This window comes from Dietzia sp. NPDC055340 (genome assembly GCF_053645335.1).
The window spans coordinates 173,015-229,451 of sequence record NZ_JBSHML010000004.1; the positions used below are offsets into that span (position 1 = coordinate 173,015).

Sequence of the window (56,437 nt, forward strand, 5' to 3'; positions counted from 1 at the left end):
TCAACCCGCTGCCCGTCCTCGGTTCGGACCCCGCGACCTCCGCCGAACTGCGCATCCGGACACTCGCCGGTTCCGCCTGGCGGGTCGGGGCCGACTCACCCGACCTGCTCGTGCGCGCGCATCAGTTGCGCGCCGATCGCCGGCTGGGCCGCTTCACCCGGTTCACCGGGGACGTCTCCACTGCCGCGGATCTGCTCACGGTGCTGGATCGCCCGCTCTCTCCGACCCGTCTCGAGGACTGGGCCCAGAGCCCGTACCTGTTCTTCCTCAGCACCATCCTTCGGGTCCGAACACTCGACGATCCCGCCGATGCGATCGAGATGGATCTACGCGACTACGGCGACCTCGTCCACACGATCCTCCAGCGCTACGTCGACGACCGGATCGAGATCGGTTCCGGACCGGACCGGGACCTGCTGATGTCCGCGCTCAAGACGGAGTGCGATGCCGTTGTGGCGTCGTCCCCCGGGCTCGTCGCCTCGCTGTGGCGGCGCCGCGAGTTGCTGCTCCGGGCCGAGCTCGACCGGTGGTTCGACGAGGACACGGCCGATGCCGACCAGGGCTGGCGCCCCACCGCGACCGAGCTCGGCTTCGGCCGGGCGGATGACGCCGGCGAGGTACTCGAGATCCCCTACGAGGTGACCACCTCCACCGGCACCACGTCGCTGCTGCTCGCCGGCTCGATCGACCGCATCGACAACCGGTCCGGAGCCCAGCGCGTGACCGACTACAAGACCGGCAGGAAGCCCGAGGACGACGATCAGCCGACAACGGAGGACCCCACCAAGTCGGGCACCAGGTTCCAGCTGCCGCTCTACGCCGAAGCGGCGGCTGCTGCCCGCGACCTGCCGGTGAGCGAGGCACGGTACTGGTACTGCACCGAGAAGGGGGAGTTCACCCAGATCAGCCTGGCGATCACCGACCAGCTACTGGACCGTGTTCGCGCGGACGTCGGTCACCTGGTGGACGCCCTCCAGCGCGGATGGTTCCCGCTCAAGGGCGGCCGGGGCTCGTCCCGCGATCTGGCGAACATCCTCGGGGGCACCGACCTCGACGACGCCTGGGCCGTGCTCTCCACCGCAGAACCGATGACCACCCATCCCGCGTTCGCCGGCCTCCTGAGCGCCGACCAGATCCAGAACAAATCGGAGTCGCGCCCATGACCGATCTCACCGATCAGACCGCCCGCGACCGGGTCGAGTCCGACACCTCCGCCACCCTGTTCGTCGAGGCGGGAGCCGGCACGGGAAAGACGTACGCGCTGGTCCGGCGGCTCAGCGCGCTGTTACTGGACGACGAAGTGCCCATTGACCAGATCGCTGCCATCACGTTCACCGAGAAGGCCGCCGCTGAGCTCCGCGACCGGCTCCGCGTGCACCTGGTCGACGAGCGGGACAAGGGCGACCGCCGAGCCGACGCGGCGCTCGCGGGGCTGGACACGGCCGCGATCGGAACGCTGCACTCGTTCGCACTGCGGCTGCTGTCCGAGAACCCCCTCGAGGCCGGGATTCCGCCACGGGTCACCGCCCAGCAGGACACCGCCGAGTCCGCCGCCGTCGACGCCCTCTGGCAGGAGTGCGCCACCCTCCTGTTCGGCAGCGGTCCGACCGCGACCCGGGGCGGCGACCTCGCGCGGGCCGTCGACGACATGCTCGACGCCGGGGTGGGCCCCACCTCGTTCCGTGAGGTCGTCGAGGCACTGCACCGCGACTGGGACCGGCTGCCGGCCATGCCTCTCCACGACGGCGCGCAGCTGCCGCCGAATCCCGACCTCGACGAGGTCGTCGCGGCCGTCGGGTCGATCGTGGGCTGGCGCGACTCCTGCCAGGACGAGACCGACCTGCTGTACCAGACCCTCGGGAAGCACCAGACCTGGCTGGAGGACCTCGACGCAGCTCTTGCCGATGCCACATCCTCGCCCACATGGGTCGAACTGCTGGGTAAGCCCGTCGGGCCCGGAAACGGTGGAAAGGGCCCCAACTGGGGAGGCACCGACGTGGTCAAGGGCATCAAGGATGAGATCAAACAGCTGCCGGGGATCTGCGAGAAAGTCATGGCCACGCACTGGCGGCCCCGCATCCAGCTGACCCTGGATGCTCTCATCCCGGTAGTGCGCAGGCACGCCGACGAGCGGCGTCACCACGGCACCCTGCAGTTCCACGATCAGTTGGTGCTGGCCCGCGAGCTGCTTCACGACCGCGCCGTCCGCGAGCGGGTCCGAGACCAGTACAGACGGATCCTCATCGACGAGTTCCAGGACACCGACCCGATCCAGCTGGACCTGGCGGAGTTGCTCACCGCCGCCGCAGACGGGCCAGGTTCCGAACCCGGCCGGTTGTTCACGGTCGGAGATCCCAAGCAGTCGATCTACCGGTTCCGGCGTGCCGACATCTCCACCTACCTCCGCGCCCGCGGGGGCCGCGACGAGTCCGATCCCTCCGTCGAGGTCGAGCAGCTGAGCACGAACTTCCGGTGCTCGCGGGCGGTGTTGGAGTGGGTGAACACGGTGTTCGGCGAGGTACTGCTCCCGATCGAGGGGATCCAACCCGAGTACCGCGCACTCGCCCCGGCGCCAACGCGGCCCGCGCACGATCCGAAGCACGGGCCGGCTCCGTTCGTCTTCCGGACCGAGGACGCTCCCGAGCACTGCCCGGACGACGCCAACGACGGTCAGCGGCGCCACTGGACCGAGGCGGCCGATGTGGCACGAGTGATCGCCACCGCGATCCGAGAGGGCTGGACCCACGAGTCGAAGGACGGGGAGCAGACCCCCTTGCGGCTCGGCGACATCGCCATCCTCCTGCCATCGCGCGGATCTCTGCCGATGCTGGAGACCTGCCTTGACCACGCCGGGATCGACTACCGGACCGAGGCGTCGTCGATCGTCTACGGGACTCCCGAGATCCGCGAGCTGTTGCTGGCGGTGCGGGCCATGGCCAACACCGCCGACGAGGCCTCGCTCGTGGGAGCGCTGCGGTCCCCGCTGTTCGGCTGCGGCGACGACGATCTGCTGCGCTGGCATGCGGCAGGCGGCACGTGGTCGCCGTACGCCCGCGTACCCGACGAACTCGACGACTCACCCGTGGCCGAGGCGATGCGCTACCTTTCCGGGCTCTCGCTCGAGACCCGGCGGCCAGGCGAATTGCTGGAAAGGCTCGTCAACGACCGCATGGTGTTCGAATCCGTTGCCGAGTCACCGCGGCGTCGGGACCTGTGGCGGCGCATCCGCTTCGTCATCGAGCACGCCTGGCAGTGGGAGGAATCGGCCGCTGATCCCGCCCGCGCTGACCTGCGAGAGTACGCCGATTGGGCACTGTCGCTCACCGCCGAGGACGCCCGGGTGCCCGAGGCGGCGATCCCCGAGATCGGCGTGGATGCGGTGCGCATCACCACCATCCACGCGTCCAAGGGACTGGAGTATCCGATGGTCGTCCTCGCCGGAATGAGCCGAAAATGGCCCGACGACCGGGCGCGACTGCTCTGGACCGAGGACGAGCCGCCGCGACCCGTGGCACGGTTCTCGACGACCGTGCGCGACCCGGCGTTCGCCGCTGCCGCCGACCGCGAGAGGGAGCATTCGCGGGCCGAGCGGATCCGGCTTCTCTACGTGGCCACGACCCGGGCCGAGAGCCGCCTGGCCGTGTCCGGGCACGGGTACGCACTGTCCAAGGCCGCCAAGCCCAAGCCTCTCTCACTGTGGGGATCGCTGTTCGGGTCGGTGGTCGAGGAATCCGATGCGCCTGCGCTGGTGGAGTACGGGAAGGGCATGCTGCAGAGCGCACCGGTGCCGGCCGTCGACATCCCCGACGCGCTCGAGTGGGCCGAGCGCAGTCGTGAGATCACCGCCCGGTCGGCCGAACGCGCAGGCTGGTCAGCGACACGTATCGTCCACCCCGCGGACCCCGCAGAACCCGGCACACTGGGCGTGCTCGACGGCGCGGAGCGGGAGTCCGGCGATGCGGAGGGGACGCCCTCCCTCCCCGAGCAGCTCGCGACCGCCCTGCGTGAGCGGTTCGCCCCGGCTCCCGCGCGGGCGGAGGAACTCCCGGCAAAGCCCCGCAGTTCTCCGATCGCCGCCGGGCCCGACGTGGGGACGGCTGTGCACTATCTGGCCGAGCACTCGGACCTGGCCGCGCTGCACAACCCGGAAGCCGACACCGCCGCCGCTCTGAGCGAGTGGCAGGGCTGGGCCGAGGGGCAGCTTCAGGCCCTGGGGCTGAGTGGGGGTCTGCGCAGCGCCCGCACGCCGGAGGCTGTCGCCGAGATGGTGGCGGTGGCCCGAACCGCGCTGACCTCGGAGCCCGTTCGCCGGGCCGCGACAATGCGGCACTGGGCCGAGCTGCCGGTCGCCGGCCCCCTGACCACGACCGACGGGGCGACGGTCGCGGTGGACGGTGTGGTGGACCTCGTCGTGGACGAGCCGGACGGCACGCTGTCCGTCGTCGACTACAAGACTGATGTCGCCGTCTCACCGACAACCGTCGACGAGTACCTGCTCCAGCTGTGCGCGTATGCGCAATTGCTCGCCACGGCCACCGGCAGGACTGTGTCGCGGATCGAGCTCGTGTTCTGCCGGGGCCCGCGGGCGTCGGTGGTGACGCGCGAACTCAGCTGAGGTTGGTCCACACCACGCGGCCGTCGACGACAGCCCCGACGGCCGCGTCGCAGGACGAGCCGGTCGTCAACGACTGGTACAGCTCCACGAGCAGGTCGACCACCGAGTCCCACAGGCGGTGCAGCGGCTCGTCGCCGCCGTACGCCCAGACCGAGCCGGCGTCGGAGCCGTCACCGTAGACGACCGCGTAGCCGAAGCCACGGCGCTCGGCGATCGGCCACAGACGAGAAGCCCATCGAACATCGGAGCCCGGCCGGGACCCGAGCCCGCCCTCGGACATCGCGCTCTCGAACCGGACGGACTGCGCATCGAAACCCTGGCCGGCCGAGAGCGGCTCGGCGAACGGGAACAGCCCTTCCAGGGAGTCCAGACCAGTCCGACGTAGATGCCACAGCAGGGTACGTATGCCCGCCTGGTCGTCCACCCCGCAGCTGTCGAGCAGCGCCCCCGACTCATCGGACGAGGAGCGCGGGTCATCGGACCACGCCCCGGTCGGTGGCCGCACGCCGACCATCATGGCGATCGCGTCGCACAGCTCGCCGATCTGTTCGTTCAACACGGCGGACGCGTCCTCGCGCGCCGACATCGAGCGCCGGGCCGGGCGGGCCGAGCCCGCGGCCGAGTCCGCAGCCGAGTCCGCAGCCGAGCCCGCGGCTGGGGCTGCGGCTCGCGCCGGAACGACCGGCGGTCCCGGGGTGCCCGCCACGGCCCGGGGCGCGGGCTCCGGCGGGACCGAGAGAAGCGGCGGCGCCTCGATCTCGGGCTTCTCCATCGCGGAGCTGATGCCGGCCAGGACGCCGTCGAAGGCCGCGCCGAAGTCCGTGCTCCAGTCGGAAGCGGGCGCGGCGTCCCACTGCGGGTCGGCGGCATAGCGGGCGGAGTGAGGGTCTTCGGAATGGGAGTCGGTGTAGGACGCCGCGGGTGTCGTGGGTTCAGGCGCCGGAGCGGGATCAGACCCGGCGGCCGGGATCGCGGGCAGCGCGCCCGTCACGTCGGCCAGGAGGTCCATCCGTGCGCGACGACCGTCGTCGAGACGTCTGCGCTCGGAGCGTGTGAAGGACATGACCGGCAGGGTCAGCAGCAGCGCCGCCTGGCGGCCGGTGAAGCCGAATCCGAGCTTGAGCGCGCGCCGTGCCTCGACCGGGGATTCCGCCTCCCGGATGACCTCCATGACCGCGTCGAGGTCTTCGGCGGCCAACAGAATCGCCTCGGCCTCGTCATACGCGCGTTCGAGATCATCCCCGGGTCCGAACCATCCCCCATCTGCACTGATCGCACCCATTCACGGCCCCGTTCTCTCACACATCCGGCCCGACCGGCACCGGACGCCCGGAATCCTACGCGTACTCGGCCCGGATCAGCCGTCCGTTCTCCGCCTCGACCACGGGGGCTGTGACCGAAATCTCCTGACCACATCGCCGTGCTGACCTGCGGCGACGCCCACCGGTTGCAATCTTCAGGATTGTGGAAGGTTCGTCGCGACAGAACTACGTAGGGTCAAAAGTATGAGTAACCGTCTGGCACTGCAGGCGTGGGAGGGCCCGCAGCCTGACACCGAGCACACCGAGCACACCGAGCACGCCGACCCGGAGCATCCCGCGCCGGCGCCGTCCGCCGCGCACAGCAGCGCGGCGGGCACGGACGCGGCGCTCCTGCCGGCCCCACTGCACACACTGGGCGCCGCCACACTCGGTGGCCTGGCGGGGCTCGGAGCCGTCTACCTGGTGGCGTCGCGGCTGGCCGGGACGTTGGCGGCCGTGGCGGCCGTCGTCATGATCTTCGCCGTGACCATGGCCGGGCCCTGGGTCCACGCCCGCGCGGGCACCGAGCTGGGCCGCGTGATCGCCGTGGCGCTTCAGGCGGTGGCGTTCGGCGGCGCGATCGGCGGCCTGACCATCATGACCTGAGGCGCGTCCCCAGGGCGTCCACCGCGTCGCCGTCCATCCCGGCACCCTCGACGAGGTACCGGCGGATGTCACCGAACTCCTTCTCGAGCGCCGCGAGCGAGCGCCGCATGTTGGCCTCCTCGACGCCCATCAGCTCCTGGATCGCGTCGGCCTGGTGGGGCATCTTGACCCGCACGTACTGCATGATCGCCTCGGTGAGATCCGCGGTGTTCTTCTGCGAGATCATGTAGTCGGCCACCACGTCCTCGTGCGACACCCCGGCGAGCAGCTGCAGGATCGCGGAGGTCCAGCCCGTGCGGTCCTTTCCGGCGGTGCAGTGGACGATCGACGCCCCCGTCGACCCGGCCACGGCGGTGATCGCCCGGCCGAACGCGGTGCGCTCGGCGTCGCCGAGGATGAACTGCTCGTAGGTCTGGGCCATCTCGGCGCGCGCCTCGTCGACGCTCACGATCCCCGAGTTCATGAGGGTGGCCGCGCTGGACTTGCCCTGGAGGATGTCGACCTGCACATTCGTCGCACCCGGAACCGGGACGTCCGGCTGCTGGGACACCTCCATCTCGGTGCGCAGATCGACGATGGTGGTCACGCCGAGGGTTTCGAGAACGTCGACGTCGCCGCCCATGGCTGAGATCGCGGCGGACCGGAAGACGATCCCGCGCGCCATGGCCCCTGCGGGGGTGACCGGGTAGCCGGGCCCGGCCACGTCCCGGAAGTTGTGGATGCCGGACAGCGTGACCGCTCCGTCGGCGCCCTCGATCCGGCTGCGGACCACCGTGTCGTCGTCGTTCCCCCGGTCGATCTTCGTACCCGCGCTGCCGTTCCGGTCCTGTCCAGCCACTATCCTGCGCTCCTTAGGTGATCCGGACGCCGACGATCGAGCGCCATGAGGTCTTTCTTACCGCATTGCCGCGCCCGATGGTTCGCGGCTGCCTGACGAGTGTGGAGTATCGCCCCGGTCGGGGGCGGGGCGGCCGAGGCGCCCTGACAGGTGTCAGGAATGCGGGGTGATCCGCCGCCACGCGGCCCCGCCATGGCCTACTCTCGCGATCCATGGGCCCCGCCGCTATCACTCCCGGACGCTTCAACCCCGGGCACGCCATGCCGCACGCGACGTTCGGCGACATCCTGCTCGAGCGCGCGACCGACGACCACCCGGGCCTGCGCTTCGAGGACTCGTCATGGTCGTGGCGCGAGTTCGTGGCCGAGGCCGCCGTACGCGCGGAGATCCTGCGTGACCTGTCGCGGGAGTACGCCGGCTCCTACGCCGACCGGCCCGAGCGTTACCGCCGGCTGCATGTCGGCGTCCTGCTGGAGAACGTGCCCGAGTACCTGTTCCTGGTGTGCGGCGCCGCGATGGCGGGCGTGACGATCATCGGCATCAACCCCACGCGCCGCGGCGCGGAACTCGCCTCGGACATCCGCGGCGTCGACTGCGACGTGATAATCACCGACGACGACGGCGCCGCGCTGCTCGCCGGCCTGGACACCGGTGGCGCCGGGAGTGTGGGAGTGGAGTCCGCGCGGTGGCGGGAGCTGCTCGCCGCGCATGCCGGGGCCGAGCCGCGGCTGGACGAGGCCGCGCGCGACCCGCACACGCTGCTGGCCCTGCTGTTCACCTCGGGCTCGACGGGTGCGCCCAAGGCCGTGATGTGCTCGACCGGACGGCTGGCCATGCTCGGCACGGTCAACTTCCGGGGGCTGGTCCGCAGCGACGTCACCTACAACGCGATGCCGCTGTTCCACGGCAACGCCCTCATGGCCGCGTTCGCGCCGTCGGCCTACGTCGGCTGCACGTTCACGATGCGCCGCACGTTCTCGGCCTCGGGTTTCCTGCCCGACGTCCTGCGCTTCGGCGCCACCTACGTCAACTACGTCGGCCGCTCCCTGTCGTACGTACTGGCCCAGCCCGAGCGGCCGGAGGAGGCGCACACGGCGCTACGGATCGTGTTCGGCACCGAGGCCTCCGTGCACGACCGCGCCGAGTTCGCGCGCCGGTTCGGCGTGACGCCCGGCGAGTCCTACGGCAGCAGCGAGGGCGGCGTGGTGATCTCCCGGACCCCCGACACCCCGCCCGCCGCGCTCGGGGTCGCGGGGGCGCACATGGACGTCGCGATCCTCGACCCGCGCGGTCGCGAGTGCCCGCCGGCGCGCTTCGACGCCGACGGCGGGCTCGCCAACGCGGCCGAGGCGATCGGCGAGATCTGCAACCTCAGCGGTGCCGCGCTGTTCGAGGGCTACTACCGCAACCCGGAGGCCACCGCCGAGCGCAATATCGGCGACGTCTTCCACTCAGGCGACCTGGGCTACAAGGACCCGGACGGCTTCTTCTACTTCGCGGGCCGCTCCGGCGACAAGATCCGCGTGGACAGCGAGAACTTCTCCGCCGGCCCGATCGAGCGGATCCTCGATCGCTTCCCCGGCGTGCTCGTGGTGGCCGTGTACCCCGTGCCCGACCCCCGCACGGGCGACCAGGTGATGGCCGCGATCCAGCTCGAACCCGGGGCCCGCTTCGACCCGGCCGCCTTCGGCGGGTTCTGCCGCGCCCAGCCCGACATGGGTACCAAGTGGGCGCCCCGTTTCGTGCGGATCCTCGAGGCGATGCCGGTCACCGCCACCCGCAAGATCTCCAAGCCGAGCCTGCGTCGCGAATCCTGGACCGAGCCGGGTGAGGTCTACCTGCGGGATCCTTCCGGCGAGTACCGCCTGCTGACCGACGCCGACCGCGCCGCGCTGCTCGCCCAGTACGAGACCCACGGCCGCCGACCCGCCGGCGTGTGAGTGAGCGGGGTGTGAAGATAGGACCATGCAGCCTCTCCGCCCGGTGATCGCGGCCCTCGGTGTCGCCGTCGTCGTCGTCCCCACCGTCGCTCTGACCGGCGCCGCGTCCGCCGACCCGCTCGGCTCGGCGGTGGTCGGCGCGGCCACCTCGCTGGGTGCCGTCGGTGCGCCCGCGTCGGGGTCGGTGGAGGCGTTGCCGTCGGGCTCCCACGCGGGCTCGGTCGACGCGCTCGACGCCGGGTCGGACGCGGCGTTCGGCCTGGGGGCGTCCTCGGACTCCGCCGGGGCCCCGATCGGCGCGTGCGAGGGCCCCACGCCGCGCGTGATGACGTTCGGCACCACCCCGCCGCCGGTGCTGGGCTGGACCGAGAACATGGCGTTCGACGGCGAGGGGCGCCTGTGGGTGTCGAAGACGTTCCTGGACCGCGTCGACGCGTACGACGACGACGGCGAGGTGGTCGCCAGCGTCCCCGTGCGCGCGCCCGGGGGAATCGCCCCGGGTCCCGACGGGCGCATGCACGTCGCGGCCGGCACCGGCTACCTCGCCGACCGCTCCGACCTCGTCACCTTCGACCCCGCGGCGGAGCGGCCGGAGGCGCGCATCGAGGCCCGGCTGGAGAACCGGAAGAACGGGCTGGCCGTGGATTCAGACGGCAACCGCTACCTCACGAGCCTCGAGGACACCGGGCTGACCAGGGTCGGTCCGGACGGCGAGGTGGACCACGACTGGTCGCGGGCCGCCACGCTCGGGGTGTCCAACGGCATCGCGATCGAGGGCGACACCGCGTACGTCACGCAGTCCACCGACCGGACCGTGGTGCACGCCGTCCCACTGGACCGGCCGGGCGAGTGGACCACCACCGAGCTGACCGCGCCGCCCACCACGCCGCGGGGGCTCGACGATCTCGACATCACCGCCGAGGCGCTGTTCGTGACCTCGTGGTCCTCCGGCGAGGTGTACCGGATCGACCGGGCCAGCGGCGAGGCGTGCGTGCTGGTCGGCGGGATCCCGCGGGCGACGAGCGTGCTGGTGGCCGACGGGTTCGGCGACTTCGGGCCGGGCGACCTGCTGGTCACCTCACTGCACGGGCCGATCCGGCACGTGGCGCTGGGCTGAGGCCGGAGTCAGAAGCGGCTCAGCACGCGCGGCTCAGCGCAGAACCTTGAGCTGGAACGGGTAGTTCATCGTCTCGCCCTTGGTCGCACGGAGGGTGCCGATCACGTGGCCGATGATCTGGCCGAGGAAGGACACCGCGAGCAGGATCAGACCGATCGGGATGCCGATGACCGTGATGATGAAGATCCAGCCGACGATGCTCATCAGCCACAGGCCGAGGTTGAAGTTGAACGAGCCCGCGGCGGCCTGGCGGACGAACGGGCTGCGGTCCTTGTAGATCAGCCACATCACGAGCGGGCCGACGAAGGACAGCCACCCGGCCGAGATCACCATGGCGATGACGCTGGAGGCGTGCGCGAGGGCCGCGGCGGTGCGGTGTTCGGAGTCGACCGGGACGGGCTGGCCAGGCTGGTGGCCGTAGGGGCCACCGGGGGTGGGCTCGCCGTACTGCTGGAATCCGGGCTGCTGCGTCATGCCTCCAGTGTCCTCGCCTGGCGGCGGGCCCGCATCAGGGATGTCCCGGGGATTCACGCGGATGTCACACCCCGCGCCTACCCTGGCGCCATGGCCGACCACTCCGCGCCCGACCACAGCGAGCCCACCCAGTCCGAGTCCGTTCTGCCCCCGGCCGTCACGACCGACGGGCCCGACCCGCTCGAGGGGGCCGTCGCCCCGTTGCGGGACGACGTGCGGTTCCTCGGCGCACTGCTGGGCGACACCGTTCGCGAACAGGAGGGCCGCGAGGTCTTCGACCTGGTGGAGACCGCCCGTCGCACCGCGTTCGCCGTCCGCCGCTCGCAGGCCGACCGCGACGAGGTGGCCGCCCTGTTCACCGACGTGCCCACCGATCGGGTGATCCCGGTGATCCGCGCGTTCTCTCTGTTCGCGCTCCTGGCCAACGTCGCCGAGGACCTGCACCAGGAGCGCCGCCGCCGGATCCACACCGCCGCCGGCGAGCCCCCGCCGGACGGCGATCTCGACGCGACCTGGGCCCGCCTGGCGGACGCCGAACCCGATCCCGAGCGGCTGGCCGCCGTCCGCGCCACCGCCCGCGTCGCGCCCGTGCTCACCGCCCACCCCACCGAGACGCGCCGCCGGACGGTCTTCCAGGTCACCCGGCGGATGCTCGACCTCATGCGCCGCCGCGACGCCCTGCGCACCGGCCCCGCTGACCGGGTGTCGGAGGCGGAGATCGAGGCGATCGAACTCGACATCCGCCGCCAGGTGCTCACCCTGTGGCAGACGGCCATCATCCGCAGCGAACGGCCCCGCATCGAGGACGAGGTCCTGGGCGGACTGCAGTACCACGAGGCCACGCTCATGGACGTGATCCCGCCACTCAACGCGGAGATCGCCGAACGGCTGGGCTGCGGCGACCGACCCATGGTGCGCCCCGGCTCGTGGATCGGCGGGGATCGCGACGGCAACCCGTACGTCACCGGGGACGTGGTGCGGTTCGCCACCGGCCAGGCCGCCGCGCTGCTGCACCGGCACTACGCCGACCAGCTGCGACTGCTCGAGCGGGAACTGTCCCTCTCGCAGCGCCTGGTGGAGGTGCCCGCCGAGCTGCGAGACCTCGCGGACTCTCTCGCGGAGACCGACGAGCGGGGTGCCGCGGCGCGCGAGGACGTCCCGTTCCGCCGCGCCGTGCGGGTGGTCCGGCGCCGGCTCGCTGAGCGGGAGAGGGCGTTGTCGTCGTCGGGATCATCGCGCGGGGCGGTGGGTGCGGCCGGTGGCGACGACGACGAGGCCTCCACCCCGGCCCCGTACACCTCCCCCGCGCAGATGCTGGCGGACCTCGACGTGATCGACGTCGCGCTCGGTGACGTCGGCGGCGACCTGCTGCGGACGCCGCGCCTGCGTGACCTGCGGTGGGCGGTGCGCACGTTCGGGTTCCACCTCCAGGCGCTGGACATGCGGCAGAACTCGGAGTCCCACGAGGAACTGCTCGGCGAGCTGTTCGCACTGGCAGGCGTGAGCGAGGACTATGCGGCGCTCGACGAGGACGCGCGCGTGAAGCTGCTGCTGGCCGAGCTGTCGCACAACCGGCCGCTGCTCGGCCCGCGCGCGGAGCTGTCCGAGACGGCGGCGCGCGAGCTGGGCGTCATGCGGGCGGCGGCCGCGGCCGTGGACCTGCTCGGGCCCGAGGTGGTGCCGCACTACATCGTGTCGATGTGCGGGTCCGTGTCCGACCTGCTCGAGCCCGCGATCCTGCTGCGCGAGGTGGGACTGTTCTCCGGCGATCCGGCCGAGCCGCGGTCGGGCGTGCGGCTCATCCCGCTGCTCGAGACCATCGACGACCTGGCGGCCGGGCCCGGCATCCTCGACGCCGCGCTGGCGATCCCGCAGTTCCGGGCGCTCGTGCGCGGGCAGGGTGACGTGCTCGAGGTGATGCTCGGCTACTCGGACTCCAACAAGGACGGCGGCTACCTGGCCGCCAACTGGGCGCTGTATGAGGCCGAACGCGATCTCGCCGAGAGCGCGGCCCGCGCCGGCGTGCACCTGCGCTACTTCCACGGCCGCGGCGGCGCGGTGGGCCGGGGCGGTGGCAACTCCTACGACGCGATCCTCGCCCAGCCGCCCGGTGCGGTGCAGGGGGCGCTGCGTATCACCGAGCAGGGCGAGGTCATCTCGGCCAAGTACTCCGAGCCGCAGCGGGCGCGCCGGAACCTGGAAGCGCTGGTCGCGGCCACGCTCGAGGCCTCGCTGCTGGACGTCGAGGGACTGGGCGAGGATGCCGGCGAGGCCTACGAGGTGATGGGTGAGCTCGCGCGGCTCGGGCGCGAGGCGTACGCGTCGCTGGTTCACTCCGACCCCGGGTTCATCGAGTACTTCACCACCTCGACGCCGGTCAGCGAGATCGGGGAGCTCAACATCGGGTCCCGGCCCACATCCCGGAAGCAGACCGCCGGGGTCGAGGACCTCCGGGCGATTCCGTGGGTGCTGTCGTGGTCGCAGTCGCGGGTGATGCTGCCCGGCTGGTTCGGGGTGGGCACGGCGCTGCGGCAATGGGTCGACGGCGAGGGCTCGGCGGGTAGCGCGGCCGGCTCCTCTGCCAGCTCCTCTGCCGGATCCTCGCCCGGGGAGCGGCTCGCCACGCTGCGGCGGCTGTACGCCGACTGGCCGTTCCTGCGCACCACGCTGTCCAACATGGCGCAGGTGATGGCCAAGGCCGACATGGATCTCGCGGGCCGCTACGCCTCGCTGGTTCCCGACGCCGAGGTGGGCCGCCGCATCCACGGCGTCATCTCGGAGGAGTTCGACCTGGCGCGCGAGATGCTGCTGTCGGTGACCGGCCACGAGACGCTCCTCGACGACAACCCGGCGCTCGCCCGGTCCGTCCGCAACCGCTTCCCGTACCTCGAGCCGCTCAACGTCCTGCAGGTCGAGCTGCTGCGCCGCTACCGGTCCGGAGACGAGGACCCGAAGGTCCGCACCGGCATCCAACTGACCATGAACGGCCTGGCCACGGCGCTACGCAACTCCGGCTGACCGGCCCCCTTTCCTCCTCAAGAGCGTTCGGCACACGTTTCGCCAGAAGCACCTGCGCCGAACGCTCTTATCAATGAGGTGGCGGGGCGGCGAGACGGCGGGGTGCACCGGGACCGGCGGTCAGCGGAGTTGGCGGGCCGTCAGCGGGATCAGCAGCGCGCACACCACCGCGATCGCGGCGATCCACGGCACCGGCCCGCCGAAGCGCGAGAGCTCGGCGACCACGTACGGGGTGGCCATCCCCAGGTAGGCGATCACGTAGAACACGGCCACGAGCCCGGCGTGATCGCGCGGGCCGGCCTGCAGTTCGACCTCCACCAGGCCCGCGACCAGCAGCGTTCCGTAGCCGATGCCCAGCAGCACCGCGACGGGCAGCAGCCACAGCGCACGGCCCGGCAGGCTCGAGGCGGCGGCCAGGATCGCGCCGGCAGCCATGCCGAGCGAGGCGGCCGCGAGCCCGACGATCGGCGGGCGGGACGCGGGCGCGGTCTCGGCGAGTCGGCGGATCACCGGCTGGATCAGCACGCCGGACCCCAGCGTCACGCCCACCATCACGCCCGCGTACGCGGTGGGCATGCCCCAGGCGTCGCCGCCGAGCAGGTCCGCCAGCACCGCGAACGACATGCTCGCGCAGCCGAACACCAGCCACGCCCACGGCGCCACGCCCAGCAGGAAGCGGCGCCTGCTGGCGCTGGCGGGGAGGAGCGGCGACGGCGCGGTCTGCCCCGAGGGCTGGTACGGGTCGGCCGCGTTCCACGCCGCCACCAGCGCGAGGGCGCCCAGGACGAGGTGCGGCACGTACGGCGAGATCATCGGCGCGGGCGCCCACTGGCCGATCAGCCCGGCGACCAATCCGCCGAGCCCGAACCCGCCCGTCAGGGCGATGGCGGCCCGCCGCGCGCCCGTGCCCGGCGGGTCCCCGGCGGAGAGCTCGCGCACCCAGGCACTGCCTGCCCCGAACGCGGCGCCGGAGGCGAGCCCGGCCAGGAACCGGCCGGCATAGAGCCACAGCGGGTCCTGGGGCCCGAAGAACATGCAGACGGTCGCGACCAGCGACAGCACCAGCACCGGACGCATGAGCACGCGCCGCCCGTTACGGTCCGACCAGCGGCCCGCCACCAGCAGCGTGGGCAGCAGTCCGACGATGTACACGCTGAACATCGCGGTGACGTCGGACTGTGAGAGCCCCTGGTCGGTGCGGTACAGGAACAGCAGCGGCGCGAACTGGTTGGCGCCCCACCCCACGGCGAACACCGCGAGGGCTGCGCGCAGCCAGCTGCGGTGGTCAACGTGAGAATCCATGCAGGAGAACTTAGCCCGCCACCCGGTCAGGCGAGCGCGGCGACGACGAAGGCCACCCCCACGCCGACGAACACCGCGCTGGCCACGAGGTCGACCCACGGCAGCAGTCGGCCGACACGCTCGTTGACCACCCGGTGCGACGCGACCAGCGCGAGCCCGCCGAACCAGGCCAGCGCGACGGCGATCAGCCCCGCGACGATCCCCACCGACGCCACCACCGAGACCTCGCCACTCAAGAACGGCGTGAGCACGGCGCCGAAGAACACGAGCGCCTTGGGGTTGGCGAGGTTGGTGAGCAGTCCGCGCATGAAATCGGCCCGCGGCAGCAGATCGTGCGCGGGCGGCGCGGGCGGCGCGGGCGGGGCGGGCTGGGCCGAGGCGGGCGGGGTCGCGCGAGATCGCCACCAGCCGCGCAGTCCGAGCACACCGAGGGTGGCCAGCAGCAGTCCGCCGGCGACCTGGAGCACAACCATGACCTGCGGGTACACGCGGACGAGCGCCGCGACGCCGGCGAACGCGGCCACGAGCCACACCGACAGTCCGGCGACGATGCCCACCGCGGTGGCCACCCCCTGTCGCCGCCCGGCGAGGGATCGCTGGAGGACGACGACGACGTCGGGCCCCGGCGAGATGACGGCCACCACCCACACCGCGAACAGCGCGGTCACGGCGGCAGCGGTCACGCGGCCGATTCCATCGCGAGGAGCCGCTGCTTCGCCTCGACGCCGCCGCGGTACCCGCCGAGCCCGCCGTCGGAGCGCAGGATCCGGTGGCACGGCCACACCAGCGGGAGCGGATTGGTGGCGCACGCGGTGCCCACCGCCCGGACGGCACCGGGCCGGTCGAGTTCCGCTGCGAGCTGCTTGTAGGTGGCGGTTCGGCCATAGGCGACGTCGGCGAGGTGACGCTGCACCTGCCCGCGGAAGCCGGTCGCCAGGCGGGTGTCGAGCGGCAGGTCGAAGTCGCGGCGGTCGCCGGTGAGGTACTCGTCGAGCTGGCCGGCGGCCGCGTCGAGGACCGCCGGGATGCCGGCAGCGCCCGGCCCGTCGGCACGCAGCACGCGGGGGCCGACGCGGGTCGCGAGCATGTCGAGGACGTGGGCGGTGTTCTCAACCTCGAACGCCACGTAGACCAGACCGTCAGTGGTCGCCGCCAGGAGGAGCCCGCCGATCGGCGAGTCGACCACCCGGTAGGCCACATCCACCAGGTCACCGCGTACGGCCTCGGCGGCCAGTCGATCGCGCAGGCCGGCGATGTCGGCGGGGGCGCCCCGCAGGCGCTCGACCGTGCGGTCGGCCGTCCGCTCGGTGTCGTGATCGGTCATGATTCCTGCTCCTTCACCATCGTCCTGCGCAGGGCGGCCACCCCGTCCGACGCGGCGCGCCTGGCCGCCGCCTCCGAACCCCCCGTCAATGCCGCTATCTCGGAATACCGGAGACCGCCCAGGTACCGGTAGGCCACACAGACCCGCTGCCGGGCCGGCAGGGCCGAGACCATGGTCCAGATCTCGTGATCGTCGACGGTGACGGCGGGGTTGTCGTCGTCGTCGTCATTTCCTCCCACGCCACGCGCGTCGAGGAGCGCGAGGTCGTCGGCGCCCCCGCCGGGGGCATCCGCGCGCGCGGATGCGCGGACGACATCCACGGCCCGTCGGTGCGCGACCCGGACCAGCCAGGCCTCGACGTTCGTGTCCTCCGGCAGGTCCGGCCACGCGCGCAATGCCGAGAGGAAGGTCTCGGACCAGGCGTCGTCGGCGTCGGCGCCGGGGCCCAGCACCGCGCGGCAGACCCGCAGGACGGTGGGTCCGTGGCGCTGTACCGCCGCGTCGAAGGCTGACCTCATGGTCCGATTCTCCCCTCCCCGTCCGGCGGCCCGCGCGGGGCCGTTTAGGAGGTAGTCGCGTCCGGCGGCATTTCCGTGAGGTGGCGGCGTGAGATGGCGGGATGTCCGAAGGGAGAGCAGGCGCGACGGGAAGCGACGGGTGGCCGCTCGACCGGGGCAGATTCTCAGGTCGCGCCTGTTCACTTTCGCGCGAACCGCTCGCATACTGTGATCAGCCTCACTTCTCCCCCTCGGAGCCGTCATGTTCTTCCCCCGCCGTAGTGCCTCGCTTCCCTCTCGGTCCCGGCTGGCCGGTCTGATCACCGCCGCCGCGCTCGCGATCCCGCTCGTGGCCGGGCCGGGGGTGGGCGCCGCGGCCGCGCAGTCGTTGGAGGAGGGGGCGATCGGGGAGCAAGTACGCGCGCTCGAGGAGTCCGAGGAGTTCGGCCACCACGTGACCGCTGCCCTCAACGGCGCCAACGGCCCGCTCGGCGCGCCGGGCCCGCCCGCCGTCGTGGACACGCCGGTCAACTGTCGGCCGACGCCCGCGCATCCGCGGCCGGTCATCCTCGTGCACGGCACCTTCGACAACGGCCCCAACACCATGCCGCGTTTCGGCGTGCCGCTGCAGCAGCAGGGCTTCTGCGTGATCGCCCCGACGCTCGGCGCCTACGCCGCCAAGCCGGAGCGGGGCGGGCTCGACTCGATCGTCGGGGCCTCTGGCCCGCAGCTCGCCGGGGTGATCGACCACGTCCGGGCGGTGACCGGTGCCGAGCAGGTCGACCTGGTGGGTTACTCGCAGGGCGCGGCGATCGCCGGCTACACGACCAAGATGCTGCGACCGGGTGCTGTCGGGCGCGTGGTGTCGGTCGGCGGGTTCTGGGGTGGCAACCATGGCGGGCTCGTCCCCGATGGCCTCCCGTCCGAGGCCGCCGTCGCCGGACTGTGGGCCGCCAACCTGCGCGGACTCGCCGAGCTGGCGCCACACAGCCCGATGCTCGTGGCGTGGAACGGCCTCGAGGGCAGCCCGTATCTGCCGGGGGTCGACTACACGATCATCGCGACCCGCGGCGACGAGCTGCTGCCGCCCGAGCGCAGCTTCGTCGCGGGACCGGGCGTCCGGACCGTTGTCTCCGAGGACGCGTGCGGCGGCGGGCCGACGAGCCATGCCGGGATGTCGGTGGACACGCGCACGCACGCGCTGGTGTCACAGGCGCTCGGTGGGACGGGCGGCTGCTGACGACCGAGGGCCGGCCCGGCGGATCAGGCGTTATCGCGCGGCTGCTCCTGCTTGTCTCCCCGTTTGTGCGCCTGCATGAGCTCGTAGGCGTCACGCAGGCCCAGTCCCGGATGCGCCACCCGCAGCCGGCGGACGGTGTCGACTTCTCCTGCCGCCTGCTGCGCGGTGGCCTCCACCTCCGCGGACGATATGCCGGCGACGATGCGCTGCGAACGATCTTCGGCGGCACCGGCGAACCACCACTGGTGGGCGGCCGAGGCGAAGAGCAACGCCGCGAGCGCACCCCACAGCAGGAAATCGACCACGGACGCGTCCTCCGAGAACACCGTGCCACCGAGCACGACCAGCGCACCTATCCCGCCGGCCAGCGTGGTCACCGTGTACGCGATGGTCTGCCCGCTCCGCCTGCGCCGCGCACCCGTCTCGGTCGCGACCTCCCCCACAGCGGGCCGGTCAGCAGAGTGGGGCGACTGCTCGGCGGAGCCACCGGAGGTCATCGGCGGGCTGCCTCGTCGTCGTCGGACCCGGGAGCCCCGCCACCCCCGGAGGCGTCGTCCGAGCCCGCGAGCCGACGCTCGACCCTCTCGACCTTGCCCGCGATTTCCCCGCTGCGCCCCGGCCGCAGGTCCGCCTTGAGAACGAGGCTCACCCGCGGCGAGACGGCCAGGACGGCGTCGGTCGCGGCGCGAATCACCGGCATGACCTCGTCCCACTCACCTTCGATGGTGGTGAACATCGAGGTGGTCTCGTGGGGCAGGCCCGAGTCGCGCACGACGCGCACGGCTTCGGCGACCGCCTCACTCATGGAGGCGGTCTCGTCAGCGGTCGTGGTAGGGGCTACGGAGAACGCGAACAGCATGCGCACACCGTAAACCCGTCAGAGCCTCGACACGGCCTGGGGTACCCCGGGTGTGAACCCGGCCTCAGTCAAAAGCTCCCGGACACGCGGGATGACTTTACGTCCGTAGAGGTCAATGGAGGCCATGAGGTCCTCGTGCGGGGTGGGGCCGGAGGCGTATTTGAGGTCGAAGCGGTCCAGGCCGAGGGTGCGCACGGTGGTGGCGATCTTCTGCGCCACCGTCTCGGGCGAGCCGACGTACATGGCGCCGGAGTGGGCCTCGCGGTGGAAGTCGGCCTCGCCGGCGTCACCCCAGCCGCGCTCGCGACCGATCTGGTTGCGGCTGGTCAGCCAGTGCGGCATCGCGAGTTCGGCGGCCTTGGCGTCCGTCTCGGCGACGAAGCCGGGCGAGTGCACGGCGATCGGCAACCGCGGCGCGTCGGCGCCGGCGAGCTGGGTGTTCGCCTCGCGATAGAGGTCGGCGAACGGCGCGAACCGGCCGGCGGGCCCGCCGATGATCGCCAGCATGAGCGGCTGCCGGTAGCGGGCCGCGCGCACCACGGACTCGGGACTGCCGCCCACCGCGATCCAGGACGCCAGCCCCCCCTTGGTCTCGGGGTAGACGCGCTGCTGCACGAGCGGCGGCCGCAGTTCACCGGACCACGTGACGGGTTCCTCCGGCAGCAGCGCCGAGAACAGGTCGAGCTTCTCGCTGAACAGCTGCTCGTACTGCTGCAGGTCGAGACCGAAGAGCGGGAACGACTCGGTGAACGAGCCGCGGCCCAGCACCACCTCGGCGCGGCCGTTCGAGAGCGCGTCGATGGTGGAGAAGCGCTGAAAGACTCGGATGGGGTCGTCGCTGGACAGCACGGTCACGGCGGAGCCGAGGGTGATGCGCTCGGTGCGGGTGGCGATGCCGGCCAGCACCACGTCGGGGGCGGAGACGGCGAAGTCGGGCCGGTGGTGTTCGCCGATCCCGAACGTGTCGACGCCCACCCGGTCGGCGAGGACGCCCTGCTCCACGACGTCGCGCAGGACCTGCGCGTGGTGGACGGGGCGACCGTCCGAGTCGACGGTGATGTCGCCGAAGGTGTCGAGACCGAAGGCGACGTGCCCCGGGGCGACGCCGTGTGCGGGGGGCACCGGGGCCGAGGCGGACGACGACGATGACGACGACGAGGTGGTCCCGGTGGAACCGTGGGCGGAGGCGTTCATACCGCCACTATAGATGACGCGTCAATCAGATTGATGCCGCCGGCCCGTCCGTCGCATGGTGTCGATACCTGCGCTTCAGCCGCACCCTCAGGCCGTTCCCGTGCAGAATGTAGGTTGTTGACGCTCGTCAACAACGACAATAATGTGACACATGCCATAGTTTCCGGGCAACTGTTCGCGCTCGGGCGTCCCTGCCGAAGAGGTTTTCTATGACATCCACCCCTTCCGTCGCCGTGATCGGTGCGGGCATCAGCGGGCTGACCTCGCTGAAGATGCTCGAGGACTACGGGATCGAGGCCGTGTGCTTCGAGGCGTCGGACCGGATCGGCGGCAACTGGGCCTTCGACAACCCCAACGGCAGCTCCAGCGCTTACCGGTCGCTGCACATCGACACCTCCAAGCACCAGCTGAGCTTCCGTGATTTCCCGATGCCGGAGGAGTTCCCGGACTTCCCGCACCACACCCAGATCAAGCAGTATCTGGACGACTACGCGGACGCGTTCGACCTGCTGGGCTCGATCGAGTTCGAGACCCGCGTCGCGCACGCCGAGCGCCTGGCCGACGGCGGCTGGGAGCTCACGCTCGAGCGCACCGGATCCGCCGCGGGCGAGGCCGGTGGCCGCCACACCCGCCGGTTCGACCTGTTGGTGGTGGGCAACGGGCACCACTGGGATCCGCGCTTCGCCGACTTCCCGGGCGAGTTCACCGGCGAGACGATCCACTCGCACGCCTATATCGACCCGTGGGACCCGCTGCACCTGATGGACAAGAAGATCCTCGTGGTGGGGATCGGCAACAGCGCGGCGGACATCGCGGTGGAACTCTCGTCCAAGGTCATGCGCAACGAGGTGGTGCTGTCCACCCGCTCGAGCGCGTGGATCGTGCCGAAGTACATCGCCGGGAAGCCGGCCGACAAGTACTTCGCCACGCTGCCGTACATCCCGTACTCGTGGCAGCGCAAGGTCATCCAGGCGATGCAGCCCGTGTCGGCGGGCACCCCGGAGTCATACGGCCTGCCCAAGCCCAACCACAAGTTCTTCGAGGCGCACCCCACGCAGTCGGTCGAGCTACCTCTGCGCCTGGGCTCGGGGGACGTCGCCGCCAAGGGGGACATCGCACGCCTCGACGGCCGGACCGTGCACTTCGCCGACGGCACCAGCGGAGATTTCGACGTGATGATCCAGGCCACCGGCTACAACACCACGTTCCCGTTCTTCGACCGCGAGTTCCTCAGCGCGGACGCCCACAACCACATCCCGCTGTACAAGCGGATGTTCTCCCCCGGCATCGACGACCTCGTATTCGTGGGCTTCGCCCAGTCGACGCCCACCCTGTTCCCGTTCGTCGAGGCGCAGGCCAGACTGGTGGCAGCGTGGGCCGCCGGCCTGTACGCCACCCCGGATATCGAGGAGATGCGCCGCGTGATCGTCGAGGACGAGAAGAAGTACATCGGCCACATGCTGGACACCCCCCGGCACCAGCAGCAGGTCGACTACTTCCTGTACGAACACGACATGCGCACCGCGGAGATCCCCCGCGGACTTGAGCGCGCTCGGGCACGCCGCGCCACCGCCTCGGCGCGGGTGACGGCATGAACCCCGCGGCCCCGTCGGGCAGCACCTCCCCCCGCGGCGACCGGCGCCGCGAGGACATCCTCTCCGCCCTCGACGAGCGCCTGAAGACCACCGCGCTCGACGACATCTCGGTCGCCGACCTCACCGAGGCGGCGGGCATCACCCGATCGGCGTTCTACTTCTACTTCGACTCCAAGGCCGCTGCGGTGTCCATGCTGCTGGTGGTGGTGAACAAGGAGGCCGGCGAGGCCATCGACATCATCGTGGGCGGCGAGGGCGACTTCCGCCGACGCGTGTCCGCCGGGCTCACCCGGCTCATCGACCGGGTGCTGGAGGTCGACCACATCTACCGCGCCCTGCTCACCGCGCGCACCAAGCACGAGCCGACGCGCGAGATGTGGGACGCCGGTCGCCGCTATAACGCCGAGCCGGTCGCCGACTTCATCCGCGCCGAACGCGCAGCCGGCCGCGCCCCCGAAGGTGCCGATGCCCAGAGCCTGGCCGAGGGCCTGATGCAGCTCAACCAGCAGATCCTCGAGCGCGTCGTATACGAGCCGGAGGCGCCCAGCGATCCGCTCCTGGCCATCACCACGGACATGTGGGTTCGCACCGTCTACGGCCGTATCGACCCGGCCGTCGACCCCGCCGGCGCGACGGATGCCGCCTTGACCGCAGGGAGCGCCGAATGACCAGCCCCGTCGATGTCACGTTCCGGTCCGGGACCGGCCGCGCGGCCGCGGACTGCCGCGGCTGGTTCCTGCCCGCCGCCGTTCCGGCCGGCAGGGTCGACGACGGGCCCGAACCCGGCGACGGCCCGCGCCCCTGCGTCGTGCTGGCCCACGGCCTGGGCGGCACCGCCGACTCGGGGCTGATGCCGTTCGCCGAGGCGTTCGCCGCCGCCGGGTACGCCGCCCTCGCCTTTGACTACCGCGGCTTCGGTCGCTCGGACGGCGGGCCCCGCCAGGTCGTCTCGCCCGCGCGCCAGCAGGAGGACTACCGCGCCGCGATCGCCGCGGCGGCCGCCCAGCCCGGCGTGGACCCGGAGCGGATCGTACTGTGGGGCTGCTCGCTGGCCGGCGGGCACGTCCTCGAGGTGGCCCGCGGACGCGAGGACATCGCCGCCGTGATCTCCATGATCCCGCTGGTCGACGGCCGTGCCGCGGCCATGGCGGCCGCGAAGCACCACAAGCCCGCCGCCCTCCTGCGGGCCACGGGCACCGCGCTCGCCGCGAAGGCCGTCGCCGCGACGGGCCGCCCCGAACCCATGGTCCCGCTGGCCGGCCCGCCCGGCTCGACCGCGCTGCTCTCCCTCGAGGGCTACGAGGAGGCCTACACGTCCGTCGCGGGCCCGACCTGGCGCAACGAGGTGGGCGCCTCGATCGGCACCGAGCTGGGCTCGTTCCGGCCCGCCCGGCATGCGGACGACCTCGTCGTCGTCCCCCTGCTCGTCCAGATCGCCGACCTGGACCGGAGCGCCCCACCGCACGCCGCCGCGACGGCCGCGTTCGCCGCGCGCGCCGAGGTGCGGCACTACCCGGGCGACCACTTCGACCTGTTCGCCGGGCGCCCCTGCCACGACCGCGCGGTGCGGCACGCCGTCCACTTCCTGCGGCGGCACGTGGGCTGAGACCGGGACCCGGCGCGCGTACGGTGTGAGGCACACCACAACTCCACTTGTTGACACGTCACCCAATCAGTCCTACTGTTGGTGACACAACAACAAGAAGTTGCCCGGCTCCACAGCCGGGGTCAACCCCACAAGGAGTCACCATGACCGCTCAGCTCAACGACCTCACCGGCACCTGGACCCTCGACGACACCCACACCCGTCTGGGCTTCGTCACCCGCCACGCGATGATCACCAAGGTGCGCGGCTCGTTCAACGACTTCACGGGCACCGTCACCGTGCCGGAGAGCGGCATCAGCGGCGCCGAGGCCAAGGTCACGATCAACGCCTCCTCGATCGACACCCGCAACGCCGACCGCGACGGCCACCTCAAGTCGAACGACTTCTTCGAGATGGAGACCTACCCGGAGATCACCTTCAACTCCACCAAGATCGCCCCGAACGGCGACGGCGGCGTCGACGTGACCGGCGACCTCACCATCAAGGACACCACCAAGTCCGTCACGGTTCCCTTCACCTACGAGGGCACCGCCACCGACCCGTTCGGCAACCAGCGCGCCGGCTTCGAGGGCTCGACCGTCATCCAGCGCAGCGACTTCGGCCTCAGCTGGAACGCCGCGCTCGAGACCGGCGGCGTGCTGGTCTCGGAGAAGGTCACCCTCGAGATCGAGATCTCGGCCATCAAGAGCGCCTGACCTGCCTATTCGCGGCTCGCACCGCACCCCGGCCCAGAGCCGGACGACACCGCCCACCCGCAGAACGCGGGTGGGCGGTGTTCTTCATTGCGCGCGGCGTGGCCTGGCGGCGCGGCCCGGTCCGAGCGGTGCGGCGCCGCGCGAGGAGTCGCCGATCAGTCGACGACGACGAGGACCGCCGTATGGGAACCGTCCACGTCCTGCCAGGTCCCGCTGAGCGTGCCGGGCGAACCGATGAGCGGGCGGTCCGCCTCGGCGTTGTTCTCCTCGGAGATCACACGGATGACCTGCGGGGCGTCCACGCCCTCGGCCGGGCCGTCGCCACCGCCGCGGATGTTGACCGGCGACGGGGTGATCGCGCCGTCCTCCATCTGCACGTGGTCGGCAGCGGTGTCGCGGTGACTGATCACCCGGCGCACCTCGGTCTTGTAGACGGGGTCGGCGGGCGCGTCGTACACCCAGCGACGACCGAGGACCGAATGCTCCATCGTGCCGACCAGGGAGTCGGCGGCACCGTCCAGCTCGGCACCGCGGTAGGTCACGGGGACATGGAAGGTGTTCTCGCCGTCGGACAGCAGGAACGACTCCATGCCGACCTCGCCGGCCGGGTCGACGAACCGGTACGCGGTCACCTGCTCGAGGCGCTCCGGGTCACCGTCGAACCACGACTGGTGGCGAACCCACGACCGGAGCAGGTCGAGCTTGCCCGGGTCGAGGACGGCGTCATAGATCTCGGCGGTTCCACTCATGCGCTAAGAATCCCCCACGATGCGCGGTCCGGCAAACAGATGGGCCGCCGGGTGGGTCGGTGAAGAAGAATTCCCCGGGCGGGCATTCGCGCTGTCCACGGCCGCTGCACGCCCGGTCAGGGCCGCCTCGGATGTGAGTACGGTCACTGCACCGCGGCGCGATGGCCGATACGGTCGCCGCCATACCCCCGGGGATGCTCCCTGGTGGCCCCGACGGAAGGTAACGCACGATGAAGAAGACCATTGCCGTGATCGGCTCCGCCGCCGCCCTGTCCTTCGCCGGTGCGGGCCTGGCCGCCGCCGAGGAGGGCGACGCCGGGAACCCCGCGGACGCCCCCGGCACGCAGGTCGAGACGAACGAGGAGCCCGGTGACGGAGAGAACGGGAACGACGACAAGGTCGACACCCCCGAGGAGGTCTCCGACATCGCCATGCAGCTCTGCGGCACCATCTCGGCCTACGACTTCCTCGGCTCGGCGGGCAGCTTCCTCCCCGGCCTTGAGGGCGAGGAGTGCGAGGCCAACGCCGACGCTGCAGTCCAGGCCGCGATGAGCGGTGACATCGGTGGCGCGCTCGACATCCTGCGCGGCATCGAGGCCGAGCTGCCCGACGGCGACGACGCCGTCGACAGCGGCTCGGCCGGCCTCCTGGACGGGTTCGACTCGCTGAGCGGCGCCCCCGAGGGTGACGACGCGGGCGACGCCGAGCCGGTGGCCTGACCTCTTCGGTGAGGTGATCGCCGCCCGGCGGATCTCTCATTGAGCCCCGGCAGGCGTGAGTTCACGGCTGCCGGGGCTCAGTGGTGCCCGCGGAGTTCCTCGAGCATCTGGCGAGAAATACGGATGGACTGGTCCAACTGATCCGATACCCGGGTGGTGTGGCCGATCGAAAACTCGGAGGAGGCCCTGCCGACCTCCAGCATGTCCATCGCGCTGCTGATCTCGTCGACCCTGCCGAACTTCGCGGCTCGTTCAGTGTCAATGTCGACCTGCTCAAGCGACATCCGGTAGCGGTCCAGCACTGCGAGCCGGTCCACCATCGACATCCTCACCGAGCTGAGCCTGGCCCGTTGCGTGGTCAGCGCGTGGGCCAGAATCTTGTCCTCGCTTCCCGTGAGACTCGCGATCGACGTGCCCAGTTCCTCCATCTGACGGAGCTGGTCGCCGATGTCATGCTGCTCGAGGTCCAGATCCAACCTGCCTGCGACATCAGATCGCCAGGCCTCTGTCGCGGAGATCCCGTCGGCGAGGTCGAGGAACCGCTGCATCATGAGCGCCTCGGGCGTCAGAGGCTCGAGCTCAACCCGCGGAGGCGGGGGCCCTGGCAGCAGGAACCGCTGGGCCACCGCCAGCACGACGATCACCACCGGGGCTGCGAGCCCGATCAACACGAGCTCCGCAGGAATCGGGAGCAGGATTCCTGCGGCTACGATCCCGACGCAGTAAGCGATTAACAGCAGCATCGCCGAGACGACCTTCAGTCGGCGCAGGCGACGTTCACGACGCCCGGCCTTCACCCACCGCTTCAGCCGGTCATCACGCTCTCCGGGGAGTTCGAACCACCGGGCGGGGCTCGATACCCTGTGGTCGTCGATATCCCTGATCGCTACGAGCTCGTCGAGCCGGGCTTGGTTGGTGTCGAGGTTCTCCTTGATCTCGGCGGTCAGGAGCATCTCCAGCTCGTTGCGTGCGCGATCGAGCGGTACATCGTTCCACTTGGGGACCGTCCACGCCTGATAGCGCCGATTCAGGTCGCTGACCTGTTGGGGTCGGCTGCGGGAATCCGACGAGCCACCGACCTCACCGCCACTGTCGTCCACTCGCGCGGCCTTCGACGATCCCTTAGCCATCTGCCAGCATCCTCCAGTTGTCACGGACTCAACATGAGAGTATCCCCGACCTCCGACACCAGCCCGACACCATGCATCACACGGTTACGCGCCGTTCCTGGTCCATAGAGGGCGCGTAAGTCAACGATTCCCCGGCAAAGAGGACGCGCACCCCGGCCGGTCGGAGGACCGCCGGTGGGCGGGGCCGGGCGGGCGGAGGTGGGCCGGGCTCAGCCTCGTGGCGCGCCCGCCGAGACCAGCTTTCCGAGCGCCTCGTGGCCGATGTATCCGGGCTCGGTGGAGGTCATGAAGTCCAGGAGAACCCGCTCGACCGCTGCCGGGTCCTCGACGTGCGGGTAGTGGCCGACGCCGGGGATGATCGCCAGGCGGCTGCCCGGGATCGCCTCGTGCGTGGCGTGCCCGTGGGAGACGGGGATGATCGGGTCGCGGTCGCCCCAGATCAGCTGGACCGGTAGCTGCCCGGCCAGGTGGAACCGGTTGGCGGCGGACACGGCCTGGCCCGTGTTGTCGACCACCGCGCGCAGCGTCTTGAAGAACGCCCGCCGGTGCCCGGGCCGGCCCAGGGACTCGAACGCCGCCCACGACTCGTCCATCGCGGCGGCGCGGACGCCCTTGTCCTGGAGGAAGCGGCGTACGGACTTGCCGGCGTTGACGAACACCGGCGCCGCGGCGCCGGAGAGCAGGAATCCGGCACCGGGCACGGCCAGCATCCGCAGGATCCAGCTGACCTCCTTGCCCAGGCCGCCGCTGTCGATCAGCGCGATCCGCTCACAGAACTCCGGGTACTGGTAGACGAACTGCAGGGCGACACCGCCACCGAGCGACTGTCCGATGATCGTGCACCGGGTGACGCCCTTGACCACCAGCAGGTCCCGCAGCGCCGAGGCCATGGAGCCGAGCGAGTAGTCGTCGAACTCGAGCGAGCTCTCACCGTGGCCCGGCAGGTCCGGGGCGATGACATGGAAGTGGTGTTCGAGGCGGGGAATCATCTCCCGCCAGGTGTTCGAGCTTCCGGCCATCCCGTGGATGAGCAGCACCGTCGGCTTGCCCTCACCGGCGCCCGCCTCTCGATAAGCCAGTTCTCGGCCGTGAATCATCGTGGTCTGCATGGTCACACTCCCTTGAGGGAGGCACTCCGCGCCGTATCTCGTCGCAAGGACTGCCTGGAACCCATTCTGCCCCGTTCGCGGGCCGCCATGCAGTTCTCCCCATCACACTCCGGGCCTGGTCGAGCTGAGAAGTTCCCGCAGGTCAGCACCATGCAGCGTCACCTATCGGATGTCACGCCGCCTATCGGGTCCCATAGGCGGCGCGCGATCGGATAGGTGGCGCAGGATCAGGCCGTCGGACCGAACGCCCGAACCAGCCGGCGATGCCGGTGTGAGAACAACGCGCCCACGATCGCGCGCACGACCGGCCCGGGCAGCAGCGCGCGGGGCTCGGCCCGCAGGGTGTCGGTGACGCGGGTCGAGCCGCCCGGGAGTTCCTCGAGTGCACGATGGTGCTCCCACACCCGGCACGAGCCCAGGCGGGAGCGCTCACGGAAGAACCACGGCTCCTCGAGTTCGACGATCACCAGATCGTCGAACTCCACCGGCAGCAGCCCGGCCAGCCGGATCCACGCCCGCCCGAGCGGCCGGCCCAAGGGCACGTCCGCGATCGACCGGCCCTCGAGCGCCGCCGGGAAACGCATCGTCAGCAGCGGGCCGAACTCGTGGGCCACGCCGGCCGCCGTGACGACCCGGGCCCACACCTGCTCCCGCGGGGCATCGACGACGCTCGAGCGCACCACCTCCACGGCCCGCACCCCGGCCCGCCCCGTCAGCGGCCCGCGGGCCCCGGGCCCGAATCCGCACCCGAATCCGCCCCGGTGTCCGTGCCGGGGGTGGGGGCCTCGTCGTCGTCGTCGTGCTCGTGCTCGTGGTCGTGCGGGTGATCGGGCCCGGACAGGTCCCCCAACGACGGCAACACACCCGGCCCGGTGTCCCGGTTGGCCAGGTACCTGACGATCGAGTTGGCCATCGCGGTGATGGGCACCGCGAACAACGCACCGAGGATGCCGAACAGGTACGTACCGCCCGCCACCACGAGGATCACCGCGAGCGGGTGCAACGCCACCGCGTGACCCATGAGCAGCGGCTGAAGCACGTGCGACTCGGTCAGGTGCACCACCACAACGATCGCGAGCATGATCAGTGCGACGCCCAGCCCCCGCTCGACCAGCGCCAGCACCGTGGGGACCATCCCGCCGACGAGGGTGCCCACGATCGGCACGAACGAGGCCAGGAACACCACCACGACGATCGGGATGACGAACGGCACCCGCAGGATCACCGCGCCGATGCCCACCCCGGCGGCGTTGATCGCGGCCACCGCGAGCTGCGTGCGGGTGTAGGCGCCCAGACTGGTCCAGCCGTGGCGGAACGCGATGTCGAAGTGCTCACGGCTCGCGGCCGGCATCCAGCGGACGAAGAACATCCACAGCTTCTCTCCCTGATAGAGGAAGAAGAACAGCGAGACCAGGCAGATGAGTGCGCTTGCGACGGACTCCACCGCGGTGTGGCCGACGTGGACCGCGCCCGTGGCCAGCAGGTCGGAGTGGTGGGTGAGCCAGCCGCGGGCCTGATGCACGGCCTGCTCGAGGCGGTCGGCGGTGAGATGGAGCGGCCCGTCCTCGAGCCACCGGATCGCCAGGTCGGTGCCGGAGGCGATCCGATCGCGCATCCGGGGGACCCCCGAGGCGAGCTGGGAGGCGACCAGGGCGAGCGCGGTGACCACCGCGGCGAGGACCCCGACGACGACGACGACGGCTGCCATCACCCGCGGCACCCGGTCCGGAATCCGATTGACGAGGGGCCTGAGCATGGCGGCCAACAGCACCGCGATCGCCACCGGGCCGACGATCAACGCCAGCCGGCCGATGCCCTCCCCGATGAGCCACGCGCCGGCGGCGATGAGCAGCAGGCACACCGACCAGGCCGCGGCCAGACGGACCGGGTACGGCAGGTGGTCACGCGCGATGCGAACGGGGGCCTCTGTGGTCATGAAGAGCAGCTTAGGCGGGGCGCTCAGGCGATGAGCCCCATTCGCCGCGCCAGCCACGGCAGCTCCAGGCGCAGGCCTTCGGACCACACGGCGTAGCTGTGCCCTCCGGGCAGTTCGGCGTAGCGGACGTCCGCACCGGCCCGCATCGTGGCGTCGTGGAGCGCGCGCACGCCCGGCCCGTACTCGGCGTCGTCGGAGCCCACGACGAACGCGCCGGCGAGGCCGGGGAACGGCCGGCTCGCGAGCAGGTCGGCGGGGTTCGCGGCCCGGAACGCCTCGGCGTCGCCGCCGAAGAACGTCTCGATGGTCTTCTCACGACTGCCGATGGTCGGCTCCGCCTGGGCGGACATGGCGAGGAAGTTCGGGTAGACCTCCGGCTCGGTGAGCGCGAGCTGGAGAGCACACGTCCCGCCGAAGGACAGCCCGCCGATCGCCCACGCCCCCGGGCCCTCGTCCACCTGCAGGGAGGCGCGGATCCAGTCGGGGACGTCCCGGGCGAGGTAGGTGTGGGCGTTACCCCGCGGCGAGTCCACGCACAGTGTGTTGGCCAGCGGCGATCCGATAGGGTCGGCCACCACGATCACCGGGGCGAGCCCGGCGTGGTCGGCGGCGAACTCATCGGCCACCACCGGCAGGCGCCCCGAACGGACCCAGTCCTCGGGGCCGCCGGGTTGCCCCGCCATGAGCACCAGGACCGGCAGGAGCGGCCGCGGCTCGGCGAAATAGGCGGGCGGCAGATAGACCCGGGCCGGGCGGGCCTCGAATCCCGAGGCGGTCCCCGGGAGCGGGGTCTCGACCACCGCGCCGGTCGCCGGCATCCCCGGCGGCGGTGTCCACACGGACTCGAGCGTGACCCCCGGCTCGAGGTCCCCGCCGACCGTCGTCGCCGTGCGGCCGGTGACCTGCTCGAGCGACATGGTCCGGTACTCCCGCAGGCCCAGCAGCATGCCGACCGAGGAGAACTCGGCGTAGACACGGTTGACGTGCCCGGCCGCCGCCATCACGACGAGCAGCAGGGCCACGACCGCGGCCACCGCCCGCCACGGTCGGCGAGCCCGTACCTCCACCGCGGCGCCGCCGGCCCCCAGCAGCACACCCAGCAGACCCACCCCGATCCAGAGGTAGACCCCGGGCGGGATCGCGTCAGGGAACGGCCGCAGCACCTTCTCCACGAGCAGCGCACCCGCGAACGTGACGGCGGCCGCGACGAGGACCGACAGCGGCAGCACCCGGGACCACCACCGGCGGGCTCCGCCGCCCGTCGAACCGAGCGCGCCGAGCACCACCGCGCCCACGACGAGCGCCGCCCACACCGCGATGAGACCGGGAACCCCGAGGAGCGGGCCGCTGAGCGGGGGGTCGGCGGCCGCCTGCACCCACGTCACGGCGCCGCGCCCCCGGCCGGGCCCACTCCCTCGGAGGGCCCGCCGACCGGCCCGACCCACGGCCCGGTGCGGCCCGCCCTACGCCGACGGGACGCACCGTCCAGCACCATCACGACGACCGTCACCCACAGCACCGCCACGCACCAGCCGGCGAGGATGTCGCTCGGGAAATGCACGCCCAGATAGATGCGCGAGAGACCCACCACGAGCACGTACACCGCCCCCACGACGATCGCGGTCCACCGCCACCGGGTCGACCAGGCAATCACGACGAGGGACGCCGCGAGCGACATCGACGCCATGGCGTGACCGCTCGGGAACGAGTACGAGTGCTCCACCACCAGGTGCTCCCAGAAGTCCGGTCGGTCCCGTTGGAACACCGCCTTCAACGCCGTGTTGAGCAGGGTCGAACCGATGACCGCGGCCGCGAGCAGGGCCGCATCCCGGCGACGTCCGCCCCACCACAGCAGCCCGGCCCAGACGACCGCGATGATCGGCACCACCACGAGACCGCCGAGTTCGGTGGCCGCTGTCATCGTCGTCGTCACCACCGGCGACGCGCGCTCGTTGAGCCACACCATGATCGAACGGTCGTAGGGCAACGCACCGAAGGTCACCACGTCGGAGGCCAGGCTCACGAACACCAGCAAGGGCAGCAGGAACATCAGCCCCGCCGCCGCGAGATGCAGCCAGGACCGGGGCGGCGGCGCGGGTTCCGCGGGTGAGCCATGCGGGTCGGACAGGGACGGGGTCGGCACCTCACCGACCCTATTACCAGCGGCCCGGCCCCGGGGGCGTGTCGGCGGGGTCGGCGCAGCGTACGCCTCCCGACGTCCGCGACTGGTTGCGCGCCGCGGCAGGAGTGGCACAGTGACTCCCCACCGGGCCTGCACCGGCCCGGCGTACACACGACCACGACGAGAACCGTCCCTGCCGCGCGAGCGGGTCGGCTCAGCGAAGGAGCATCGTGTCCGCCAAGAAGCCCGACCCCCGAAATGCCGCCGAGAAGCTCGTCGACAAGGCCGAGAAGGTCGCCGACGACCTCACCGACGCCCTCTCGCCCGGCGGCGACGTCGTCCCCGGCGCGCCCGGCTCGGAGCCGCCGAGCGTCGACGAGCCCACCGAGCCGACCGACCCGCTGCCGCCCAAGCCGGACCAGAAGGGTGCCACCCCGCACAGCCCCACGGGCGCGCCGTCCAAGGACAGCGAGGACGCGCAGCGTCAGCAGGGCGCGTACCTCACCACCGCCCAGGGCGCCCGGTTGTCCGACACCGACCACTCGCTCAAGGCCGGCCGCCGCGGACCCGTGTTGCTGCAGGACCACCACCTGCGCGAGAAGATAATGCACTTCGACCACGAGCGCATCCCCGAGCGCGTGGTCCACGCCCGCGGCGCCGGCGCGCACGGCGTCTTCCGCGCCAACGGCGCCGCCGCCAGCGTGTGCAAGGCCGGCGTATTCGCCGAGGGCAAGGAGACCGAGGTCTTCGTCCGTTTCTCCACCGTGCTGGGCAACCGCGGCTCCGCCGACACCGTCCGCGACACCCGCGGGTTCGCGACCAAGTTCTACACCGACGAGGGAACCTGGGACCTGGTCGGCAACAACATCCCGGTGTTCTTCATCCAGGACGCCATCAAGTTCCCCGACGTCGTCCACGCCGCCAAGCCGCACCCGGACCGCGAGATCCCTCAGGCCCAGAGCGCGCACGACACCTTCTGGGACTTCGTCTCCCTGCACACCGAGGCGCAGCACCACACCCTGTGGAACATGTCCGACCGCGGCATCCCGCGCTCGTACCGGATGATGGAGGGCTTCGGCGTCCACACCTTCCGGCTCATCAACGACGCCGGTGAGACGAACCTGGTGAAGATCCACTGGAAGCCCCACCTCGGCGTCCACTCGCAGGTGTGGGAAGAAGCCCAGATCACCGGCGGCATGGACCCGGACTTCCACCGCCGCGACCTGGCCGACGCCATCGAGGCCGGTGCCTTCCCCAAGTGGGACCTCGGCATCCAGGTCTTCCCCGACACCGTCGACGAGAACGGCGTCAGCGAGATGTTTCACGGCATCGACCTGCTCGACCCGACCAAGATCGTGCCGGAGGAGCTCGCACCGGTGCAGGTCATAGGCACCATGGAACTCAACGGCAACGTCAAGAACTTCTTCGCCGAGACCGAGCAGGTCGCGTTCCACCCGGGTCATCTCGTGCCGGGCATCGACGTCACCAACGACCCGCTCCTGCAGGGCCGGTTGTTCTCCTACCTGGACACCCAGCTCACCCGCCTGGCCGGGCCGAACTTCGGGCAGATCCCCATCAACCGCCCGCACGCCCCGGTCAATGACATGCTCCGGGACGGCTTCCATCAGCAGGCCGACCACGTGGGAGTGGCCCCGTATCAGCCCAACTCCCTCGACGGAGGCTGCCCGTTCATGGCGGGCACCACCGATGGCGCTCTGGTCGAGGTGGCTCAGGAGATCGCCGACGCGCAGATCGAGCGCCGGTCTCCCGCGACGTTCGACGACCACTTCTCGCAGGCCACGCTGTTCTACACCAGTCTCACCGAGGTGGAGAAGGAGCACGTCGCCGAGGCGTACACCTTCGAACTGGGCAAATGCTACGAGGAGGCCGTCAAGGTACGGCAAGTCGAGAAGCTCGCCCACATCGACCACGACCTGGCAGTCACCGTCGCGGCCGGGCTGGGCCTTCCCGCGCCCGCGAAGGTGCCCGTCGCCGAGGTCGTTACCAGCCCGGCGCTGTCCCAAATCGGGAGAGAGTGGCCCTCCGACGGGCGCCAGATCGGCATACTCGTCACGGAGAACTCCGACCCCGCCGTGGTCAAGGAGCTCGAGCAGGCCGTGTTCGGCGACGACATGGTCCCGCTCGTGATCGGCCCGGTCGGCGGCCGGCTGGGCGAGGGTGAGCCCGACGCGACGGTCGCGGTCTCGCGGACCTATCTCACGCAGCGGTCCATCGAGTTCGACGCCCTCGTCGTCGTGGACCTCCCCGCCCACCCGAGGACGGACATCCTCATCAGTGAGATGTTCCGCCACAAGAAGGCGATGGCCACCCTGGTGCCGGTCGACCGCTACGTCGACTTCGGCCTGGCCTCGGACACCCCGGGCGTCGTGGCAGTGGACGCGGCGGCCGACGTGCTGCCCGCACTGAAGCCGCTGCTGGCCGCCCACCGTGTGTGGGAGCGGCCCGACCCGGCGCGGGTCTGAGGGACGGTCTCCAACGGGCCGGTGCCCGGGGTAGCGTCGCCCGCATGACGGACAGTGAGAAGCACGGCCAGTCCGACGGCGATGCGACCCCCGGGCGCCGGCTCGAAGCCCGGCGGGTCATCCCCGCTCCTCCGCAAGAGGTGTTCGCCGTGCTGTGCGACCCCGACGGACACGTGGCGATCGACTCCTCCGGGATGCTCCAGTCGGCCGAGGGCGCGCAGGTCACGGCGGTCGACGACCGGTTCGTGGTCCACATGGACCGCGAGTCGCTCGGCGACTACGACCTCGGGCACTACGACGTCACCGTGATCATCACCCGGTTCCAGCCCGACGTGGAGATCGCCTGGACCATCGACGGCGCCATCAAGCCCCCGATCGGCCACACGTACGGGTACCGTCTCATCCCGGTCGAGGAGGGCTCCGCCACCGAGGTCATCAGTTACTACGACTGGTCCGAGGCGCACCCGAAGTGGCGTGACTCGGGTGTGCTGCCGGTGCTCGACGCTTCGGCGCTCAAAGCCACGCTCGGGATCCTCGAGCGGGCCGTCCGGAGAGGATATGTCCGTGGTTGAATCACGACCGAAGGAAATCTACGTCGAGCGTGGCGGCATGGAACTGCGCGCCGTCGACTCGGGACCGGCGGACGGCGAGCCGGTCGTTCTTCTGCACGGCTTCCCGCAGCGCGCCACCAGCTGGGACCGCGTCACGCCGCTGCTGCATGCCGACGGACTGCGGACGATCGCGCTCGACCAGCGCGGCTACTGCGCCTCCGCCCGGCCCCGCGGCCGGCGCGCCTACCGGATCTCGGAGCTGGTGGGTGACGTGATCGCCCTGCTCGACACCGCCGGACTGGCCGACGCCCACGTGGTGGGGCACGACTGGGGTGCCGCCGTCGCGTGGGGCCTCGCCGGTAACCACCCCGAGCGTGTCCGGTCGCTGACCGCGGTCTCGGTCCCGCACCCGGCGGCGTTCCTCAAGGCGATGGTGGTCTCCGACCAGCTGCTGCGGTCCTGGTACATGGGCTTCTTCCAGCTGCCGCTGCTGCCGGAGCTGATCCTCACCTCGTCCGGGCCGCTACCCGCCCGGGTGCTGGCCGGGATGGGGATGACCCGGGAGATGATCGAGCGCTACCGCGCGGAGATGGTCACCGACGGCGCCGTCCGCGGCGGCCTGGGCTGGTACCGCGCACTGCCCTTCGCCTCGCCCCGGGGCGCGACCGCGCGGGTGCGGGTGCCCACGACCTTCGTGTGGAGCGACAACGACGCGGCGCTCGGCCGCGGCGGCGCCGAACTCACCGAGCGGTACGTGGACGCCGACTACCGGTTCCTTGAGATGAACGGGGTCAGCCACTGGATCCCCGACGAGCGGCCCGTCGAGCTGGCGGAGGCGATCGTCGCTCGCGCCCGCGACGCGGTCTAGGCGCGCGTCAGGCGTCGTCGGATGCCCACGGCGGCGGGATCGCGGCCGCCACGGCCGCGGCCAGCAGGGCCATCGCCCCGCCGAACACCAGCCCTGTGCGGAGCCCGAGCTCGGAGGGGACGAACAGGCCCTCGAAGTCGGTGGACATCTGGGTCAGGATCACGCCGAGTACGGCCGCCGAGGTGGTGGTGCCGATCGACCGCATGAGTGTATTGACGCTGTTCGCCGACCCCATCTCCGTCCGCGGGACCGATGCCATGATCAGCGCCGGCATCGCCCCGTACGCGAGACCGACGCCCGCGCTGATAACGATGCCGGTGGTCATGACACCCCACGTGGAGCCCATGAGGAACAGTCCGGCGAAGTACCCGGCGGAGATGACGAGCGCACCCAGGATCAAGGTGGTCTTGGGGCCGCGGTTGTTGATGAGTCGGCCGCTGATCGGGGAGACCGCCATCATCGCCAGCCCGGCGGGGGCGCTCCACAGGCCCATCGCGACCATCGACTGCCCCAGGCCGTGCCCGGTGGCGATCGGCAGCTGCAGGATCTGCGGCAGGATCAACAGCTGCGCGTACAGTCCCATCCCCACGGTGACCGAGGCGATGTTGGTCATGAGCACAGGGCGACGGGCGGCCACGCGCAGGTCAACGATCGGCGAGCGGTGCCGCAGCACCCACAGACCCCAGACCGGGAAGGCGACCGCGGCGAGCAGGAACAGGCCCAGCGTGAGCGGCGAGGCCCAGCCCCAGTCCGCCCCCTTGGACACCGCCAGCAGCAGCGCGACCAGCCCCACTCCCAGGCCGAGCGCGCCGATCAGATCCAGCGTGCCGTCCGGCTTGGCCGCGGGAAGAGTCTTGAGCCGGACGGCCATCAGCAGCATGATCCCCAGGCCCATGATCGCCGAGCCCCAGAACATCCACTGCCAGGACCCGTACTGGGCCAGCGCGGCGGCGGCCGGCAGCCCGAGCGCGCCGCCCACCCCGAGCGAGGAACTCATCAGCGCGATAGCGGGTCCCAGTCGCGCGGGCGGCAGGATCTCCCGCATGGCCGCGATACCGATCGGGATCACGCCGATCCCTACGCCCTGCAGCGCGCGGCCGATGAGCATCGCCCATAGTGATCCCGAGAGAGCGCAGAGCACAGAGCCGAGCACCATGACCGCCGTGCAACCGATCAGGACGTACTTCTTCGGGTAGAGGTCCCCGAGGCGTCCCATGACCGGTCCCGCTACCGCGCCGGCGAGCAGGGTGATGGTCACGACCCACGAGGCGTTGACGGCGCTGGTGTTCAGGATCGAGGGCAGCAGGGCCAGCAGCGGGATGACCAGCGTCTGACTGAGCGAGACGACGATCCCGCCGAACGCCAGGACCACGACGAGGCGGTTGTCGTCTCGCCGGGCGGCGTCCGCGCCGCGCACCTGTGCACTCATCCCGTGTCCTTCCGAAGCCCTTCGTCGGACATTACAGACAGGTGTTGAATCCGTTCTAATTCCTGATTCGTGGGGACGGTGACCGTTCCGATACCCGTTCGTGCTTGTCCGAGCAGGGACGCACTGACATGGTCACGAAGATGACCACCACCGATATGACCCGACGCCCCAGCCGCCGGCCTCCCGCTTCCGTGGGGCCCCTCGCCGTCGCCACGATCGTCGCCCTGGCCACGGCCGTCATGATCCCGGCCAACGCGAATGCCCAGGACTCCTCGGCCATCCCCGAGCTGTTCCCCGCCCAGAACCGCCTCGTCGCCATGGGCGGGTCCCCCACCGGACAGTGCTTCGGTGCCGTCTCCACCTCGATAAATCCCGACGCCTACCCCAACTCGTCTTCCGTCGGCTGGGCGTTCGGCGTCCTCGGGGTGGGGCCCTGCGATCTCACGGTGACCTTGTCCTGGAAGAACCTGGACACGGGCGCGACCGGCGAGAAGACCGCCCACGTTCCGGCCCCGCGGATCTCCGGCGGCGTCCCGGACCCGATCAATCACCCATACGAGGCGATCATGAACACCGGTGGCGGGCCGATCGAGTACACCCTGATCACCGACGGCGGCGCCGTCGCGGGCCCGATCACCATCACCACCCCGGCACACACCGGCTGATCCGACCCGCCGGACCGGGCCGGAGCCGCGCGTCAGCCGAGCAGCGCCTGCGCGGCCAGACGCCAGTCCGCCACCGGCGGGACCAGCACGTTCTCACCCAGCACCTGCACGAGCACGGTCGAGGCGCCGGCATCGAGATGCTCCTGCACCCGCGCCCGCGTGGTCTCCAGCCCGCGCGTGACCAGCGCCGCCCTGAGCCGGTCGCTGCCCCCGCGCACGTAGTCGGACTCATCGAACCCCTGCCGGGTCCACGAGTTCCGATAGTTCGGCAGACCCGTGTAGACGTTCAGGTGGTCGTGGGCGCGGGAACGCCAGAGCTCGTCGTCATCGTCGACCCCCTCGGCCACCACCGCGGCGGTCTCCACGACCAGGGCCGGGCCGTCGTCGGCGGTCCCGCCGAGGATCTCGCGCGCCTGGGCGGTGTGCTCGGGCAACGTCAGGTACGGGTGCGCGCCGGCGGTGCGGTCGCGCGCCAACTCCAGCATCTTCGGGCCCAGCGCGGCGAGCACGACCGGCGGCATCACGTCCTCACCCGCGGCGAGCGCGCGCGTGCCGTCGAGTGCGTCGAGGTACTCGCGCATCGCCGCGAGCGGTCGGCCGTAGAGGTGCCCGCGATGCCGCTCGACCAGCGGCGCGTGCGAGACGCCCAGACCCAGCACGAACCGGCCCGGGTGGAGCGCTTCGAGCGTGCGGGCGGCCGCGCCGGCTGCGGAGGCGTCGCGGCCGTAGATGTTGGCGATGCCGGTGCCGATCACCATGCGTCGCGTCGCGCCGAGATACATCTGGGCGGCGGTGAACGCCTCCCGGCCCACGGCCTCGCCGAACCAGAGCGAGCCCCAGCCCTGGTCATCGAGCTCGCCGAGGACATCGGGGAGCTGCGCGGGCGTCAGACCCTCGAGGGAGCCGGTCCACAGTCCGACGCGACCCAACTGGCCGCGGCCGGCGGGACGGCCCGCGCTGCTGGCGGTGGTGCTGGCGGTCGGGTCAAGGTTGCCACTCATATCCCAGAGTGTGCCGGACTTGGACGGCCGTCTGGGCCAAACGCCCGCGGCCACCACGGGGCCGGTCCAGACTGGCCGGGAACGTGTTGCAGAACAGCACCGAGGAGACGAGACGCCGATGTACGAGTGGTCCGAGACCGACCTGATGATCCGCGACGCCGTGCGGGCCTTCATCGACAAGGAGATCCGCCCGAACCTCGACGCGTTGGAGAGCGGCGAGATCCCGCCGTATCCGACCATTCGGAAGTTGTTCGCCGAGTTCGGAATCGACGCCATGGCACGCGACGGTGTGGAGAAGATGCTGGCCCGGGAGCGGGCAAAGGCCTCCGGCGAGGCACAGGGTGGCGCGTACGGTGGCACGCCCGCGGGCGGCTCCGTCGCAGGTGGTGACGACGACAACGCCGCCGGCACTTCCGACACCGGGAGCGGTGGCGGCGCGTTCGAGGGCCAGGACTCGCTCATGGCCGTGGTGACCAGCGAGCTGGCCGGTGTGTGCATGGGCCTGGTGTCGGCGCTCGGGGTGAGCCTCGGGCTGGGGGCCACGACCATCATGTCGCGGGGGACGCTGGCACAGAAGGAACGCTGGCTGCCGGGGATCGTGACCGTGGAGAAGGTGGCCTCGTGGGCCATCACGGAGCCGGACTCGGGCTCCGACGCGTTCGGCGGGATGCGGACTTATGTGCGGCGCGACGGCGAGGATTACATCCTCAACGGCCAGAAGACGTTCATCACCAACGGCCCGTACGCGGACGTGATGATCGTCTACGCCAAGCTCGACGAGGGCGGCGCGGGCGGTTCGTCCGGCGGCGCGTCTGCTGAGGAGAAGCGCAACCGCAAGGTTCTCACCTTTGTGCTGGACAAGGGCATGGAAGGGCTGACCCAGAGTGCACCTTTCGCCAAGATGGGACTGCACAGTTCCCCCACCGGCGAGCTGTTCTTCAACGACGTCCGCCTGGGCCGCGACCGGCTGCTCGGCGAGTCCGAGGAGGGCCGCGGCGGGGACGGGCGCGAGTCGGCGCGGTCGAGTTTCACGGCGGAGCGGACGGGCGTGGCCATCATGGCGCTCGGGATCATCGAAGAGTGCCGCCGACTGTGCATCGACTACGCGCGCGAGCGGACGCTGTGGGGCCAGGAGATCGGGAAATTCCAGCTCATCCAGCTCAAGCTCGCCAAGATGGAGATCGCGCGGATCAACGTGCAGAACATGGTCTTCCACTCGATCGAGCGCGCCCGGGCCCGCAAGCCGCTGTCACTTGCGGAGGCCTCGGCCATGAAGTTGTACTCCTCCGAAGCTGCCACGGACGTGGCGATGGACGCCGTGCAGCTGTTCGGCGGTAACGGCTACATGGCCGAGTACCGGGTGGAGCAACTTGCCCGCGACGCCAAGTCCCTCATGATCTACGCCGGTAGCAACGAGATCCAGGTGACCCACATCGCCAAGGGGCTGCTGGCGCGGTGAGACCGTCGGCTTCCACCGAGCGCTTTCATCACCGTGATGTCCCGTCGTTACCTACAGCTTGTATTCTGTAACGCTACTGCCTGAGTAGCGCATCAGATGAATCGTTCGCCGAACCTTTAGCAGCGCGTAGAGGCAGGCCCTGAAGGTGTACACGAGGTCTCCCTGTCCCGACCTCGTCAGGAAATCAGCACCTAACAACCCAGCATTCAATCAGTAGACAGATCAGTAAGCTAAAGTCACTGCGCGCTCGCACTGTACTGTGGCTGAGAGGCGAACTCGTGCCTGGTAGTTTCTTTCGACTAAGTTGCGCGCTCGAATATTGCGGCTAAGCCTTGGCCGCCCCCGATGCACATCGTTTCGAGTCCGTAACGCCCATCTCGGCGATCGAGTTCTCGCAGCAACGTAGCAAGAATGCGGGCACCGGTCGCTCCGACCGGATGTCCAAGGGAGATACCCGAACCATTCGGGTTGAGGCGTGGATCGTCAGACGCGAGACCCCACATTCGGGTCACCGCAAGCGCCTGTGCTGCAAACGCCTCGTTGAGTTCGATGACGTCCATATCTGCAAGCGAGAGCCCTAGCCGGGTCAGCACCTTCTCTGTTGCGGGCACCGGTCCGATGCCCATCGTCCGTGGAGGCACGCCCGCCACCGCCCAGCCAGCTAACCGAGCCAGGGGGCGCAGTTGGAGGCGCGCAGCCATCTCTGAAGTGGTGACGATCGCGATTGCCGCGCCATCATTCTGCCCGCTCGAGTTACCGGCGGTCACGGTCGAGTCAGGGTCCACTTTGGACCGGATCGCAGGTAACTTCGCAAGGGATTCGATGCTCGTATTTGGGCGGGGATGCTCATCAGTGTCGATCTTTAGTGGATCCCCTCTGCGCTGCGGCACTGATATCGGAACTATTTCTGCGGCGAATGCGCCGCTCTCCTGAGCGGCGACGGCGCGCTGGTGAGATTGTGCCGCCAGGGCATCTTGGTCGCCTCTGCTTATGGCAAACTCGGCACGGAGGTTCTCAGCAGTCTCGATCATGCCACCGGGAACTGGGAAGTTTCGCCCCCCGGCTGTGACTCGGGCCCGGGCCAGCCGGTCGCTGAGGGTGACGGATTCGCTCCGAACCCCGTATCGCATTCCTGTGGTGTAAAACTCGGCCTGGCTCATTGACTCAACGCCGCCAGCTAGGATCAGGTCGCTGTTTCCGGATTGGACTTGCATGACAGCAGTAATAATCGCTTGCAGCCCGGAGCCACACCGACGGTCGACTTGGAGGCCGGGCACGGATTCGCCAAGGCCAGCGTTCAACGCGGCGACGCGGCCGATCGCGGGAGCCTCCCCGTTGGGAGAGGCCTGACCGAGTATGACGTCGTCGATGTCCGCGCCGACTAGGCCGGCACGAGAGACGATTTCGGCAATAACGGTTGCTGCGAGATCCTCGGGAGCGAGGCCTCGGAATACTCCGCCGAAGCGGCCGACGGGAGTACGAAGCGGTTCGCAGATTACTGCATCGGGCATTGGTGGCTCCTCGAGTCAGGACCGGGCGTTCAAGTATCTATCTGCACGGGGTTCACGAAAGTATCAGCGTTACAGTCTCGGCGGCGAGGGCGGGCTTGTCACCACCGTCGATCTCGACCAGATAACTGACCGTGAGAAACATATTCTCGGATTCCGATCGAAAATCTTTGATCGTGGCGATCAACCGTATTCTGTCTCCGGCTCGGACCGCTTGTGGATATCGGACCTTATTGCTGCCATAATTTATACGAGCCGAACCTGCTTCGATTGTGTATAGCTCTGCCGAGAGAGCCGGCAGCAGCGACAGTGTGAGATAGCCGTGGGCTATCGTTGTGCCATAGGGGCCAATAGCTGACCGCTCGACATCGCAGTGAATCCACTGATGATCGTTTGTCGCGTCGGCGAAAGAGTCGATACGGTCCTGGTCGATCGTGAACCACTCAGTCGGCCCAATCTGCTGACCGAGCGCCTCGTGGATCTCAGCGACGCTGGCGAAGGTCCGGAGCGCCATGTTGAATTCTCTCTTTCCTGAGCTCAGATGTGCCTGCCACCAGTCACTTCGGCAACTGTGCCGGTCATGTATGACGACATATCAGATGCGTAGAAGAGCGCCACGGACGCCACCTCCGAAGGCTCGCCGGCTCGCTGCATGGGTATTTCAGCCATTTTCTGGTCCCATACCTTCTCGGTCATCGCCTCAGTCATCGCGGTCCGGATGAGGCCGGGCTGGATGGCGTTGATTCGCACGCCTACGTGCGCCACTTCTTTGGCGGCAGCCTTGGTCAGACCCACTATCCCGGCTTTCGCCGCGGAATAGTTTGTTTGTCCGACGAAGCCCACCTTTCCTGAGATCGATGAGAGATTGATGATTGATCCACCGCTCGCCTCTCGCATGAGTGCAGCGGCTTGGCGAGTTCCGTTCCAGCATCCCCGTAGGTGCACCCTGATGACGTCGTCGAACTGCTCGTCGGTCATGTTGCGCATAGTGGCGTCCCGCGTGATTCCTGCGTTGTTGACCATGATGTCGAGGGAGCCGAAGATGCCGGTCGTCTGGGCAAGCAGGTCGGCCACGTCCTCAGACGAGGCGACGTCGCAGCGGAAACCATGAGCGTCGCCACCCAGCGTCTGCGCTGCGATCCGCGCCTTCTCGCCGTCAAGGTCTCCGATCACCACTCGGGCGCCGTGCCCGGCGAAAGTCTGCGCGATCGCCAATCCGATGCCTTGCGCACCGCCGGTGATCACCGCTGTACGTCCTGTCAGCATGTCCCTGCCCTTTCGTAGTTGTGGAGTCTGGTCAGTGCGCCTGCACCGGCGAGTGCACGCTGGCTTGGTGAACCACTCCAGTCGCCACCAGTTCGTGGACGGTGTGGGTGCCCAAGCCGACCTCAGCGAGCAGGTCACGGGTGTGTTCTCCGAGTGCGGGAACCGCACCCATGGCCGCATCGACATCGTCAAAGGTCACCGGAGGGAGCAACGCCTCCACCGTTGCGAACTCGGTTGGGATCGTTCGCCACCGGTTCCGTGCGCGGAGTTGAGGATGGTCAACGGTCTGTCCAACGTCCTTGATCTGCGCCGCGGGTATACCTGCCGCCACGAGTCGGGCGTCGAGCTCTTCGCTCGTCCATCGCGCGGTACGCGCTCCGACTTCCGCATCACAATCCGAGCGGTTCCGGACGCGTTCGATGTTCGACACAAACCGCGGATCATCGATCAGCTCCGGGGCACCGAGTACATCGCGTGCGAGCGAACGCCACCCCGATTCGCTCTGCACACCGATTAGTACCTGTCCGTCGCTGGTGGGGTAGGCATCGTACGGCGAGATCGAAACGTGGCTCAGTCCCATCCGTGGTGGCTGCACTCCCGCATACTTGCGGGTGTAGACGGCGTGCCCCATCCACTCGACGGTGGCTTCGAGCATCGACACCTCAACGGCGGCGCCCTCACCGGTTCTGGTTCGACGAAAGAGCGCCGCTAGCACGGCCTGGGCGCAGTACATCCCGGATGCGATGTCTGCGGTCGGGATGCCGGTCTTGACTGGCGTATCGGGGGTTCCGGTGATCGAGATGAGGCCGGCTTCCGCTTGGATCAGCATGTCGTAGGCTTTGCGGTCCTCAAACGGCCCACCGCGTCCGAAACCTGAGAGGTCTACGGTGATCAGCTCCGGTTGTTCGGCGCGCAGGGCGCCGGAACCGAGCCCTAGACGTTCGGCAGCTCCGGGCGCGAGGTTCTGTATGAACACGTCAGCTCGGCTGACAAGTCGCCGAACCGCATCGCGTCCGGCGTCCGTCTTCAAATCGATGGCGACCGACTCTTTCCCGCGATTGAGCCAGACAAAATGTGCTCCGGTGCCATGCACTCCGGTGTCGTATCCACGGGCGAGGTCTCCACCGTCGATGCGTTCCACCTTGATAACGCGCGCTCCAAGGTCAGCGAGGTTCCGAGTCGCCAGCGGGGCTGCGACTGCTTGTTCTAGAGCAACAACGGTTACACCGTCTAGCGGAAGACTTGTGCTCGTCATCGATTGGCCTTCTGGGCTGCGCGAACCAATCCCCCACCGATGATCAGTCGCTGGATCTCGCTGGTGCCCTCATACAGTCGCAGTAGCCGCACATCGCGATAGATGCGTTCGACCGGTACCTCTCGCATGTAACCGCTACCCCCGTGTACCTGGACCGCTAAGTCGGCCACTCTCCCCACCATTTCTGTGCAGTAGAGCTTTGCTATCGAGGGGGCCAACCGGCGGTCCTCCCCCGACACCCATTTGGCCGCCGCGTCCCGGACCAGCGCCCGCCCGGCGGAAACGCCGGTCTGTTGATCAGCAAGCATCGCCTGAACCAGCTGAAAGCTCCCGATCGGCGTACCCCCCTGGGTGACTGACGCCGCGTATGCGACCGACTCATCCAGGGCGCGCTGGGCCTGACCGACCGCGAGTGCCGCGATATGTACCCGGCCCCTCGCCAGTGAGGTCATCGCGGCGGAGTAGCCGGCGTCCTCGTTGCCGCCGACCAGGGCAGACGCAGGAACCCGGACGGCGTCGAAGTGGACGTCTGCCGTCCACGAACCTGCTTGACCCATCTTCTTGTCCGGGCTTCCCACCGACAACCCTGGCGCGCCTGATGGCACGAGAAAGACGGCGATGCCGGTGCCGTCCTCGTCCGCCGGACGCGTTCTGGCGAACACGACGAACAGATCCGCGAGCGGCGCATTGGTGATGAACCGCTTCTGGCCGCTAATGACCCAGTCGTCCCCATCGCGTACTGCCCGCGTGCATAGGCCTGCCGGATTGGACCCTGCGCCGGACTCGGTCAACGCGAATGACGCGACGATCTCACCGGAAGCGATCCCCTCAAGCCAATCCGCTTTCTGCTCGTCGGTGCCGAATCCGACGAGGACCTGCCCTGCGATTCCGTTGTTCGTGCCGAACATCGAGCGAAGCGCGAGCGAGGTGTAGCCGAGCTCCATCGCGACCTCGACATCTTGCGCGAGGTCGAGCCCCAATCCGCCCCATTGCTGGGGAATTGCGTAGCCGAACAGACCCATTGCCCGTGCTGCCTCGCGGATGTCGTCCGGGATCGCATCGAGATCCGCGATTTCCGCCTCTCGTGGGACCACCACGTCTCTGACGAAGCGACGAATCTGCCTCACGACCTCGGATAGAACGTCTTCTGGAACATCGGCATTCGTGTTCATAGATCTACTATCACCCACCCATTGTTAATGGTCCAATATCAATTAGCCACTTCTGACATAACGCTCTTGCATATATGAGATCCTGCGTCGGTGGCCACGCTATGGCCGAAGAGGAACGCAGCGTGTCACGCAGTAGCGCGGCGCCGAGGGTGCCTCCGATGTCACCGTCAGATTTCGGTGGCCACGGACTCCAGACCGGCTGGCAGCACCACTGTCTTGACCACGGTGTACTCCCTAATGCCCTCGAGGCCCTTCTCGGTGCCGATGCCGGACGCGCCCCGCCCACCTATCGTCGCCTCGGTACCGCCGCTGGCGCCGTAGCCGTTTATCCAGAAGAACCCCGTGTTGACCTTCCGAGCGGTACGCATCGCGGTCGCCAGATTCGAGGTCCAGCAGCCACCAGCGAGGCCGTACTCCGAATCATTGGCCATCGCGATGGCGTCGTCCGCATCCGTGAATCGTTGGACCACTAACACCGGTCCGAAGGTCTCTTCGGTGAGCGCGGAGCAGTTGACCCCACTCGGTATCTCCAGGATCGTGGGGCGATAGAAAGCCCCCTGAACAGCAGCTGCCGTGCCGCCACACAGGAGGTGAGCGCCCGCCGAGACCGCGTCGTCAACAATCGCTTGCACCCGCTCCACGTCATCACGTGAGACGAGGCAGGCGACCTGTGTCTGCGGGTGGAAAGGGTCACCTACGGCGATTCCCTCAGCTGTTTCAACCAGCTTCGCGATGAACGCCTCGGCGATCGATTCCTGCACTAGCAGGCGTGATCCCGAAAAGCAGCGCTGTCCGGCATTGCGGAAGATGGCGGTCGCAGATCCGGCTACCGCCGCGTCGAACGGCGCATCCTCGTAGACAATGTTCGCGGATTTACCGCCCAACTCCAGCAGCACCTTTTTGAGTTGGCGGGTGGCCTGCGCACCCACGAGTGCACCCACCGTGCTGCTGCCTGTGAACGTCACCATCGTCACCTGCGGCGCGTCGATGATCTGCGACCCCACCGACGCACCTCCGTGCACGAGATTGACCACCCCCGGCGGGACGCCTGCCTGTTCGAGGCAGCGGACAAACTCGACAACGGCGAGAGGCGCCTGTTCCGGGGCCTTGGCCACGACCGTGTTGCCCGTGGCCAGCGCTGGAGCGATCTTCATCCCGCAGAAGATGAGCGGTGCATTGAAGGGCATCACCACGCCCACCACACCAACTGGTTCGATCCAGGTCATGGCCTCGACGTCACCGCCCGTGGGCAGTGTCGCCCCGAAGAGGCGCGTGGCCCACCCGGCGGCCGAGCGCAAGAACTCGGCACATCCGAGAACGTCTCCCCGCGCACCTGAGTAAGTTTTGCCGTTGTCGAGGGCCACAAGGGTGGCGAGACGATCCAGGTCGGCAACCATCAGCTCTGCGGCATGCTCGAGCATGCGAGCACGGTCGCGCGCCTTCATCGCGGCCCAGGCCGGCTGCGCCTCTTTTGCTGACGCGGCGGCTCGAGTCACTTGGGATGGCGAAGCCGGGCGCAACCAGGCCAGAGAGTCCCCGGTGATCGGCGTCCGAACCTCGAATGGCTCACCCTCTCCCTCGAGCCAGCTACCGGCGATAAATGAATGCTCGGCTTCCGGAATCCGGGCATCGACCAGAGTCCGGGCAAGACGTTCGGCATCCGGTGCGATAAAACGGGTCACTTCGGATCAACCTTCGGCTTGAGACTCCCGGTCGAGCCAGCGATCAACCCACCGTCGACGACGAGTTCCGCACCGCTGATATACGAGGCACCGTCGCTCAGCAGAAAGAGCACCGCCTCAGAGATTTCAGCTGGCTCACCGATTCGTCCGATCGGAATCCGTCCAACTGATTGATTGATTGCGCCTGCAGCTTTCTGCTTGGCGATGAAGTCGGTGTCGACCAGTCCGGGCAGGATGGTATTCACCCGAATGCCGTGACTCCCCAAGGCCAGCGCGGCACTCTTGGACATCATGCGCACCGCGCCCTTGGTCGCCTGATAGGCGAAAGACACCTCGGACGCGAACTTGCCGAGAGTTGAGGCGATGTTGACGATCGCGCCGCTTCGCGCGTCGACCATATGCGGGGCGACGGTCGCCATGCCGAGCCAAACTCCTACTTGATTGACGCCAATGACGGCGTTCCAGATCTCAGGCGTCGTGTCGAGGACCGTTCCGCCCAGCGAGATCCCAGCATTGTTCACCAAGCCGTCAATGCGGCCATGTCGGTCGATGACATCCGTGACGACTGAGGTCCATTCCTGCGCGTCGGAGACATCCAGGTGGTGAAACGTCGCGTCGAGACCGGCAGCACGGAGCCGGTTGGCCTCTTTCTCACCTCGTTCGCCGTCAACGTCCGTCATCTGCACGATCGCGCCACTGGCGGCCGCCGCTTCAGCGTGCGCGAGCCCCTGCCCGCGCCCGGCGCCAGTAATGAGTATCACTCGGTCAGTGAGACTACTCATGCTTTCAGTCCTCCATTCCAAAGAACTCATTGCCGGGCATCTCAGTGATCACGCCCTGATCGACCATGGATTGCAGCGTCGCTTTGAGCTCGTCGGCTTCCGGGCCAGGGAAGGCCTTGACATCGAAGTTGATTGCGCCGGACTCGATGAGCTCCTTGACGACGCCTGGCGCTCGGCCTCCTTCCACAGCGCGCTCGTTGACCTGGTCGGCGTGAGCGAGCATCCAGTCAGCCTGCTCTGCGTAGGCGTCCATAAGGCGGTCCGAGACAGACGAGTCAACCTTCTCATCGTTGACTGCTACGACGAACTGGATGAACGGCTTCTTGCCGTTCGCAAGCTCGTCAGCGTCGGCCACGATCTTGACATTGGGAAAGCGCTGCTTGGCCTCAAAAAGCGCCTCTCCCCACCCCATCGCAAAGTCCGCGGTACCGGCTGCGAGTTGCTGGATCGCGGTCGAGGAGCTGTCGCCGTTAACTACCTCGTAGTCCGTATCAGCGTCCAGACCGGTCTTGTCGAGAATCTGCAGTTGCACGTTTGACCATGTACCGGTCGTCGACGGCGCGACCATGCGGCGGCCACGTAGGTTGTCCGTGGTCAGCTCGGCCCCCTGGGAGAGCACGGCGGCGTTCGACCTGGCGAACGAACCGGCGAGTCGGATGGGCGCTCCCTGGACGGCGCTAGACGCGAAAGACTCCGGGCCCCCAACCACCGCGTCGACCCGGCCTCGCGATAGGTCCGTGTAGAGGGCTTGGAGGTTCGTGTATTCCTTGTATTCGATCGAAATGTCGTGCTCGGCCAGTAGCTCGGTGTTCTCAGCCAGATACCGGCTGGTGAGCGACGTTGTCGCGATGGTTCCGGCGTTCCACTGCCCCAACACGATGGTGTTGTCGGAGGGATCGGCCTCGCCAGCGGAACATCCGGCGAATGTGACGGCTGTGGCCACCGCGACCACAGCGGACAGAATTTTCTTCATAGGGTTCTCTTCTCGTTTGTAGGTCAGACGTCCGTGGAGCTACCGGGGTCGAGCATGATGTTCTGTATCTCGCGCCTGACCTCAGCGAACTCCGGGGTGCCCACGGGAGCGACATCTCGCACCTGGTACTCCCTCAGAATCTTGGCGGGGCGGCCTAGCAGGATGACCCTGTGGGCCAGATCGAAGGCCTCTTCGATGTTGTGGGTGACGATGATCGACGTGATTTCTTCCTCATCCGCCAACTCGACGAAATCTTTCCGCAGCGTCTTCGCGGTGACCTCGTCCAGTGCGGAGAAGCTCTCATCGAGAAGTACGAAAACCGGTTGGACGGCGAAAGCCCGGGCCAACGACACTCGCTGACGCATTCCGCCTGATAATTGATTCGGGTAGAGGTCAAAAGAATCCCCGAGATGCATCTTCTCGAGCCAGTACCTGCCCGCCCGCTCACGCTCACCACGGCCCTGGCCGAGGATCTCGCCACCGACGCACACATTGTCAAGGGCTGTCCGCCACGGCATAAGACGTGCCTGCTGAAATGCCATACCGATTCGGCCTTGCAGCTTCTTATGCTGCACATACGGATCGAAATTGTCGATCCGGACCGTCCCGCTGGTAGGCGCCATGTTGCCGATCAGCAGGTTGAGAAGCGTCGACTTGCCGGCACCGGTACGTCCGAGGATGGCAATGCGCTCTCCTCGCCGGACCTGAAGGTTCAGGCCTTCCACAGCGAGCAGATCGCCAAAGTAATGCTGGACCTTATCAAACGATATCACGGTGTCAGGCAAAACATTTGTATCAGATTGAGTCATCGCACTACCGCCTCGGTACGCCAGCGGAGGATCCGCTTCTCGGCCAGATCTATGATTCTCAGGATGATGAAGTTGATGATCACGAGGATGATGGTCCAGCCAAGGATCATGTCGACCTGGTAGGTCGCCTGCGCCTTGCTGAATTGCTGACCGACACCGTTGCTGGCGCCGATGAGCTCGAAGAACACCAGTAGTTTCAGAGTCATTGCGGCCGTGGAACGCAACGTCATTATGAGCGTGACAAAGGACTGCGGCACCAGCAAGATGCGCAGAACCTGCCAACGGTTCGGGCGGAATTGATCAATCGCCTCAAGCAGATCCTTGTCCATGTCGCGGATGCCTTCGTACACCGCGATGACGAAGAACGGGAAAGCGATCAGAAATGTCGTGAAGAAGATGCGGAGTTCGATATTCTCGATCCACAACACCGCGAGCAAAACCCATGAGAGCGCGGGAATAGCCTGGATGATCGCCGTGACCTGTCGCATGTAACGCCCGAAGTATTGACGAAAGGCGCCCATCAAGAGACCAATAGCCCATCCGGCCACCACGGCTGCCGCGAGCGCCACCACATACCGGCCAAGCGTGATAAACAAAGGCTCGTACAACGTGGTCACGATTGTCACCACAGACGAAAGAATTTCGCCCACAGTAGGGAAGATGAACCGCGGCAGAGTGAGCGAACCGATCCATAGCAGGAGCAGAAATGTCAGTACCGCCGCCGGAGTAGCCCAGTTTTGTTTAAGGTAGCGACCGGATTGCCTCATCATCCGTCCACCTCGGCAAGGAATTGATCTACAAGGGCGGAATAGCGGTCGAAGTCCTCGGCAAACCCATAATGGCCCACACCGCTGAGTTCGTGGAATCTCGAGTCAGCAACAAGGTCGTCTATGACCCGCATCCCCGCCGGCGGGCACGCGGTGTCACACTCGCCCGCGATCAATAGCGTTGGCACAGCGAGTTCGCGTAGTGCCGGCCGACCGTCGTACTTGGTCAGCGCAGTCAGAGAACGCTCGAAGACGTCAGTGTCCATCTCGGAAATGACCTGCACGACCAGGTCAACGTCCTTACCCGCTGCTCCAGGCCCCATCATCTTCCGGAGCAGCTTGGGCGCGTACTCGGCCACGGTCATGCCCTGCCGAATGGGATCCAGTCGTTCGTGTAGGAATCGGTCCTGATCCTCTGCCGTACGAGCTTTGAATCCTGCCGACGCTGCCGACAACACCACCCCGCTGACAGTCCGCGAGGTCGCGTTGACTGCGAGCGGCGCGATCAACGATCCCATCGAATGACCCAGCACCACGTTTCGGCTCGTGCCGAGTGCATCGATCATGCCGATAGCCGCATCAGCAAACCCTTCCACCGTGGCGGACGCCGGCGAAGCGCTCACCCCGTACCCCGGGCAGTCCCAGGCGACAACGCGCCGGCCGCCGTCCGCGAGGTGATCTTGCAGTCGACGAAAGTAGCGCCCATCACCGTATGCGCCGTGCAAAAGGAAGACGGTCGTCTCCCCCTCGCCGGCTTCTCGAAAGTGCGGAAGCGTAGTGGGCATCGGCGTCATCTCCTGTTCGGTCGGCAGTCACGCTGCGTCAGTGCTCCGTGACCTACGACACTTTCAGGAAATGGCCATGCAAGTCCAATACTTATTCGGCGGAACAGTCATGCCTTTGGCTTATCGATCCGCGTCGAGAGGGGTAGGAATGGTGGCGCGAGCGACCTCGATGACCGCTCGCAGGGCTGGTGACTCATTGTCCCTACGCCAGGCGAGCGCTGATTCGATTCGTGGCAGCGCGCCGCGCAGGGGCTTGCACACCACTCCGGATCGCCGCAGATGAAGGACGGATGAGACGGTGATGGTGACGCCCACCCCCGCGGCGACGAGATCGAGGATGGTCAGCGAGTCTGGCGCCTCCTGGACAATCCTCGGTGTGAATCCCGCCTCATGCGTCACCCGGATAAGGGCATCGCGGACGCTGGACCCCCCCGTGCCGGGAAATGTGACGAACGGACTGTCGGCCAAGTCCGCGACGTCGATGCTGTCCTTCTCGGCCAGTGGATGGTCGGACGGAAGAGCAGCAATCAACGATTCCAGCTGCACGACGAAGGTCTCGATCTGTGAATGCTTGACGGGAAGTCGCACGAGGCCGAGATCCATTTTCCGCGAATCAACTCGGTGGATAACCTCGCCAGAGTACATCTGGCCGAGCAGGCTCAGACGAATCCCCGGGTAGGCGGCGCGGACAGCGCGAGTGACTTGTGGGACCACGTTGTGGGCACTTGCTCCAGCAAAGCCCAGACTCACCCGACCGACTACACCATCTGGGGCCTGGACAACGAGCTTGGCAGTCTCGACGTCGTCAAGAATGCGCAGAGCAACTGGGAGAAGTTGCTCCCCGGCCTGAGTAAGACTCACCGACCGCGTGCTGCGCTGAAACAAGGTGACGCCGAGTTCTTTCTCGAGTGCGGCCACCTGCTGACTCAGTGCCGGCTGCGCAATATGGAGCTGTGCTGCCGCACGCCCGAAGTGAAGATGCGTGGCCACCCCCACGAACCCTGCGAGGTGTCGAAGTTCCACCCGGGCCCCCTTTCCTGGCACGACTGCCGCTCCAGCCGTGAGATGAGCAGGTACGGCGTAACGCGAGCGCCAACCAGCACACGCGCAACCCCTAAGCGCCCAACCAACAACTTGTGCCAAACATCACAATAGCACACATTGATATCTATATGCAATCAATCGTGTACTTATAGATTCCGTTGTTGCACACTCGCTGTATTGAGCCGCTGGCTCAACATTCCGACGGCAAGGAAGAGAATCTGCGATGTCTGACCACGATCCCCTTTACATCAGCGTCCCTCACGAGCATGAGACCGATAACCCCTTCCTACAGGGGCCGTTCAAGGCACAACGGAACGAGCTCGATGCAACACACGACGAGCTCACGATCACCGGAGAGGTCCCCAAAGACCTCTTCGGCATGTACGTGCGTAACACGCACAACCAAGCTCAGGCACCCCTGGGCATTTACCACCCGTTCGACGGAGACGGCATGCTGCATGCCATCCGCTTCGAAGACGGCAAGGTCGAGTATCGAAACCGTTTCGTCCGGACGACCGGCTTCCTTGCCGAGCAGGGCGCTAAGAAATCACTGTGGCCTGGCCTCCTACAGCCGGGTGACTACCAGCGTCGCGGATGGGGCTCGATGGGAGTAATGAAGGACAACGCGGGCACGGACATCAATGCTCACGCCGGCCACCTCATCGCGTCAATGTCCCAAGGCAGCGAGCCCTGGGCCCTGAGCCCCGACACGCTTGAGACCCACGGAGCGCACGAGTGGGGGCGCCTAGTACCAGACGGTCTCTCGTCCCACTACAAGGTGGACCACGAGACCGGCGACATGATTTTCTTCAACTACCCTGAAAAGTTCCCGCACATGCACTACGGCGTGATCTCCAAGGCCAACAAGCTAGTGCACTACGTGCCAATCGAGCTGCCAGGCGCACGCTGGCCACACGACATGGGCATGACCAAGAACTACTCGATCCTGCATGACCTGCCCTATTTCTTCGACCCCAAGCTGCTCAAGCAGGGCACACGCAAGCTCGAGTTCCACCGCGACATGCCCTCGCGTTTCGGGATCATCCCACGCTTCGGCCGCAGCGAGGACATCCGCTGGTTCGAGACCAAACCATGCTGGGTGATGCACCTGACCAACTGCTACGAGGACGGCGACTGGGTGATCCAGGACGGCTGCATCTGGGACAACCCGGTCAAGCCGCCGGTGGGCGATAACACCAACGTCTTCGCCAAGATCAGACGTCAACTGGACAAGCACGCCACGCACACGCACATGTACAGGTGGATGTTCAACCTGCGCACCGGTGAAACCCGCGAGTTCTCACTTGACGACGAAGTCACCGAGTTCCCAGTCGTGTCAAGCGACTACAACGGGATCAAGTACCGGTACTCGTATAATTCACTATTCGTACCGAACGAGTGGCTGATGGCCGGAGTCAAAAAGTACGACCTCGCGACTGGCAATTCCGCGCGCTTCGAATACGGCGAGGGGCGGTTCGGAAGCGAGTCCTGCATCGCACGCGCGGTAGGCGCCTCAGCCGAAGACGACGGCTATCTCATCAATTTCGTCACCGATGTCGGCCAGGACCGATCAGAGTGTCTGATCCTACGCGCTGACGACATCGCCGCCGGGCCCGTCTGCACGATCGTTCTTCCCGAGCGCATCTCAGTGGGCACCCATGCATGCTGGGTGGAGGGTGACCGTCTCGAGGGCGAAAACCGAAATGCTTCCGAGTTGGCAGGCATCGCATATGGCGACTCATTCCGCACAGTCGGGATTGACTCGATCAACACGCCGGAGGCAGCCATCGACTTCGCCGCGACAGAGCAATGATGCGTCCGACACCATCGGAGCGACCAGCTGGTCCGACAGCCGACGACTCCCCAATGACCTTCACCTTCTTGCATGGAATGAACAACGATGCCACTGTATGGGCACCCGTGATCAGATCACTCGATGGACTGGTGAAGCGCTCATTCGCTCCGGACCTCCAGCCACTCAGCTCAGTGGAAGAAATCGCCGACGACGTTGCCGAATCCGCACCTCCAGGAGTGCTGGTGGGGCACTCCTTCGGCGGGGCGGTTGCGATGGCCATGCTCGAACGGAATCCGCGGCTTGTCACTCACTTGGTGCTCGTCGCATCATCGCTCGGAGCCGACACCCCGGAGCAAGCCGACGCACGGCGGAAAAAAGCAGATCGACTCGATACCGAATCGGACTATATCGACTTCGCCGTCGAACTGATGCCGAAGGTGTACCACCCGACCCACGCTGCCGACACAGCAATGCGAGACGCGCGGCGTCGATCTGTCCGAACGTACGGCTTGCAACGGTTCAAAGCACATTCCTACGCCATCGGGAACCGACCTGACCGCACAACTACCGTTCGGAACACCACTGTACCGATACTGGTGGTCGCGCCTGAATCAGACACCGTGATTCTTCCCGAGCGGCAGGAACAGTTCGCTCGCGATGTGCGTGCCGACTTCCAAGTAGTCGCGAGCGCAGGCCATATGCTGCCCGCGGAGCGCCCAGAAGAACTCGCCGCCGTGATCGAGGACTGGCTGAGAAGAAACTGCGCGGACAACCGCGCACGCACAACGAATTCGTACTGACGGCATCCCAAGAAACCCCGCAAAGTTGCACCACCGACGCCTTAGCCCGCGGCGGGTTAAGCGGAAAGCAGAGTGTATGTCCAGCAAGATCATGACCGCGGCGGAGGCCGTCGCGGATATCCCGGCCGGGGCGTCGATCGCCGCGGGTGGGTTCGGACTGGTGGGGATCCCCCAGGTCGTCATCGAGGCGCTCGCCGCGCGCGATGTGGGGGACTTCGAGGTGTTCTCCAACAACGCCGGTGTCGACGGCAAGGGCCTGGGGATCCTTCTCGAGACCGGCAAGCTGCGCCGCATCGTGGCCTCGTATGTGGGGGAGAACAAGGAGTTCGCCCGCCAGTACCTGTCCGGAGAGCTGGAGGTCGAACTGACCCCCCAGGGCACGTTGGCCGAGCGGATGCGCGCCGGCGGCTCCGGGATCGGGGCCTTTTTCACCCGCACCGGCGTGGGCACCTTCGTCGCCGACGGCGGGATGCCATGGAAGTACGACTCCGACGGTGGCGTGGCTCTTCAGTCCCCGCCCAAGGAGACCCGTGAGATCCGCGGCCAGACCTACGTGCTCGAGCAGGCCATCGAGGCGGACTTCTCCGTCATCCGGGCCGCGGTGGCCGACCGCAGCGGCAATCTGCGGTTCAACCTCACCGCCCGGAACTTCTCGCCGCTGGCCGCGATGGCCGGCCGCGTGTGCATCGTGGAGGCGGAGAAGATCGTCGAGGTGGGCCAGCTCGCGCCGGACGACATCCACCTGCCAGGCATCTTCGTTCACCGCCTGGTGGAACTGACACCGGAGCAGGTCGCCGAGACCAAGTGGATCGAGAAGACCACCACCAACCCGCCCTCGGAAGGACAGCGCTGATGAGCAACACCGCCACGCCCGCCCGCCGCGACCGTCAGGCCATGGCCGCCCGCGCGGCACTGGAGCTGGCCGACGGGCAGTACGTCAACCTGGGGATCGGCCTGCCGACTCTAGTGCCCAACTACGTCCCCGAGGGCGTCGAGGTGACGCTCCAGTCCGAGAACGGCCTGCTGGGTATCGGACCGTACCCGCACCCCGACGAGGTGGACCCGGACCTGATCAACGCCGGCAAGGAGACCGTCACGACCCTGCCCGGCTCGTCGATCTTCGACTCGGCGACCAGCTTCGGGATGATCCGCTCCGGCAAGATCGACGTGGCCATCCTGGGGGCGATGCAGGTCAACCCCGCCGGCGACATCGCCAACTGGATGGTGCCCGGGGCCATGGTCAAGGGCATGGGCGGCGCGATGGACCTCGTCGTGGGGGCCCGACGGATCGTGGTGGTCATGGACCAGGTCGCCAAGGACGGCTCGTCCAAGATCGTCTCCGAGATCACCCTGCCCC

General features: G+C 68.4%; 52 protein-coding genes (2 of these 52 cut by a window edge). 21 read left to right on the forward strand and 31 right to left on the reverse strand.

The window, feature by feature from the left end; genetic code table 11:
* Positions 1 to 1,163, forward strand: the 3' end of a protein-coding gene (locus tag ACWIFB_RS04200; RefSeq protein WP_454057412.1) for a PD-(D/E)XK nuclease family protein. The gene continues 1,762 nt to the left of window position 1, outside the view; only the last 1,163 of its 2,925 coding nucleotides appear in the window; its start codon lies off the left edge, out of view; its stop codon occupies positions 1,161 to 1,163.
* Positions 1,160 to 4,615, forward strand: a complete 3,456-nt coding sequence (locus ACWIFB_RS04205; RefSeq protein ID WP_454057413.1) for a UvrD-helicase domain-containing protein — start codon at positions 1,160 to 1,162, stop codon at positions 4,613 to 4,615. The genes ACWIFB_RS04200 and ACWIFB_RS04205 overlap by 4 nt, the downstream gene beginning before the upstream one ends.
* Here ACWIFB_RS04205 and ACWIFB_RS04210 read toward each other — a convergent pair.
* Complete coding sequence (locus ACWIFB_RS04210) at positions 4,608 to 5,897, reverse strand: DNA gyrase subunit A (protein ID WP_452100936.1); 1,290 nt, start codon at positions 5,895 to 5,897, stop codon at positions 4,608 to 4,610. The two genes, ACWIFB_RS04205 and ACWIFB_RS04210, sit on opposite strands and share 8 nt — an antisense overlap.
* Positions 5,898 to 6,120: 223 nt before the next feature.
* Between ACWIFB_RS04210 and ACWIFB_RS04215 the strand changes: the two genes are divergently transcribed.
* Positions 6,121 to 6,522 (forward strand): hypothetical protein, encoded by a 402-nt coding sequence (locus ACWIFB_RS04215; RefSeq protein WP_452100937.1) that lies wholly within the window; start codon positions 6,121 to 6,123, stop codon positions 6,520 to 6,522.
* On the opposite strand, the gene ACWIFB_RS04220 is transcribed toward ACWIFB_RS04215, so the two are convergent.
* Positions 6,512 to 7,360 carry a tyrosine-protein phosphatase gene (locus tag ACWIFB_RS04220; protein WP_452100938.1) on the reverse strand — a complete coding sequence of 283 codons (849 nt, stop codon included), beginning with the start codon at positions 7,358 to 7,360 and terminating at the stop codon, positions 6,512 to 6,514. The two genes, ACWIFB_RS04215 and ACWIFB_RS04220, sit on opposite strands and share 11 nt — an antisense overlap.
* A gap of 212 nt (positions 7,361 to 7,572) precedes the next feature.
* On the opposite strand from ACWIFB_RS04220, the gene ACWIFB_RS04225 reads away from it, so the two are divergent.
* Entirely contained in the window at positions 7,573 to 9,300 is a 1,728-nt protein-coding gene (locus ACWIFB_RS04225; protein WP_454057414.1) for an AMP-binding protein, read from the forward strand.
* A gap of 25 nt (positions 9,301 to 9,325) precedes the next feature.
* On the forward strand, positions 9,326 to 10,417 hold the full coding sequence (locus ACWIFB_RS04230; RefSeq protein WP_454057415.1) for an SMP-30/gluconolactonase/LRE family protein: 1,092 nt from the start codon (positions 9,326 to 9,328) through the stop codon (positions 10,415 to 10,417).
* A gap of 33 nt (positions 10,418 to 10,450) precedes the next feature.
* Here the strand turns inward: ACWIFB_RS04230 and ACWIFB_RS04235 are convergent, their stop codons facing one another.
* Complete coding sequence (locus tag ACWIFB_RS04235) at positions 10,451 to 10,891, reverse strand: DUF4870 domain-containing protein (protein WP_454057416.1); 441 nt, start codon at positions 10,889 to 10,891, stop codon at positions 10,451 to 10,453.
* Positions 10,892 to 10,981: 90 nt separating this feature from the next.
* On the opposite strand from ACWIFB_RS04235, the gene ppc reads away from it, so the two are divergent.
* A complete protein-coding gene (ppc, locus tag ACWIFB_RS04240; RefSeq protein ID WP_454057417.1) occupies positions 10,982 to 13,909 on the forward strand; it encodes a phosphoenolpyruvate carboxylase in 2,928 nt (975 codons plus the stop codon).
* Positions 13,910 to 14,029: 120 nt separating this feature from the next.
* Here ppc and ACWIFB_RS04245 read toward each other — a convergent pair whose 3' ends face one another.
* From ACWIFB_RS04245 to ACWIFB_RS04260, 4 genes are read right to left on the reverse strand one after another with little or no spacing between them, the layout of a single operon-like run.
* On the reverse strand, positions 14,030 to 15,211 hold the full coding sequence (locus ACWIFB_RS04245; RefSeq protein WP_454057418.1) for an MFS transporter: 1,182 nt from the start codon (positions 15,209 to 15,211) through the stop codon (positions 14,030 to 14,032).
* A gap of 26 nt (positions 15,212 to 15,237) precedes the next feature.
* Complete coding sequence (locus tag ACWIFB_RS04250) at positions 15,238 to 15,894, reverse strand: LysE family translocator (RefSeq protein ID WP_454057419.1); 657 nt, start codon at positions 15,892 to 15,894, stop codon at positions 15,238 to 15,240.
* A complete protein-coding gene (locus ACWIFB_RS04255) occupies positions 15,891 to 16,535 on the reverse strand; it encodes a methylated-DNA--[protein]-cysteine S-methyltransferase (protein WP_454057420.1) in 645 nt (214 codons plus the stop codon). The genes ACWIFB_RS04250 and ACWIFB_RS04255 overlap by 4 nt, the downstream gene beginning before the upstream one ends.
* Complete coding sequence (locus ACWIFB_RS04260; RefSeq protein WP_454057421.1) at positions 16,532 to 17,053, reverse strand: RNA polymerase sigma factor; 522 nt, start codon at positions 17,051 to 17,053, stop codon at positions 16,532 to 16,534. The genes ACWIFB_RS04255 and ACWIFB_RS04260 overlap by 4 nt, the downstream gene beginning before the upstream one ends.
* Before the next feature lie 241 nt (positions 17,054 to 17,294).
* Between ACWIFB_RS04260 and ACWIFB_RS04265 the strand changes: the two genes are divergently transcribed.
* Positions 17,295 to 18,272, forward strand: coding sequence for an esterase/lipase family protein (locus ACWIFB_RS04265; protein ID WP_454057422.1), 978 nt, complete (start codon positions 17,295 to 17,297; stop codon positions 18,270 to 18,272).
* 23 nt (positions 18,273 to 18,295) lie between these two features.
* Here the strand turns inward: ACWIFB_RS04265 and ACWIFB_RS04270 are convergent, their stop codons facing one another.
* The 3 genes from ACWIFB_RS04270 to ACWIFB_RS04280 are packed head-to-tail and all read right to left on the reverse strand — an operon-like array spanning position 18,296 to position 20,325.
* A complete protein-coding gene (locus ACWIFB_RS04270; protein WP_454057423.1) occupies positions 18,296 to 18,769 on the reverse strand; it encodes a hypothetical protein in 474 nt (157 codons plus the stop codon).
* Complete coding sequence (locus ACWIFB_RS04275) at positions 18,766 to 19,131, reverse strand: MTH1187 family thiamine-binding protein (RefSeq protein ID WP_454057424.1); 366 nt, start codon at positions 19,129 to 19,131, stop codon at positions 18,766 to 18,768. The genes ACWIFB_RS04270 and ACWIFB_RS04275 overlap by 4 nt, the downstream gene beginning before the upstream one ends.
* A gap of 18 nt (positions 19,132 to 19,149) precedes the next feature.
* Positions 19,150 to 20,325: an LLM class flavin-dependent oxidoreductase gene (locus tag ACWIFB_RS04280; RefSeq protein WP_454057425.1), complete on the reverse strand. Its 1,176-nt coding sequence runs from the start codon at positions 20,323 to 20,325 to the stop codon at positions 19,150 to 19,152.
* Positions 20,326 to 20,534: 209 nt separating this feature from the next.
* On the opposite strand from ACWIFB_RS04280, the gene ACWIFB_RS04285 reads away from it, so the two are divergent.
* The 4 genes from ACWIFB_RS04285 (at position 20,535) to ACWIFB_RS04300 (ending at position 24,221) form a co-directional block, all read left to right on the forward strand.
* Positions 20,535 to 21,920, forward strand: a complete 1,386-nt coding sequence (locus ACWIFB_RS04285) for a flavin-containing monooxygenase (RefSeq protein ID WP_454057426.1) — start codon at positions 20,535 to 20,537, stop codon at positions 21,918 to 21,920.
* On the forward strand, positions 21,917 to 22,588 hold the full coding sequence (locus ACWIFB_RS04290) for a TetR/AcrR family transcriptional regulator (protein ID WP_454057427.1): 672 nt from the start codon (positions 21,917 to 21,919) through the stop codon (positions 22,586 to 22,588). Before ACWIFB_RS04285 ends, ACWIFB_RS04290 begins: the two co-directional genes overlap by 4 nt.
* Complete coding sequence (locus tag ACWIFB_RS04295; protein ID WP_454057428.1) at positions 22,585 to 23,526, forward strand: alpha/beta hydrolase; 942 nt, start codon at positions 22,585 to 22,587, stop codon at positions 23,524 to 23,526. Before ACWIFB_RS04290 ends, ACWIFB_RS04295 begins: the two co-directional genes overlap by 4 nt.
* A 143-nt stretch (positions 23,527 to 23,669) precedes the next feature.
* Entirely contained in the window at positions 23,670 to 24,221 is a 552-nt protein-coding gene (locus ACWIFB_RS04300) for a YceI family protein (RefSeq protein ID WP_454057429.1), read from the forward strand.
* Positions 24,222 to 24,376: 155 nt separating this feature from the next.
* On the opposite strand, the gene ACWIFB_RS04305 is transcribed toward ACWIFB_RS04300, so the two are convergent.
* Positions 24,377 to 24,970, reverse strand: a complete 594-nt coding sequence (locus ACWIFB_RS04305) for a maltokinase N-terminal cap-like domain-containing protein (protein WP_452100503.1) — start codon at positions 24,968 to 24,970, stop codon at positions 24,377 to 24,379.
* Positions 24,971 to 25,200: 230 nt separating this feature from the next.
* On the opposite strand from ACWIFB_RS04305, the gene ACWIFB_RS04310 reads away from it, so the two are divergent.
* Positions 25,201 to 25,689 carry a hypothetical protein gene (locus ACWIFB_RS04310; RefSeq protein ID WP_454057430.1) on the forward strand — a complete coding sequence of 163 codons (489 nt, stop codon included), beginning with the start codon at positions 25,201 to 25,203 and terminating at the stop codon, positions 25,687 to 25,689.
* 77 nt (positions 25,690 to 25,766) lie between these two features.
* Here ACWIFB_RS04310 and ACWIFB_RS04315 read toward each other — a convergent pair whose 3' ends face one another.
* From ACWIFB_RS04315 to ACWIFB_RS04340, 6 genes are all read right to left on the reverse strand, one after another.
* Positions 25,767 to 26,819 carry a hypothetical protein gene (locus ACWIFB_RS04315; RefSeq protein ID WP_452100505.1) on the reverse strand — a complete coding sequence of 351 codons (1,053 nt, stop codon included), beginning with the start codon at positions 26,817 to 26,819 and terminating at the stop codon, positions 25,767 to 25,769.
* Between the two features lie 209 nt (positions 26,820 to 27,028).
* Positions 27,029 to 27,928, reverse strand: a complete 900-nt coding sequence (locus ACWIFB_RS04320; protein ID WP_454057431.1) for an alpha/beta fold hydrolase — start codon at positions 27,926 to 27,928, stop codon at positions 27,029 to 27,031.
* 227 nt (positions 27,929 to 28,155) lie between these two features.
* A complete protein-coding gene (locus ACWIFB_RS04325; protein ID WP_454057432.1) occupies positions 28,156 to 28,617 on the reverse strand; it encodes a hypothetical protein in 462 nt (153 codons plus the stop codon).
* Between the two features lie 23 nt (positions 28,618 to 28,640).
* Complete coding sequence (locus ACWIFB_RS04330; RefSeq protein WP_454057433.1) at positions 28,641 to 29,864, reverse strand: AI-2E family transporter; 1,224 nt, start codon at positions 29,862 to 29,864, stop codon at positions 28,641 to 28,643.
* Positions 29,865 to 29,887: 23 nt separating this feature from the next.
* Entirely contained in the window at positions 29,888 to 31,249 is a 1,362-nt protein-coding gene (locus ACWIFB_RS04335; RefSeq protein ID WP_454057434.1) for an alpha/beta hydrolase, read from the reverse strand.
* On the reverse strand, positions 31,246 to 32,007 hold the full coding sequence (locus ACWIFB_RS04340; protein WP_454057435.1) for a phosphatase PAP2 family protein: 762 nt from the start codon (positions 32,005 to 32,007) through the stop codon (positions 31,246 to 31,248). The genes ACWIFB_RS04335 and ACWIFB_RS04340 overlap by 4 nt, the downstream gene beginning before the upstream one ends.
* Before the next feature lie 209 nt (positions 32,008 to 32,216).
* Between ACWIFB_RS04340 and ACWIFB_RS04345 the strand changes: the two genes are divergently transcribed.
* The 3 genes from ACWIFB_RS04345 to ACWIFB_RS04355 are packed head-to-tail and all read left to right on the forward strand — an operon-like array spanning position 32,217 to position 35,888.
* Positions 32,217 to 34,469: a catalase gene (locus ACWIFB_RS04345; protein ID WP_454057436.1), complete on the forward strand. Its 2,253-nt coding sequence runs from the start codon at positions 32,217 to 32,219 to the stop codon at positions 34,467 to 34,469.
* A 44-nt stretch (positions 34,470 to 34,513) separates the two neighbouring features.
* Complete coding sequence (locus ACWIFB_RS04350; protein WP_454057437.1) at positions 34,514 to 35,041, forward strand: SRPBCC family protein; 528 nt, start codon at positions 34,514 to 34,516, stop codon at positions 35,039 to 35,041.
* Complete coding sequence (locus ACWIFB_RS04355; protein ID WP_454057438.1) at positions 35,028 to 35,888, forward strand: alpha/beta fold hydrolase; 861 nt, start codon at positions 35,028 to 35,030, stop codon at positions 35,886 to 35,888. The genes ACWIFB_RS04350 and ACWIFB_RS04355 overlap by 14 nt, the downstream gene beginning before the upstream one ends.
* Positions 35,889 to 35,895: 7 nt before the next feature.
* Here ACWIFB_RS04355 and ACWIFB_RS04360 read toward each other — a convergent pair whose 3' ends face one another.
* The gene (locus tag ACWIFB_RS04360; protein ID WP_454057439.1) at positions 35,896 to 37,317 is read right to left on the reverse strand and encodes an MFS transporter; all 1,422 of its coding nucleotides are present in this window, start codon (positions 37,315 to 37,317) and stop codon (positions 35,896 to 35,898) included.
* Positions 37,318 to 37,457: 140 nt separating this feature from the next.
* On the opposite strand from ACWIFB_RS04360, the gene ACWIFB_RS04365 reads away from it, so the two are divergent.
* Positions 37,458 to 37,982, forward strand: coding sequence for a hypothetical protein (locus ACWIFB_RS04365; protein WP_454057440.1), 525 nt, complete (start codon positions 37,458 to 37,460; stop codon positions 37,980 to 37,982).
* 32 nt (positions 37,983 to 38,014) lie between these two features.
* Here ACWIFB_RS04365 and ACWIFB_RS04370 read toward each other — a convergent pair whose 3' ends face one another.
* Positions 38,015 to 38,983: a TIGR03620 family F420-dependent LLM class oxidoreductase gene (locus ACWIFB_RS04370; protein ID WP_454057441.1), complete on the reverse strand. Its 969-nt coding sequence runs from the start codon at positions 38,981 to 38,983 to the stop codon at positions 38,015 to 38,017.
* A gap of 118 nt (positions 38,984 to 39,101) precedes the next feature.
* On the opposite strand from ACWIFB_RS04370, the gene ACWIFB_RS04375 reads away from it, so the two are divergent.
* Complete coding sequence (locus ACWIFB_RS04375; protein WP_454057442.1) at positions 39,102 to 40,442, forward strand: acyl-CoA dehydrogenase family protein; 1,341 nt, start codon at positions 39,102 to 39,104, stop codon at positions 40,440 to 40,442.
* Between the two features lie 299 nt (positions 40,443 to 40,741).
* Here the strand turns inward: ACWIFB_RS04375 and ACWIFB_RS04380 are convergent, their stop codons facing one another.
* The 12 genes from ACWIFB_RS04380 to ACWIFB_RS04435 form a co-directional block, all read right to left on the reverse strand.
* Positions 40,742 to 41,953 (reverse strand): acetyl-CoA C-acetyltransferase, encoded by a 1,212-nt coding sequence (locus tag ACWIFB_RS04380; protein ID WP_454057443.1) that lies wholly within the window; start codon positions 41,951 to 41,953, stop codon positions 40,742 to 40,744.
* A 52-nt stretch (positions 41,954 to 42,005) separates the two neighbouring features.
* Entirely contained in the window at positions 42,006 to 42,464 is a 459-nt protein-coding gene (locus ACWIFB_RS04385; protein ID WP_454057444.1) for a MaoC family dehydratase, read from the reverse strand.
* 23 nt (positions 42,465 to 42,487) lie between these two features.
* Positions 42,488 to 43,216: a 3-oxoacyl-ACP reductase FabG gene (fabG, locus tag ACWIFB_RS04390; protein WP_454057445.1), complete on the reverse strand. Its 729-nt coding sequence runs from the start codon at positions 43,214 to 43,216 to the stop codon at positions 42,488 to 42,490.
* A 31-nt stretch (positions 43,217 to 43,247) separates the two neighbouring features.
* On the reverse strand, positions 43,248 to 44,471 hold the full coding sequence (locus ACWIFB_RS04395) for a CaiB/BaiF CoA transferase family protein (protein WP_454057446.1): 1,224 nt from the start codon (positions 44,469 to 44,471) through the stop codon (positions 43,248 to 43,250).
* On the reverse strand, positions 44,468 to 45,643 hold the full coding sequence (locus tag ACWIFB_RS04400) for an acyl-CoA dehydrogenase family protein (RefSeq protein WP_454057447.1): 1,176 nt from the start codon (positions 45,641 to 45,643) through the stop codon (positions 44,468 to 44,470). Before ACWIFB_RS04400 ends, ACWIFB_RS04395 begins: the two co-directional genes overlap by 4 nt.
* 167 nt (positions 45,644 to 45,810) lie before the next feature.
* Positions 45,811 to 47,325, reverse strand: a complete 1,515-nt coding sequence (locus ACWIFB_RS04405; RefSeq protein WP_454057448.1) for an aldehyde dehydrogenase family protein — start codon at positions 47,323 to 47,325, stop codon at positions 45,811 to 45,813.
* Positions 47,322 to 48,107, reverse strand: a complete 786-nt coding sequence (locus ACWIFB_RS04410; protein WP_454057449.1) for an SDR family NAD(P)-dependent oxidoreductase — start codon at positions 48,105 to 48,107, stop codon at positions 47,322 to 47,324. The genes ACWIFB_RS04405 and ACWIFB_RS04410 overlap by 4 nt, the downstream gene beginning before the upstream one ends.
* 4 nt (positions 48,108 to 48,111) lie before the next feature.
* Complete coding sequence (locus ACWIFB_RS04415; protein ID WP_454057450.1) at positions 48,112 to 49,080, reverse strand: ABC transporter substrate-binding protein; 969 nt, start codon at positions 49,078 to 49,080, stop codon at positions 48,112 to 48,114.
* A gap of 23 nt (positions 49,081 to 49,103) precedes the next feature.
* The gene (locus ACWIFB_RS04420; protein WP_454057451.1) at positions 49,104 to 49,889 is read right to left on the reverse strand and encodes an ABC transporter ATP-binding protein; all 786 of its coding nucleotides are present in this window, start codon (positions 49,887 to 49,889) and stop codon (positions 49,104 to 49,106) included.
* Positions 49,886 to 50,656 (reverse strand): ABC transporter permease, encoded by a 771-nt coding sequence (locus tag ACWIFB_RS04425; RefSeq protein ID WP_454057452.1) that lies wholly within the window; start codon positions 50,654 to 50,656, stop codon positions 49,886 to 49,888. The genes ACWIFB_RS04420 and ACWIFB_RS04425 overlap by 4 nt, the downstream gene beginning before the upstream one ends.
* Positions 50,656 to 51,441 (reverse strand): alpha/beta fold hydrolase, encoded by a 786-nt coding sequence (locus ACWIFB_RS04430; RefSeq protein WP_454057453.1) that lies wholly within the window; start codon positions 51,439 to 51,441, stop codon positions 50,656 to 50,658. The genes ACWIFB_RS04425 and ACWIFB_RS04430 overlap by 1 nt, the downstream gene beginning before the upstream one ends.
* Positions 51,442 to 51,561: 120 nt before the next feature.
* Complete coding sequence (locus ACWIFB_RS04435) at positions 51,562 to 52,485, reverse strand: LysR family transcriptional regulator (protein ID WP_454057454.1); 924 nt, start codon at positions 52,483 to 52,485, stop codon at positions 51,562 to 51,564.
* 223 nt (positions 52,486 to 52,708) lie between these two features.
* Between ACWIFB_RS04435 and ACWIFB_RS04440 the strand changes: the two genes are divergently transcribed.
* The 4 genes from ACWIFB_RS04440 to ACWIFB_RS04455 all read left to right on the forward strand — a co-directional run.
* The gene (locus ACWIFB_RS04440) at positions 52,709 to 54,298 is read left to right on the forward strand and encodes a carotenoid oxygenase family protein (RefSeq protein WP_454057455.1); all 1,590 of its coding nucleotides are present in this window, start codon (positions 52,709 to 52,711) and stop codon (positions 54,296 to 54,298) included.
* A gap of 53 nt (positions 54,299 to 54,351) precedes the next feature.
* Complete coding sequence (locus ACWIFB_RS04445; RefSeq protein ID WP_454057456.1) at positions 54,352 to 55,080, forward strand: alpha/beta fold hydrolase; 729 nt, start codon at positions 54,352 to 54,354, stop codon at positions 55,078 to 55,080.
* Between the two features lie 76 nt (positions 55,081 to 55,156).
* Positions 55,157 to 55,933 (forward strand): CoA transferase subunit A, encoded by a 777-nt coding sequence (locus ACWIFB_RS04450; RefSeq protein ID WP_454057457.1) that lies wholly within the window; start codon positions 55,157 to 55,159, stop codon positions 55,931 to 55,933.
* Positions 55,933 to 56,437: the 5' portion of a 3-oxoacid CoA-transferase subunit B gene (locus ACWIFB_RS04455; RefSeq protein WP_454057458.1), read on the forward strand. The gene runs 167 nt beyond the window's last position; the window shows 505 of its 672 coding nt (coding positions 1-505); its start codon is at positions 55,933 to 55,935; the stop codon falls past the right edge of the window. Before ACWIFB_RS04450 ends, ACWIFB_RS04455 begins: the two co-directional genes overlap by 1 nt.

Excerpts from the sequence above, each read along its gene's own strand:
- ACWIFB_RS04205 (WP_454057413.1), top strand. The coding sequence starts at position 1,160 with ATGACCGATCTCACCGATCAGACCGCCCGCGACCGGGTCGAGTCCGAC.
- ACWIFB_RS04210 (WP_452100936.1), bottom strand. The coding sequence starts at position 5,897 with ATGGGTGCGATCAGTGCAGATGGGGGATGGTTCGGACCCGGGGATGAT.
- ACWIFB_RS04215 (WP_452100937.1), top strand. The coding sequence starts at position 6,121 with ATGAGTAACCGTCTGGCACTGCAGGCGTGGGAGGGCCCGCAGCCTGAC.
- ACWIFB_RS04225 (WP_454057414.1), top strand. The coding sequence starts at position 7,573 with ATGGGCCCCGCCGCTATCACTCCCGGACGCTTCAACCCCGGGCACGCC.
- ACWIFB_RS04230 (WP_454057415.1), top strand. The coding sequence starts at position 9,326 with ATGCAGCCTCTCCGCCCGGTGATCGCGGCCCTCGGTGTCGCCGTCGTC.
- ACWIFB_RS04235 (WP_454057416.1), bottom strand. The coding sequence starts at position 10,891 with ATGACGCAGCAGCCCGGATTCCAGCAGTACGGCGAGCCCACCCCCGGT.
- ppc (WP_454057417.1), top strand. The coding sequence starts at position 10,982 with ATGGCCGACCACTCCGCGCCCGACCACAGCGAGCCCACCCAGTCCGAG.
- ACWIFB_RS04245 (WP_454057418.1), bottom strand. The coding sequence starts at position 15,211 with ATGGATTCTCACGTTGACCACCGCAGCTGGCTGCGCGCAGCCCTCGCG.
- ACWIFB_RS04255 (WP_454057420.1), bottom strand. The coding sequence starts at position 16,535 with ATGACCGATCACGACACCGAGCGGACGGCCGACCGCACGGTCGAGCGC.
- ACWIFB_RS04260 (WP_454057421.1), bottom strand. The coding sequence starts at position 17,053 with ATGAGGTCAGCCTTCGACGCGGCGGTACAGCGCCACGGACCCACCGTC.
- ACWIFB_RS04265 (WP_454057422.1), top strand. The coding sequence starts at position 17,295 with ATGTTCTTCCCCCGCCGTAGTGCCTCGCTTCCCTCTCGGTCCCGGCTG.
- ACWIFB_RS04270 (WP_454057423.1), bottom strand. The coding sequence starts at position 18,769 with ATGACCTCCGGTGGCTCCGCCGAGCAGTCGCCCCACTCTGCTGACCGG.
- ACWIFB_RS04275 (WP_454057424.1), bottom strand. The coding sequence starts at position 19,131 with ATGCTGTTCGCGTTCTCCGTAGCCCCTACCACGACCGCTGACGAGACC.
- ACWIFB_RS04280 (WP_454057425.1), bottom strand. The coding sequence starts at position 20,325 with ATGAACGCCTCCGCCCACGGTTCCACCGGGACCACCTCGTCGTCGTCA.
- ACWIFB_RS04285 (WP_454057426.1), top strand. The coding sequence starts at position 20,535 with ATGACATCCACCCCTTCCGTCGCCGTGATCGGTGCGGGCATCAGCGGG.
- ACWIFB_RS04290 (WP_454057427.1), top strand. The coding sequence starts at position 21,917 with ATGAACCCCGCGGCCCCGTCGGGCAGCACCTCCCCCCGCGGCGACCGG.
- ACWIFB_RS04295 (WP_454057428.1), top strand. The coding sequence starts at position 22,585 with ATGACCAGCCCCGTCGATGTCACGTTCCGGTCCGGGACCGGCCGCGCG.
- ACWIFB_RS04300 (WP_454057429.1), top strand. The coding sequence starts at position 23,670 with ATGACCGCTCAGCTCAACGACCTCACCGGCACCTGGACCCTCGACGAC.
- ACWIFB_RS04305 (WP_452100503.1), bottom strand. The coding sequence starts at position 24,970 with ATGAGTGGAACCGCCGAGATCTATGACGCCGTCCTCGACCCGGGCAAG.
- ACWIFB_RS04310 (WP_454057430.1), top strand. The coding sequence starts at position 25,201 with ATGAAGAAGACCATTGCCGTGATCGGCTCCGCCGCCGCCCTGTCCTTC.
- ACWIFB_RS04315 (WP_452100505.1), bottom strand. The coding sequence starts at position 26,819 with ATGGCTAAGGGATCGTCGAAGGCCGCGCGAGTGGACGACAGTGGCGGT.
- ACWIFB_RS04320 (WP_454057431.1), bottom strand. The coding sequence starts at position 27,928 with ATGCAGACCACGATGATTCACGGCCGAGAACTGGCTTATCGAGAGGCG.
- ACWIFB_RS04330 (WP_454057433.1), bottom strand. The coding sequence starts at position 29,864 with ATGACCACAGAGGCCCCCGTTCGCATCGCGCGTGACCACCTGCCGTAC.
- ACWIFB_RS04350 (WP_454057437.1), top strand. The coding sequence starts at position 34,514 with ATGACGGACAGTGAGAAGCACGGCCAGTCCGACGGCGATGCGACCCCC.
- ACWIFB_RS04355 (WP_454057438.1), top strand. The coding sequence starts at position 35,028 with ATGTCCGTGGTTGAATCACGACCGAAGGAAATCTACGTCGAGCGTGGC.
- ACWIFB_RS04360 (WP_454057439.1), bottom strand. The coding sequence starts at position 37,317 with ATGAGTGCACAGGTGCGCGGCGCGGACGCCGCCCGGCGAGACGACAAC.
- ACWIFB_RS04365 (WP_454057440.1), top strand. The coding sequence starts at position 37,458 with ATGACCACCACCGATATGACCCGACGCCCCAGCCGCCGGCCTCCCGCT.
- ACWIFB_RS04370 (WP_454057441.1), bottom strand. The coding sequence starts at position 38,983 with ATGAGTGGCAACCTTGACCCGACCGCCAGCACCACCGCCAGCAGCGCG.
- ACWIFB_RS04375 (WP_454057442.1), top strand. The coding sequence starts at position 39,102 with ATGTACGAGTGGTCCGAGACCGACCTGATGATCCGCGACGCCGTGCGG.
- ACWIFB_RS04380 (WP_454057443.1), bottom strand. The coding sequence starts at position 41,953 with ATGCCCGATGCAGTAATCTGCGAACCGCTTCGTACTCCCGTCGGCCGC.
- ACWIFB_RS04385 (WP_454057444.1), bottom strand. The coding sequence starts at position 42,464 with ATGGCGCTCCGGACCTTCGCCAGCGTCGCTGAGATCCACGAGGCGCTC.
- fabG (WP_454057445.1), bottom strand. The coding sequence starts at position 43,216 with ATGCTGACAGGACGTACAGCGGTGATCACCGGCGGTGCGCAAGGCATC.
- ACWIFB_RS04395 (WP_454057446.1), bottom strand. The coding sequence starts at position 44,471 with ATGACGAGCACAAGTCTTCCGCTAGACGGTGTAACCGTTGTTGCTCTA.
- ACWIFB_RS04400 (WP_454057447.1), bottom strand. The coding sequence starts at position 45,643 with ATGAACACGAATGCCGATGTTCCAGAAGACGTTCTATCCGAGGTCGTG.
- ACWIFB_RS04410 (WP_454057449.1), bottom strand. The coding sequence starts at position 48,107 with ATGAGTAGTCTCACTGACCGAGTGATACTCATTACTGGCGCCGGGCGC.
- ACWIFB_RS04415 (WP_454057450.1), bottom strand. The coding sequence starts at position 49,080 with ATGAAGAAAATTCTGTCCGCTGTGGTCGCGGTGGCCACAGCCGTCACA.
- ACWIFB_RS04420 (WP_454057451.1), bottom strand. The coding sequence starts at position 49,889 with ATGACTCAATCTGATACAAATGTTTTGCCTGACACCGTGATATCGTTT.
- ACWIFB_RS04425 (WP_454057452.1), bottom strand. The coding sequence starts at position 50,656 with ATGAGGCAATCCGGTCGCTACCTTAAACAAAACTGGGCTACTCCGGCG.
- ACWIFB_RS04430 (WP_454057453.1), bottom strand. The coding sequence starts at position 51,441 with ATGCCCACTACGCTTCCGCACTTTCGAGAAGCCGGCGAGGGGGAGACG.
- ACWIFB_RS04440 (WP_454057455.1), top strand. The coding sequence starts at position 52,709 with ATGTCTGACCACGATCCCCTTTACATCAGCGTCCCTCACGAGCATGAG.
- ACWIFB_RS04445 (WP_454057456.1), top strand. The coding sequence starts at position 54,352 with ATGACCTTCACCTTCTTGCATGGAATGAACAACGATGCCACTGTATGG.
- ACWIFB_RS04450 (WP_454057457.1), top strand. The coding sequence starts at position 55,157 with ATGTCCAGCAAGATCATGACCGCGGCGGAGGCCGTCGCGGATATCCCG.